Origin of the sequence: Streptomyces himastatinicus ATCC 53653, assembly GCF_000158915.1 — a bacterium.
GTDB lineage: Bacteria > Actinomycetota > Actinomycetes > Streptomycetales > Streptomycetaceae > Streptomyces > Streptomyces himastatinicus.
In genome coordinates, this window is the sequence record NZ_GG657754.1 from 9,693,032 (window position 1) to 9,735,718 (window position 42,687).

At 72.6% G+C, this 42,687-nt stretch carries 31 protein-coding genes, 6 pseudogenes and 1 riboswitch; of the genes and pseudogenes, 21 read left to right on the forward strand and 16 right to left on the reverse strand.

What is annotated here, in order from left to right:
* From SSOG_RS40955 to SSOG_RS40985, 7 genes and pseudogenes are all read left to right on the forward strand, one after another.
* Positions 1-340, forward strand: a 340-nt coding sequence (locus SSOG_RS40955; RefSeq protein ID WP_039939961.1) for a response regulator transcription factor, incomplete at its 5' end; no start/stop codon positions are given.
* Positions 341-401: 61 nt separating this feature from the next.
* The gene (locus SSOG_RS40960) at positions 402-2,108 is read left to right on the forward strand and encodes an IlvD/Edd family dehydratase (protein WP_009720202.1); all 1,707 of its coding nucleotides are present in this window, start codon (positions 402-404) and stop codon (positions 2,106-2,108) included.
* A 93-nt stretch (positions 2,109-2,201) separates the two neighbouring features.
* On the forward strand, positions 2,202-3,077 hold the full coding sequence (locus tag SSOG_RS40965; RefSeq protein ID WP_009720203.1) for a triphosphoribosyl-dephospho-CoA synthase: 876 nt from the start codon (positions 2,202-2,204) through the stop codon (positions 3,075-3,077).
* A 12-nt stretch (positions 3,078-3,089) separates the two neighbouring features.
* Positions 3,090-3,183: riboswitch (TPP riboswitch) on the forward strand.
* Positions 3,181-4,581, forward strand: a complete 1,401-nt coding sequence (locus SSOG_RS40970; RefSeq protein ID WP_086015831.1) for a purine-cytosine permease family protein — start codon at positions 3,181-3,183, stop codon at positions 4,579-4,581. Its footprint overlaps the riboswitch before it by 3 nt.
* A 117-nt stretch (positions 4,582-4,698) precedes the next feature.
* Positions 4,699-6,321, forward strand: coding sequence for an APC family permease (locus SSOG_RS40975; protein ID WP_039939963.1), 1,623 nt, complete (start codon positions 4,699-4,701; stop codon positions 6,319-6,321).
* Positions 6,322-6,436: 115 nt separating this feature from the next.
* A complete protein-coding gene (locus SSOG_RS40980) occupies positions 6,437-7,885 on the forward strand; it encodes a serine hydrolase domain-containing protein (protein WP_039939964.1) in 1,449 nt (482 codons plus the stop codon).
* Between the two features lie 88 nt (positions 7,886-7,973).
* Positions 7,974-9,044: pseudogene (locus SSOG_RS40985) on the forward strand (pectate lyase family protein); the annotation flags it as partial.
* 33 nt (positions 9,045-9,077) lie between these two features.
* On the opposite strand, the gene SSOG_RS49805 reads toward SSOG_RS40985, so the two are convergent.
* On the reverse strand, positions 9,078-9,542 hold the full coding sequence (locus SSOG_RS49805; protein ID WP_009720209.1) for a substrate-binding domain-containing protein: 465 nt from the start codon (positions 9,540-9,542) through the stop codon (positions 9,078-9,080).
* Between SSOG_RS49805 and SSOG_RS40995 the strand changes: the two are divergent.
* From SSOG_RS40995 to SSOG_RS41010, 5 genes and pseudogenes are all read left to right on the forward strand, one after another.
* Positions 9,458-10,700: pseudogene (locus tag SSOG_RS40995) on the forward strand (RNA-guided endonuclease InsQ/TnpB family protein). The gene SSOG_RS49805 and the pseudogene SSOG_RS40995 sit on opposite strands and share 85 nt — an antisense overlap.
* Positions 10,701-10,788: 88 nt before the next feature.
* Positions 10,789-10,920 carry a hypothetical protein gene (locus SSOG_RS54415; RefSeq protein WP_167542542.1) on the forward strand — a complete coding sequence of 44 codons (132 nt, stop codon included), beginning with the start codon at positions 10,789-10,791 and terminating at the stop codon, positions 10,918-10,920.
* Positions 10,921-10,950: 30 nt separating this feature from the next.
* Entirely contained in the window at positions 10,951-11,232 is a 282-nt protein-coding gene (locus tag SSOG_RS41000; protein ID WP_009720211.1) for a beta-galactosidase, read from the forward strand.
* Positions 11,190-11,498 carry a hypothetical protein gene (locus SSOG_RS52800; RefSeq protein ID WP_009720212.1) on the forward strand — a complete coding sequence of 103 codons (309 nt, stop codon included), beginning with the start codon at positions 11,190-11,192 and terminating at the stop codon, positions 11,496-11,498. The genes SSOG_RS41000 and SSOG_RS52800 overlap by 43 nt, the downstream gene beginning before the upstream one ends.
* A gap of 398 nt (positions 11,499-11,896) precedes the next feature.
* Positions 11,897-14,039, forward strand: a pseudogene (locus SSOG_RS41010) (FUSC family protein).
* Here SSOG_RS41010 and SSOG_RS41015 read toward each other — a convergent pair.
* Positions 14,036-14,863 (reverse strand): LLM class F420-dependent oxidoreductase, encoded by an 828-nt coding sequence (locus SSOG_RS41015; protein ID WP_009720214.1) that lies wholly within the window; start codon positions 14,861-14,863, stop codon positions 14,036-14,038. The pseudogene SSOG_RS41010 and the gene SSOG_RS41015 sit on opposite strands and share 4 nt — an antisense overlap.
* A gap of 559 nt (positions 14,864-15,422) precedes the next feature.
* Between SSOG_RS41015 and SSOG_RS41020 the strand changes: the two genes are divergently transcribed.
* The 4 genes and pseudogenes from SSOG_RS41020 to SSOG_RS41035 all read left to right on the forward strand — a co-directional run bounded on the left by SSOG_RS41020 (position 15,423) and on the right by SSOG_RS41035 (position 21,806).
* Positions 15,423-15,647: a hypothetical protein gene (locus SSOG_RS41020; protein WP_009720215.1), complete on the forward strand. Its 225-nt coding sequence runs from the start codon at positions 15,423-15,425 to the stop codon at positions 15,645-15,647.
* A 139-nt stretch (positions 15,648-15,786) separates the two neighbouring features.
* Positions 15,787-16,596, forward strand: a complete 810-nt coding sequence (locus SSOG_RS41025; RefSeq protein ID WP_009720216.1) for an HlyD family efflux transporter periplasmic adaptor subunit — start codon at positions 15,787-15,789, stop codon at positions 16,594-16,596.
* Between the two features lie 197 nt (positions 16,597-16,793).
* A pseudogene (locus tag SSOG_RS41030) lies at positions 16,794-18,925 on the forward strand (NHLP family bacteriocin export ABC transporter peptidase/permease/ATPase subunit).
* Between the two features lies 1 nt (position 18,926).
* A complete protein-coding gene (locus tag SSOG_RS41035; RefSeq protein ID WP_039939975.1) occupies positions 18,927-21,806 on the forward strand; it encodes an NHLP bacteriocin export ABC transporter permease/ATPase subunit in 2,880 nt (959 codons plus the stop codon).
* Positions 21,807-21,815: 9 nt separating this feature from the next.
* Here SSOG_RS41035 and SSOG_RS41040 read toward each other — a convergent pair whose 3' ends face one another.
* The gene (locus SSOG_RS41040; RefSeq protein WP_039942598.1) at positions 21,816-22,058 is read right to left on the reverse strand and encodes a hypothetical protein; all 243 of its coding nucleotides are present in this window, start codon (positions 22,056-22,058) and stop codon (positions 21,816-21,818) included.
* A 157-nt stretch (positions 22,059-22,215) separates the two neighbouring features.
* On the opposite strand from SSOG_RS41040, the gene SSOG_RS41045 reads away from it, so the two are divergent.
* Together SSOG_RS41045 and SSOG_RS41050 are read left to right on the forward strand one after the other, a co-directional pair.
* The gene (locus SSOG_RS41045) at positions 22,216-23,394 is read left to right on the forward strand and encodes a sensor histidine kinase (protein ID WP_039939976.1); all 1,179 of its coding nucleotides are present in this window, start codon (positions 22,216-22,218) and stop codon (positions 23,392-23,394) included.
* Positions 23,395-23,410: 16 nt separating this feature from the next.
* Complete coding sequence (locus tag SSOG_RS41050; protein ID WP_009720222.1) at positions 23,411-24,067, forward strand: response regulator transcription factor; 657 nt, start codon at positions 23,411-23,413, stop codon at positions 24,065-24,067.
* 23 nt (positions 24,068-24,090) lie between these two features.
* On the opposite strand, the gene SSOG_RS41055 is transcribed toward SSOG_RS41050, so the two are convergent.
* Together SSOG_RS41055 and SSOG_RS41060 are read right to left on the reverse strand one after the other, a co-directional pair.
* The gene (locus tag SSOG_RS41055; RefSeq protein ID WP_009720223.1) at positions 24,091-24,906 is read right to left on the reverse strand and encodes an SAM-dependent methyltransferase; all 816 of its coding nucleotides are present in this window, start codon (positions 24,904-24,906) and stop codon (positions 24,091-24,093) included.
* A gap of 46 nt (positions 24,907-24,952) precedes the next feature.
* A complete protein-coding gene (locus SSOG_RS41060; protein WP_009720224.1) occupies positions 24,953-25,828 on the reverse strand; it encodes a helix-turn-helix domain-containing protein in 876 nt (291 codons plus the stop codon).
* Between the two features lie 353 nt (positions 25,829-26,181).
* On the opposite strand from SSOG_RS41060, the gene SSOG_RS41065 reads away from it, so the two are divergent.
* A complete protein-coding gene (locus tag SSOG_RS41065) occupies positions 26,182-26,616 on the forward strand; it encodes a hypothetical protein (protein WP_050800155.1) in 435 nt (144 codons plus the stop codon).
* A gap of 1 nt (position 26,617) precedes the next feature.
* Here the strand turns inward: SSOG_RS41065 and SSOG_RS41070 are convergent, their stop codons facing one another.
* The 8 genes from SSOG_RS41070 to SSOG_RS47275 form a co-directional block, all read right to left on the reverse strand.
* Complete coding sequence (locus tag SSOG_RS41070) at positions 26,618-27,982, reverse strand: ABC transporter substrate-binding protein (RefSeq protein WP_009720226.1); 1,365 nt, start codon at positions 27,980-27,982, stop codon at positions 26,618-26,620.
* A gap of 83 nt (positions 27,983-28,065) precedes the next feature.
* Positions 28,066-29,346, reverse strand: a complete 1,281-nt coding sequence (locus SSOG_RS41075; RefSeq protein ID WP_009720227.1) for a sugar ABC transporter permease — start codon at positions 29,344-29,346, stop codon at positions 28,066-28,068.
* Positions 29,337-30,116, reverse strand: coding sequence for an ATP-binding cassette domain-containing protein (locus tag SSOG_RS41080; protein ID WP_009720228.1), 780 nt, complete (start codon positions 30,114-30,116; stop codon positions 29,337-29,339). Before SSOG_RS41080 ends, SSOG_RS41075 begins: the two co-directional genes overlap by 10 nt.
* A 15-nt stretch (positions 30,117-30,131) precedes the next feature.
* Positions 30,132-31,220 (reverse strand): sugar ABC transporter substrate-binding protein, encoded by a 1,089-nt coding sequence (locus SSOG_RS41085; protein ID WP_009720229.1) that lies wholly within the window; start codon positions 31,218-31,220, stop codon positions 30,132-30,134.
* Between the two features lies 1 nt (position 31,221).
* Positions 31,222-33,732, reverse strand: a complete 2,511-nt coding sequence (locus tag SSOG_RS41090; protein ID WP_009720230.1) for a SpoIIE family protein phosphatase — start codon at positions 33,730-33,732, stop codon at positions 31,222-31,224.
* Between the two features lie 222 nt (positions 33,733-33,954).
* Positions 33,955-34,311 (reverse strand): hypothetical protein, encoded by a 357-nt coding sequence (locus SSOG_RS41095; protein ID WP_050800156.1) that lies wholly within the window; start codon positions 34,309-34,311, stop codon positions 33,955-33,957.
* Positions 34,312-34,380: 69 nt separating this feature from the next.
* Positions 34,381-35,244, reverse strand: coding sequence for an SAM-dependent methyltransferase (locus SSOG_RS41100; RefSeq protein WP_009720232.1), 864 nt, complete (start codon positions 35,242-35,244; stop codon positions 34,381-34,383).
* A 121-nt stretch (positions 35,245-35,365) separates the two neighbouring features.
* The gene (locus SSOG_RS47275; RefSeq protein WP_167542543.1) at positions 35,366-36,016 is read right to left on the reverse strand and encodes a hypothetical protein; all 651 of its coding nucleotides are present in this window, start codon (positions 36,014-36,016) and stop codon (positions 35,366-35,368) included.
* A 114-nt stretch (positions 36,017-36,130) separates the two neighbouring features.
* Between SSOG_RS47275 and SSOG_RS41110 the strand changes: the two genes are divergently transcribed.
* Positions 36,131-36,754 carry a GOLPH3/VPS74 family protein gene (locus SSOG_RS41110; RefSeq protein WP_009720234.1) on the forward strand — a complete coding sequence of 208 codons (624 nt, stop codon included), beginning with the start codon at positions 36,131-36,133 and terminating at the stop codon, positions 36,752-36,754.
* 307 nt (positions 36,755-37,061) lie between these two features.
* Here the strand turns inward: SSOG_RS41110 and SSOG_RS41115 are convergent.
* Positions 37,062-37,894, reverse strand: a pseudogene (locus tag SSOG_RS41115) (carboxylesterase family protein); the annotation flags it as partial.
* Between the two features lie 13 nt (positions 37,895-37,907).
* Positions 37,908-38,802: pseudogene (locus tag SSOG_RS49810) on the reverse strand (MBL fold metallo-hydrolase).
* Positions 38,803-38,875: 73 nt separating this feature from the next.
* Between SSOG_RS49810 and SSOG_RS57710 the strand changes: the two are divergent.
* Positions 38,876-41,506, forward strand: coding sequence for an ATP-binding protein (locus SSOG_RS57710; protein ID WP_039939978.1), 2,631 nt, complete (start codon positions 38,876-38,878; stop codon positions 41,504-41,506).
* Between the two features lie 16 nt (positions 41,507-41,522).
* Here the strand turns inward: SSOG_RS57710 and SSOG_RS41125 are convergent.
* The coding region (locus SSOG_RS41125; protein WP_063631621.1) for a nitrosuccinate lyase at positions 41,523-42,687 on the reverse strand (1,165 nt) is incomplete at its 5' end.

Genomic DNA, 42,687 nt, shown 5'->3' on the forward strand with positions numbered 1-42,687 from the left:
GGAACGGGTCGGCCGCGTCGAGGAGTACATGACCGCGCTGCACCGGGTGGCGGACGGCGGCACCGCCATCGACCCCGAGGTCGTCGCGCAGCTCTTCGCCCGCACCCGGCCCGACAACAATCTCGACCGGCTCAGCCCGCGCGGGCGCGTCGTCCTGGCGCTGATGGCGGAGGGACTCGGCAACACCGCCGTCGCCGAGCGGCTCGTGGTCACCGAAGGCGCCGTCCACAAGCACATCCGTAACATCTTCGCCAAGCTCGGGCTGGCCCCCACCGACCGCACCGACCGGCGCGTGGCCGCCGTGCTCCACTATCTGGACGACGCCCAGCGCCGGGCCTGAAACCCACCCGGGGTGGGCAGCGTTCCCCCGCACGGATCGTCGAAGAGATCGGAAGGTTCGTATGAGTGGCACGCACCGGTCGCGGCAGTGGTACGAGGGTGACACCCGCGACGCGTTCATCCACCGTGCCTGGATGCGGCGCGGCCTCCCCGACCACGCCTTCGACGGACGACCGCAGATCGTCATCTGCAACACCTGGTCCGATCTCACCCCCTGCAACAGCCACTTCCGCGAGATCGCCGACCATGTGAAACGGGGGGTGTGGGAGTACGGCGGGGTGCCGCTGGAGCTTCCGGTGCCGTCACTGGGGGAGACCCTGCTGCGCCCGACCGCGATGTTCTTCCGCGACCTCGCCGCGATGGTGACCGAGGAACTCATCCGGGCCAACCCCGTCGACGGTGTGATCCTGCTCGGCGGCTGCGACAAGACCGTACCGTCCCTGCTGCTGGGGGCCGCTTCGGTCGATCTGCCCACCCTGATGGTCACCGGCGGCCCCATGCTGAACGGCGCGTGGAAGGGGCGCGCGCTGGGCTGCGGCACCGGGGTGTGGGAGCTGAGCGAGGAGGTGCGGGCGGGCCGGATGGACCGCTCCGAGCTGCGCCGCGCCGAGTCGGCGATGATCCGCAGCCGGGGACACTGCAACACCATGGGCACGGCGTCCACCATGGCCTGCGCGGCCGAGGCGCTGGGCATGACCCTGCCCGGCAACGCGGGGCTCCCGGCCCCCGACAGCCGGTTGCTGGAGCTGTCCCACGCCGCGGGCAACCGCATCGTCGACATGGTGCGCGAGAACCTGCGGCCCAGCGCCGTCCTGACCGCGGAGGCGCTGCGGAACGCGGTGCGCGCGGTGGCCGCCATCGGCGGCTCCACCAACGCGGTCGTCCATCTGCTGGCCCTCGCCCGCCGGGTCGGGGTGGACTTCGGCCTGGACGACATCGACCGCGCGGGCCGCGGCGTCCCCCTGCTCGCCGATGTGCAGCCCGCCGGATCCCACCTCATGGAGGACTTCCACCGCGCCGGTGGCCTGGACGCCGTCCTCGGGGAGATCAGGGATCAGCTGGAACCGGCCGTCACCGTCTCCGGCCGCCCCCTCACCGAGCAGCTGTCCGGCCTGACCAGCACCGACACCACCGTCATCCGCACCGCGGACGAGCCGATCGCCCACCAAGCCGGGCTCGCCGTGCTGCGCGGCAACCTCTGTCCCGACGGAGCCGTCATCAAGCCCGCCGCCGCGACACCCGAGCTGCTGCGCCACCGGGGCCGCGCCGTGGTGTTCGACGGGATCGAGGACTTCCGTACCCGGATCGACGACCCGGACCTGGACGTCGACGCGTCCGATGTCCTGGTCCTGCGCGGCTGCGGACCGCGCGGCTACCCCGGCATGCCCGAGGTGGGGAACATGCCCCTGCCGCCCGCGGTGCTCCGGGCCGGAGTGCGGGACATGGTGCGGATCAGCGACGCGCGGATGAGCGGCACCGCCTTCGGCACCGTCGTCCTGCACATCGCGCCCGAGTCCGCTGCGGGCGGCCCGCTGGGTCTGGTGCGGACCGGCGACTGGATAGAACTGGACATCGAGCGGCGGCTGCTGAAGCTGGACGTCCCCGACGAGGAACTCGCCGCACGGCAACCGGTGACCGCCGCCGCGCCACCGGCCACCGGCGGATGGGAGCAGATCTACCGCGACCACGTCGAACAGGCCGACCGCGGCGCCGGGCTGGACTTCCTCAGCGGCACCCGTGGCTCCTTCGTCGCCCGCGAATCGCACTGACGTGACGCCCACAGCGGGGTCATACGTGACGCCCACAGCGGGGTCACAGGAACGACCCAGGCCCGGGAAAGGTTCGCCGACTACCCTCCGGGCATGCCCACGACGCGCTCCACGGACGACGCACTGGCGCAGACCGCCGTACGAGCCCTGATCTCCCAGGCGGAACTGACCCCCAAACCGGGCCTCGCGGACACCCGCGACCTCCAGGCCCGCGCCACCGGCACCGATCTGCTCGCACTGCGCTGGTCGGCCAAGTCGCTGGCGCCCGGCTTCGCGGCCATGGCCGCAGCGGCCCGGCGCCCCGGCGAGCCGACGCGTGCGCTCCGCGAGGAGCTGGGCGCCATCGGCCGCTGCGCCGAGTGGACCATGGCGCGGGCCGGTGGCGGCCCGGTCACCGGCCGTCTCCACCACGGCGCGCTCTGGGTGCTGGGGCTGCTGGTGGCGGCCGCCGCCCTGGACCCCGGCGCCGCGACCGAGGAACTGACGGCCACCGCCCGGCAGCTCGCGGCCCACGCCGACCGTGGCGCCCCGCGCAGGCCGTCGGCGGGCTCGCAGGTGTCCGCCACCTACGGGGCGGCGGGCGCGCGCGGCGAGGCGCGGGCCGCCTTCCCGCACGTACGCCGCGCCCTGGCCGCCCTCACCACGGCGCGGGCCGCGGGCGCCACCGAGACACAGGCCCGGCTCGACGCGCTGCTCACCGTGATGAGCACGCTCCAGGACACCGGCCCGCTGTACCAGGCGGGGCCGCCCGCCCTGCGGCGGGTGCAGGACGGGGCGCGCGGTGTGCTGGAGGCGGGCGGCGCCGCGACGGAGCAGGGCGCCGCCGCCCTCGCCGCCCTCGACGCCGAGCTGCGCGCCCAGGGCATCGCGCCCCGGGGGAGCGCCGTGCTGCTGGCCGGGGCGCTGTTCCTGGACGCGCTCCCGGCCCGGGCCCGCCCCCGGGCCCGGGGTCACGGGGCGAGGGGTTAGCCTGGGGTCGCTCCAACCGACACGGGGTGCCCCGCACGGGGCTGAGATCACACCCGTCGAACCTGAACCAGTTAGCACTGGCGGAGGGATGTCATCGATGCCAATGCCGCATGCTGCCACCGACCCGGCGACCACCGGCGCGGAATCCGTCTTCGACGGGCGGATGCCCACCGCGCCCGGCGATCTGCGCGTCGAGGCGCGCGGTATCGCGCCGGTTCCGGAAAACCACCGCTACGGCGGGCCGGGGCGCCTGTTCACCGTGTGGTTCGCCCCGAACCTGACCATGACCGGCGTGTTCACCGGCACCGTCGGCATCTCCCTCGGCCTGGACTTCGCCACCGCGCTGGCCGCCGTCGTCCTGGGCACCCTCATCGGTGCCGTGCCCACCGCCTACCTGGGCACCTGGGGCAGTCTGACCGGCGCCGGGCAGCTGCCCCTCGCCCGGCTGGCGTTCGGCCGGGCCGTCGCCGTGCCCGGTGTCCTCCAGTGGCTGTCGTCGGTCGCCTGGGACGCGCTCATCGGCCTGTTCGGCGGTGACGCGCTGGCCCGGCTGTGCGGGCTGCCGTTCTGGCTGGGCGTGCTGCTCATGATGGCCGCGCAGGGGGCGCTCGGGGTGCTGGGCTACGAGGCCATCCACCGGATGCAGAAGCTGATGACGTTCGTCCTCGCCGCCGCGTTCGCCGCCCTGGCCGTCAAGCTGCTGGGTGGCGTCCACCCCGCCGCCACCGGGTCCGCCCACGGCGCCGACCGCCTCGGCGCCTTCGTCCTGACCAGCACCATCGCGCTGAGCCTGGCGCTGTCGTGGGCGCCGTACGCCAGCGACTTCAGCCGCTATCTGCCCCGCGCCACCTCCCGGCCCCGTATGTTCTGGTGCACGCTGCTCGGCGTCACCGTGTCCTTCGTGGCCGTCCAGGCGCTCGGGCTGTGGGGCGCCTCCGTCTTCACCGACCAGACCGCCCGCGGCGTCGATACGGCGCTGGGCGGCGGGGCGCTCGGCGCGTTCGGGCTGCTGGCCGTGGCGCTCGCCGCGCTGTGCAGCAACGCCATGAACGACTACAGCGGCTCCCTGGCCCTCCAGACCGCCGGTGTCCGCATCCCGCGTCCGCTGGCCGCGGCGCTCGCCGCCGTGCTCGGCTTCCCGCTGGTGCTGTGGATGCACGCCGCCGACACCACCGCCCGCTTCCAGAACGTGCTGCTGTTCGTCGGCTACTGGATCCCCGGCTTCGTCGCGGTCGTGGCCGTCGACTGGTTCGTCCGCGCCCGGGCCCGGGGCGGCGCGCCGGTCGACCTGGCCACCGAGAACGCCCGCCCGCAGCCGTGGTGGCCCGCCCTGCTGGCGTTCGGCGCCGCCTTCGCCGCGGCGGTGCCGTTCATGGACACCACCCTGTACACCGGTCCGGTGGCCGCCGCGCTGCACGGCGCCGACCTCGCGTACTACGCCGCCTTCCTCGCGGCGCTCCTCGTCTACGCCCCGCTCAGGATGCGCCGCCGTACGACCCGGTGAGACACGGGCGTTTTCGCCCGTATCCGCACGTCACACGGCATCCGGCGACCGCGCTCCGCGGCAGGCGTGGCACCCTGGGCTTTTCGACCAACCGCACCACCCGAGGAGACGTGCCACGTGCCGCAGAACCAGCCAGCGGAGTCCATCGCCGCCCCGGCGGTGCTCGCCGAGGAACGCAGACTCCACAAGGACCTCGGGTTCTGGGCCCTGACCGCGATCGGGTTCTCCAACATCCTCGGCTCCGGCTGGCTGTTCGCCGCCCTCTACGCAGCCCAGACCGCCGGGCCCGCCGCGCTGCTGTCCTGGATCGCGGCGGGTGTGCTGTGCGCCCTGATCGCCCTGGTCATGGTGGAGCTGGGCGCCACCCGCCCGGAGGGCGGCGGCACCGTGCGGTGGCCGCTGTACGCGAGCGGGCGGCTGGTCGGCACGATGGTCGGCTGGTCCGTCGTGCTGTCCGTCGGCGGTACCGCCGCGGAGATCAGCGCGATCATGCAGTACGCAGCGCACTATCTGCCGGGGCTCTACGACGGCGGCCGCCTCACCCTCCCGGGCCTCGGCGTGGCCGTCGCACTGAGCGTCGTGCTCACCGCGCTGAACTGGTTCGCCGTGCGGATATTCGCCCGGCTCAACAACCTGGTGTCGGTGTTCAAGGTCGTCGTCCCCGTGGTCACCGTGATCGCGCTGTTCCTGTCGGGCACCCACTCAGGGCGCCTCACCGAACACGGCGGTTTCGCCCCGTACGGCTACGCGGCCTGCCTCACCGCACTCGCCGGCGGCGGCATCGTGTACTCCGTCAACGGGTTCCAGGCGCCGCTGGACTTCTCCGGCGAGGCCCGCAATCCGCGCCGTTCCGTACCGGCCGCTGTGCTCACCGGCATCGGCCTCGCCGTGCTGGTCTACCTCGGGCTCCAGCTGGCGTTCCTCTACACGGTGCCGGACTCCGCGCTGGGCGACGGCTGGCAGGGCGTCAACTTCGAGTCGCCGTTCGGTCAGCTCGCCCTCATCCTCAATCTGCACTGGCTGGCCACGCTGCTGTACGCGGACGCCGTGATCTCCCCCGGCGGCTCCGCCTACGTGGGTGTGGCGATCAACGCCCGGCACACCTACGCCCTGGCCAAGAACGGGCTGCTGCCCCGCTTCTTCATGCGCATCGACCCCGCGTCCGGCATGGCACGCCGGGCGCTGCTGCTCAACCTCGCGGTCATCGTCATCTTCATGCTGCCGTTCGGTGGCTGGCAGGACATCGTGAGCGTGATGGGCGACATGTATCTGCTCATCTACGCGGCCTCGGCGGTGGCCGTCGCGGTGTTCCGGGCACACGACCGGGAGCGGGGAGTGCCCCGGGCGGAAGGGCAGGTGCCGGGGGTGCGCTGGATCGCACCGCTCAGCTTCGTCGTGGCCAGCGAGTTCGTGTTCTGGTCCGGCTGGGACGACCTGCGGCTCGCCCTGCCCCTCGTCCTGGTCGGCGTCCCGCTCTTCCTGCTCCAGCGGCGCGGCACCGAAGGGCTCCCCGCCCTCGGCGAGCTGCGGCACGGCGCCTGGCTGGTCTTCCACCTCGCCGCGCTGACGCTGCTGTCGTGGCTCGGCACCTTCGGCGGTTCCGGCCGTCTTCCGGCGCCGTACGACACGGTCGCGGTGGGCGCTCTCGCGTTCGGGGTGTTCGCGTGGGCGGTGCGCTCGGGCGCCGCGCACCTCAGGACGGGCGCCATGGACGCGCCGCCCGCGGCCCCGGCGGTGTGAGTACCCGCCGCCGCACACCCCGCCGGAAAACCCCTGGCGCGGCGCTGCTGATTGGTCGATGATCGCAGCACCATCGGCCGTGCACGACCCACCGCATACGGAGGATTGAGACGCGATGAGTGCTCGGAGCGCGCGACCCCTGCCCGAGAGCACACCCGCCGCGAAGGGAGTGGACGCGCGCGGTGTCGGCGCGTTCCTCGACGCGCTGGAGGCGGCGCCCGGCATCGAGCCGCACAGCCTGATGATCGTGCGCCATGGGCATGTGGTCGCCTCCGGCTGGTGGGCGCCGTACACCCGGGACCGGCCGCATCTGCTCTACTCCATCAGCAAGAGCTTCACGGCGACGGCGGCCGGATTCGCGGTGGCAGAAGGGCTGATGAGCCTGGACGACACGGTGCTCTCCTACTTCCCCGAGTTCGACGCCGACATCACCGACCCCCGCAGCCGGGCCATGCTCGTCCGGCACGTCGCGTCCATGGCCAGCGGGCATCTGACCGAGACCCGGGAGCAGGCGTTCGCCCGCGACCCGGCCGAGCCCGTCCGCGGGTTCCTGCTGACCCCGCCCGACCGCGACCCCGGTACCGTCTTCGCGTACAACCAGCCCGCCACGTACAGCCTCGCCGCGATCGTCCAGCGCGTGACCGGGCAGTCGCTCACGGACTATCTGCGGCCACGGCTGTTCGACCCGCTGGGGATCGAGGAGACGGCCTGGCTCCAGCGCCCGCCCGGCCGCGACCTCGGTTTCAGCGGCATGTTCGCCACCACGGACGCCCTCGCCCGGCTGGGCCTGCTGTACCTGGGCGACGGGGTCTGGGAGGGCCGCCAACTGCTGCCCGCCTCCTGGGTGGCCGAGGCGACCCGGGTGCACATCACCAACGCCGACGGCACGGACATCAAGCCCGACTGGCAGCAGGGATACGGGTTCCAGTTCTGGCGGTCCCGCCACGGCTACCGGGGCGACGGGGCGTACGGGCAGTTCTGCCTGGTGCTGCCCGAACACGACGCGGTGGTCGCCATGACCGCGGACACCGAGGACATGCAGGCGGTGCTGGACCTCGTATGGCGGCATCTGCTCCCGGCGTTCGGCCCCGCGCCTCTCGACGGCCGCGAGGACGACGACGCGGCTCTGCGGCGGCGGCTCGACGGCCTCCGACTGCCGCCGACGTACGAGAAGTTCGCGGCGGTGGACGCCGGGGCGGCCACGACCTTCACCCCGGCCGGCGGCGCTTGCGCGGACCAGCCCGCGCTGGCGGAGGTGACCGTCGCCGCCGAGGGCGACGGTGGGTGGACCGTCTCCCTGGCGGAGGGCGCCTCCAGGCTCGATGTGCGGCTCGACGGCCCGGGGTGGAACGTTCAGGAGGGCACGGACCAGCGGGTCCCGACGGCGGCGAACGGCGGCTGGACCGACCCGGACACCTTCGTGGCCGACATCGCGTTCCTGGAGACCCCGCACCACCTCGACGTGACCTGTTCGAGGGCCGACCGGACCTTCACCGCGCGCTGGCGCACGACGCCGCTGCACCCGGCGCCGCTGCCCGCGATGGGCGTCCGTCCACGGAGGTGAGGAACCCTGCACGGGGCCCCGGCAACCATTGCCCGCTCGGCGGCGACAGTCGCATGGACGATTCCCCCGAGCTGAGGATGGTGTGGTCATGGCGGCCCAGTGGCGGCGCATACGAGGAAACGGCGGGCGCGGACCGGGTGCGGTGGTGTGGGCGGTGCCGCTGGCGGTGGCCCTGACGGTCGCTCTCGCCCCCCAGGGATCCGGCTCCCCTGCGGACACGAGCCCGGCGGATACGAGCCCGGTGGCCGCGGCCTGGGCCGACGGCGTCGCCGACGGGTTCGCGTCGGTCAACGCGCTCGGCCAGAACGGTACGTACGGAGGCCGCGACGGCAAGACCGTGACGGTGCGCACCCTGGCCGACCTGGAGAAGTACGCGACGGCCGCCGAGCCGTACGTCATCGTGGTGGCCGGTGCCATCACGATGGACCCCAAGGGCAAGGAGATCAAGGTCGCCTCGGACAAGACGATCGTGGGCCAGGGGACAGCAGGCGAGATCGTCGGCGGCGGCTTCTTCCTCGGGCAGGGCGTGCACAACGTCATCATCCGCAACCTGACGATCCGCGACTCGTACATGGGCACGTGGAACGACAAGGATCATGACTTCGACGCCATCCAGATGGACGGCGCCCACCATGTGTGGATCGATCACAACGACCTGAAGCACATGGCCGACGGTCTGATCGACAGCCGCAAGGACACGACGTTCCTCACGGTCTCCTGGAACCGGCTGGAAACGCACAACAAGGCGTTCGGCATCGGCTGGACGGAGAACACCACGGCCGACATCACCATCCACCACAACTGGTTCCGGGAGACGGAGCAGCGCAACCCGTCCGCCGACAACATCGCGCACGCGCACCTGTACAACAACTACCTCCAGGACGCCCCGGGTACGGACATCAACTCCTCCTACGGCAACTACTCACGCGGCAACACCAAGATGGTGCTGGAGAACAGCTACTTCGAGGGGATGAAGAACCCCGTCATCAAGGACGCCACCGCCTCGATCGTCCAGCGGGGCAACACGTTCGTGGGCACCAGCGGCCGCAACGAGAGCGGCGGCACCGCCTTCGACCCCAAGACGTACTACCCCTACACCCTCGACCCCGCCGCCAAGGTGCCGTCGGTGGTGAAGTCCGGCTCCGGACCCGGCGGCACCCCGGCGCGGTAACGGGCGGGGGCTACGAAGGCGTCAGTCCCGGCGGGCCGGGCCCGTGGACTTCCTGATGACGAGGTCGACCGACATGTCGAGCCGGATCGGGGCCCGGTCCGGTTCACCGGTGACGGCGCCGAGCACCCGTACGGTCTCGGCCGCCATGTCCTCGAAGGGCTGACGCACCGTGGTCAGCGCGGGCGCGGCGGACCCGGCGGCGTCGATGTCGTCGAACCCGACGACCGAGACGTCCCCGGGGACGCGCAGCCCGCGTTCGGCGCACGCCTCGATCACGCCGAGCCCCTGGAGGTCGTTGCCGGTGACGAAGGCCGTCGGGGCCGCCGAACCGCACCCGGCATCAGGATCAGTTCCCTCGGCCCGGAGACCGGTGCGATCCGTTCGTGGCCGAGGTCCGTGAGATGGCGGCGCCCACACCGCGGCGGCTTCGGTACAGCTTTCGTCTGTACCCGGATCATGCCCAACGCGACGCGTTGGCACGGGCATTCGGGTGCGCCCGCGTCGTGTTCAACGATGCCGTGCGCGCCCGTGAGGACGCCAGAGCGGCAGGAGACCGGTTCCCGAAGGCCGGGGAGTTGTCTACGCGCCTGATCACCCGGGCCAAGCAGACCGAGGCCCGCTCCTGGTTGGGCGAGGTCTCCGCGGTTGTGCTCCAGCAGTCCCTGCGTGATGCCGAGGCGGCCCTACAAGAATTTCTTTGCCTCCCTCAAGGGTGAGCGCAAGGGGCCCAGACTGGGGGCGCCGAGGTTCAAGTCTCGCAAGGACGCCCGGCAGTCGATCCGGTTCACCGCCAATGCCCGCTGGTCGGTCACCGGAAACGGGCGGCTGAGCCTGCCGAAGATCGGGGCCGTCAAGGTGACGTGGTCGCGCACCCTGCCCACTACCCCCACCTCCGTCACCGTGGTCAAGGACGCGGCCGGGAGGTACTTCGCATCCTTCGCCATCGACACCGACCCGGCTGCCGACGCCACCCGGATGCCTAACAGCGGCCAGGCCGTCGGCATCGACCTGGGGCTGACGCACTTCACGATCCTCGACGATGGCACGAAGATCGACTCTCCGCGGTTCTTGCGCCGCGTGGAGAAGAAGCTGAAGCAGGCCCAGCGGGAGCTGTCCCGCAAACAGAAGGGATCCAAAAACCGGGAGAAGGCCCGCCTGAAGGTCGCCCGGGCGCATGCCCGAGTCGCCGACGCGCGCCGTGAATTTCACCACCAGCTCTCCACGAAGCTGATCCGCGAGAACCAAGCCATCGGCATGGAGGACCTGGCGGTGAACGCACTGGCACGCACCAGATTGGCCAAGAGTGTGCACGATGCGGGCTGGTCACAGTTCGTGGCCATGCTCGTCTACAAGGCCAACCGGTACGGACGCACCCTGACCAAGGTTGGCCGGTTCGTGCCGACCAGCCGGACTTGCTCGTACTGCGGCCATGTGGATGGCCCTAAACCCCTCCACATCCGGGAATGGACTTGCCCCGCTTGCGGAGCCCTCCTCGACCGGGACATCAACTCCGCACGCAACGTGAAAAGGGCCGCCGGACTGGCGGTATCAGCCTGTGGAGCGCCGATAAGACCAGAACTCGTTCTGGCGCAGCGCAACGAAGCAGGAAGCCACGGATTCCCTCCCGAAGGCCGTGCGGCGTAGCGGCACAGCACCGAGAGAGAAGGCCAGAATCCTCGGGCCAGCCCGAGGAGCAAGTCAAACCTCCTGGGACCAGATCGACCCGTCCGAGGTGCCGGGGACGTGGTCCAATCCCACCCGCCGACTGGGCTTCAAGCGGTTCGTCTCGGACGCCAACCTCGACTGCGTCCGTATGGATGGCGACAACGTCCGCTCCTACCGCGACGACATCCCGGCCCCGTAGAAGGTCAACAACGTCAAGCGGCCCGGCCGGATGCGGCTGGGCTCCTACCAGGCGCTCGCCCACGGCGCCGACAGCGTCCTGTACTTCCAGTGGCGCGCCAGCCGCGGCGGCCACGAGCGGTTCCACTCCGCGATGCTGCCGCACTCCGGCACCGGCTCCCGCACCTGGCAGGAGATCGAGGCACTCGGCACCGAACTGCCGCGGATCGCCGAAGCCGCGGGCACCACCGCACACGCCGACATCGCCGTGCTCTTCGACTGGAACGCCTGGTGGGGGCTGACCGAGACGAACGGCCTGCCGCGCAACGACTGACGGTCGGCCGGGGGCGCGTCGTCTACATCGGCACTCGTCTGGAGGCCACCGCGCTGCGCGACACCCTGCTCGACGCCGTGTCCGCCGCGGGCGTCTCACCGCTCCTCGACCATGCCCCGGCCCATCTGGAGGCGACCCGGCGGGCCACGGAGACCGTCCGCGTCCCCCTCACCGTGGACGGGATCGACCTGGTCTCCGGGACGGAGACGGACGGGGCCGTCGAACTGGCCCCGCTCGCCGTCGCGGTCGTACGGTCCGAACGGTAGGCGCCCACGCTGCCCGCCGGGTACGGGCGTTCCGGCCCGTGCTGGCGCACCCGGACCTCGGACCAGTCGCCGACCCGGAACGGGGTGGTGCTGGTGGCCAACGCATCCGGACTGCCGCCGTTCCCGGCCCGCTCCGCCCGCGCCGCACCCTGCCCGCCTGAAACACCGACGACTACGACCGCCACGAGGCCCGCGGCTATCTGCGGCAGACCAGGACGGCGTCCGCGACTCCGCGATGCACACCACCGGGGAGACCGCGAGCGACCGCGGTGTGCCCGCCGACCGGGACGAGCAGTTCGCCGTCGGCGCAAAACCGCCGAGAAGGTGCTGCGCCGCTGGTGGCGGGGGTGGAACCCGGCTGACGTGCGCCCCCGCCACTTCCGCCTAGGCTCGGCTGTGTGACGTGGCCGCGGTCGCTGATGGACATCGTGCGTTCCGGGCTGACGATCGAGCGCGCCCGGCTCGAACCGCTGGCCGCGCTGCGGGCGGCGGCCGGAGTGGCGATCGTGATCGGGCTCTCGCTGTGGACCGCCTCCCCGTCCTACGCCGCGTCCGCCGCGTTCGGCGCCTTCTCGGCCGGTACATCGACGTTCCAGCGCAGCTGGCGGCCGCGCAAGGTGATCGCGCTGGTCGCGGGGGCCGGGCTCGGGCTCAGCACCTTCGTGGGCTATCTCGCGATGTCCCATCTGGCGCTCTTCCTGCTGCTGCTCGCCGTCTGGGCGTTCCTCGCCGGGATGGCCTGGGCGGCGGGGCCGACCGCCGGGATCGTGGCGACGACGACCGTCGCCATGATGCTGCTCACCATCACGCTGCCCACCGGTGTCATGGAGGCCCTGGAACACGCGGCGGTCATCGCGTTCGGCGGCGTGGCGCAGGCGGTGCTGATCTTCCTGTTCCCGATCCGCCGATGGGGGAGGCACCGGGACGCGCTGGCCGACGCCCTGGCCGCGGTGGCGGACTACGCAAGGCGGCTGCGGGAGGACCCGGTGGCGCCGTTCGACCCGGAGCCGATGATCACGGCCCGGAGCGCCGCCGCCGTCACGCCCTCACAGGCACGCCGGCGCCCTGCCGCCCTGCACGGCCCGCGGGGGCTGGCCGAACGCATCCGTCCCGCCCTCGCCGCCCTCGCCGACCCCCGGGTCGGCGCGCCCGCCGAGGGACCGGGCCGGGACCGGGCGCGGGAGCTGCTCGACGCGGCCGCCGACGTCCTGGACGCCGCTGCCCGGTCGATCCGCCGCGGCGCCCCCGCCGAGGTGCCGTCCGCGACCAGGGAGACCCTGCGGATCGACGACGAGGACGGGGCCGAAGAGACCGACGAGGGCGGCGCGGAGGAGCCCCTGGAGGGGCCCGCGCGCCGGGCCGCGGTCCAGCTGTCGTACCTGCTCACCGAGGTGCTGGAGATCGCCGACAGCAGCGGCAGGGGGCTGGGCCCCACCTCCGGCGCGGACGAGGCGCCGCCACTGCTGCGGCCGACGGTGTTCCAGCTGGTGCCGATCGTGCTGCGCGCGATGCGCCGCGAGCTGCGCGGCGACTCGCCCGTCCTCCGGCACGCCCTGCGGCTCGCCGCGGTGGCCTGTCTCGGCTATGTGCTCGGCAGCGCGCTTCCGCTCGGCCACGGCTACTGGGCCCCGGTCACCTCCGTGATGGTGATGCGGCCGGACTTCCACCGCACCTACTCCCGGGCCGTGGCCCGCTTCGCGGGCACGCTGGTGGGCGTCGCGCTGGCCACCGGCGCGGTGCAGCTGACCCACCCGGACGCGTATCTGTCCGGCGGGCTGGCCGTGATCGCCGCCGCCCCTGACGTATCTGCTGATGCGCACCGGATACGCGGCCTCGCAGTGCACCTCGGCCGCGTACGCCGTCCTCCTGCTCGGGATGGGCGGCGAGGGGTGGCACCAGACCGTGCCGGACCGGGTCCTGCTCACCCTGCTGGGCGGGGTGCTCGCGATGCTCGCGTACGTGGCCTTCCCGGCCTGGGAGACACCGCGGATGCTGGACCGGCTCGCGGACTGGCTCGCCGCGAGCGGCCGGTACGCGGCGGCGGTGGTTCGCGGCTACGCCGAGCCCGGTGAGCTGCCCGCCACGGACGTACGGCGCACCCTGCTCGCCGACCGTACGGCGCACGCCGCGTGGAACGAGGCCCTCGACCGGGCCAAGCGGGAGCCCGTGCGCCACCGGGGGCTGACCCGGGCGCAGGCGGAGGAGGCGCAGGCGGCGCTGGAGGCGTTCGGGCAGGCGGCGATGTTGCTGGAGACCCATCTGCCGCAGCGTGGCGCACGGCCGGTGCCCGGAGCCGCCCGGTTCGCCGACGCGCTGGCGGCGGACACCGAGCGGGCGGCGCGCCAGGTGCGGGAACGGCGCAGACCGCGCTGGGACCGGACCAAGGAGGCCCTGGTCGACTGGGAAACCGACAGCACCGCGGAGGCGGTGGTCCAGAGCGGGGCGGAGCTGCTCGTACGGTCCCTGGACCAGCTGGCGACCGCCATGGACCGGGCGCCCCTGGAACGGGACACCGAGGCGGCCCGGCAGCAGCGGCCCTAGCTGCGGAACCGCTCGGCGAGTGCGGCCATCGTGTCGAGGTGGGCGAGCGTCTCGCCCTCCGGCTTCGTCGGCAGGTACAGCAGCACCCGGTCCACGCCGAGCCGCCGATACCCCTCCAGCGCCTCGGCGGTGTCGGGCACCGCGTACACCGTCACCGGCACGTCCCGGCCTGCCACCTGCCGCAGCCGCTCGATCTGCGGGGCCAGCCCGTCGGGCGGCACGCTGTTGGCCAGCCACGCGTCGCCGTGCGCGGCGATCCGGGGGAACGCGGCCTCGCCGCCGCCCACGTAGACCGGCGGATGCGGACGCTGGACGGGCTTGGGCCACTGGTAGACGGGGTCGAAGTTCACGAACTCGCCGTGGTACTCCGCCTTCTCCTTCGTCCACAGCTGAACGATCGCCTCCAGCCGCTCGTCCACCAGACGGCCGCGCGTGGACGGGTCGGTACCGTGGTTCTCCATCTCCTCGCGGTTCCATCCGACGCCCACCCCGAAGACGGCCCGCCCGCCGGAGACCACGTCGAGGGAGGCCACCTCCTGCGCCGTGATGATCGGGTCCCGCTGTGCCACCAGGGCGACCCCGGTCCCCAGCAGCAGCCGGGTGGTGACCCCGGCGATGACGCTCAGCGTCACGAAGGGGTCGAGGGTGCGGTAGTAGATCTCCGGCAGTTCGCCACCGCCCGGGTAGGGCGAGCGGCGTTCCACGGGGATGTGGCTGTGCTCGGCGATGAAGAGTGAGTCGAACCCCCGCTCCTCGAGGGCGCGCCCCAGGGCGGCGGGCCCGATGCCCTGGTCGGTCACGAAGGTCGATACGCCAATCCTCACGGCGGCTCCTCGGTCGGCGACTCCACGGTCCGGCATGCGCGTAGGCACAAGGGTGATCGACGAGTACCCCCGGAATCGTCCGTCACACGTAACGGATCGACGTTCCGCCGACGGCCGCGAAATACGACCGGAGGTCGGCAGTTCTTCAAGTGATCGGCACATCCATTCCACAGAAGTCGCGTGTAGCGCACGTCGCCGGCGCCGCGCGATCACGGTGTGCGGCGGCCGCGCCCGGGAATGCGCGGATTTCCGCCCGGAGGTGAAGGGCGACGCCGCGCGAGTTATGACGCTGGTGTGCCGGGACAGTGCCGGTGACGTGGGCAGGTGTGCACGCCATGTGATCGGAAAGTTGGCGGAATGCGTAGTTCCGGATGCACCGCGATTCGAAGGTGTCGAGCGGGCGTGGTTACATCCTTCCGCGCCGAGACGTTCCCGGGAACCCGGTTTCCGGGAAGCGCGGGAACGTGCCGCGGTTGGCCGACGTGGGAGCCGATGCATTTCGGCAACTACTGGCCGTTACAAGCTCATTTCGAGATACGTATCCAAGGGAGACGCAGTAATGAACAACGCACCCAAGGTCGCGACCCAGGAGATCTCCGACGCTGAGCTGGACAACGTGGCCGGCGGTCTCGGGGCTGTGGGCGACGCCCTGGGCACCGTGCAGTCCGTCACCGGTCCCGTCACCGGCCCGGTCACCGGCGCCGTGGGCACCGTCACCGGCACCGTCGACGGCGCGACCGGCCTGAACACCTCCGGCATCGTCGGCACGGTCGCGGGTCTCTGAGACCACCGCGTCCACCCCATGCCCCGGGCCTGCCTGGCCCGGGGCATGCGCGGTTCCCCGGCACCCGTCGTACGGGCCGCCCGGACCGCGCACCCGACCCGTTCCCTCGCGCCCCCCGGCCGGTTGAGAAAAGACTCCCGTGCAGTTCCGCCAGCAGGCCCTTTCCAAGCTCCAGTCGGCAGACGACATCGACCTGCCGGTCCGCTACGCCCGCCCCCAGGGCTGGCTCGCGCTGGCGGTCACCCTCGTCGCCATGGCCGCGGCCGCCGTCTGGGCCGTGACCGGCACCGTGGGGGACACCCTGGGTGCCTCCGGCATCCTCACCCACGGCCAGGGCAGCTATGTGCTCCAGAGCCCGGTCAGGGGACAGGTCACCGCCGTGCTCGCCAAGGAGGGCAGCACGGTGCGGGCGGGCGCCCCGCTGGTGAAGGTCCGTAACCCCGGCGGAGGAGCCACGTTCGTACGCGCCCTCGCCGCCGGCCGCCTCACCACCCTGTCGGTCTCGATCGGCTCCGTGCTCAACACCGGCGCGGACGTCGCCTCCGTGGAGCGCGTCCGCGACTCCCGCGACCCGCTGACCGCGACCCTGTACGTACCGGCGGACCGGGCGGCGTCGGTGCCCGCGGGCGCCACGGTCGACCTCGATGTGCAGTCGGCGCCCTCCGGGACGTACGGCGTGCTGCGCGGCCATGTCCAGGCGGTCGGCCGGACCGCCCAGTCGCGCAAACAGATCGGCTCCTTCCTCGGCAGCGCCCAGCTCGGCGAGGAGTTCTCGAAGCAGGGCCCGCCGGTCGCGGTGGCGGTACGCCTCGACCGTTCCTCCGCCACCCGCTCCGGCTACCGCTGGTCCTCGCCGAAGGGCCCGCCGTTCGCCCTCGGCTCCATGACCCTGGCCTCCGGCACCATCCACCTGGCCGACCGTCACCCCGTCGATTGGCTGCTCCCGTGACCGCGACGAACCCGACGAATCCGCCGAACCCGGCCGGCGCGACGAACGAGAGCGGCGGACCGCCCCGCCCCGCACCCGCCGGGACCAGCGGACGCCGCCGCCCCGAACCGGCCCGCGGACGCCGCCGCGCACCGCGGCGCGGGAGCGGGCCGAAGAAGCCGGGGCGGCGGACCGTACGCACCCCCACCGTGCTCCAGATGGAGGCGCTGGAGTGCGGTGCCGCGTCGCTCGCCATGGTGCTCGCCCACTACGGACGCCACGTACCGCTGGAGGAGCTGCGGATCGCCTGCGGCGTCTCCCGCGACGGATCGCGCGCCAGCAACGTGCTGAAGGCCGCCCGCAGTTACGGGCTGCGCGCCAAGGGCATGCAGATGGAGCCCGAGGCGCTGGCCGAGGTCCAGGCCCCGGCGATCCTGTTCTGGGAGTTCAACCACTACGTCGTCTACGACGGCATGGGACGGCGGTTCGGCAAGCGCGGCGTCCACATCAACGACCCCGACAAGGGGCGCCGCTTCGTCTCCGCCGAGGAGTTCGGAGCGAGCTTCACCGGGATCTGCCTGGTCTTCGAGCCCGATGCCTCCTTCAGCCGCGGTGGACGGAAGCCCGGCATCCTGAACGCCCTGCCCGCGCGGCTGCGCGGCACCGGCGGCACCCTGGTCGCCTCGCTGCTGGCCAGCCTGCTGCTGGTGGCGGTGGGCGCCGCGGTGCCCGCGCTCAGCCGCACCTTCATCGACACCTTCATCGTCGGCGGCCAGACCTCGATGCTGCCACCGCTGTTCGCGTCCATGGCCGTGGCGGTGGTGCTGACCGCGGTGCTGACCGGCGTCCAGCAGGCGAATCTGCTGCGCGGACGCATCATCTCCTCCACCCTCGGCAGCGCCCGGTTCCTGCGCCATCTGCTGCGGCTGCCCGTCACGTTCTTCGCCCAGCGCAGCCCCGCCGACCTGGTGCAGCGCCTGCGGTCCAACGACACCGTCGCCGAGACCCTCGCCCGCGACCTGGCCGCGGCGGCGGTCGACGGGATCGTGGTGGTGCTGTACGCCCTGCTGCTGTGGACCTACGACCCCCAGCTCACCCTGGTGGGCGTCGGGCTCGCGCTGCTCAACGTGGTCGCGATGCGCATCGTGATACGGCTGCGCGCCACCCGCACCCAGAAGCTGCGCGCCGACACCGCGCGGCTGACCACCACCGCGTACACCGGGCTCCAGCTTCATCGAGACCATGAAGGCCACCGGCGGCGAGAGCGGCTACTTCCGCCGCTGGGCCGGTCAGCACGCCATCACGCTGGAGGAACAGCAGCGTCTCGGTGTGCCGAGCGCGGTCCTGGGCGTGGTGGCGCCCACCCTCGCCACCCTCAACAGCGCGCTCATCCTGTGGATCGGTGGCCTGCGAGCCGTCGAGGGCCATCTGTCGGTCGGGCTGCTGGTGGCCTTCCAGGCGCCTGGTCACCCGCTTCACCGCGCCCATCACCCGGCTGAACGGCGTGGCCGGGCGCATCCAGGACTTCTCCGCGGACGTGGCCCGGCTGGGCGACGTGGAGCGCTTCCCCGCGGACACCTTCCACACCCGCGACGAGGGGCAGCCGGATGCCGAGGGCGCCCGCCGCCTCACCGGCCATGTGACGCTGGAGGACATCACCTTCGGCTACAACCCGCTGGACGAACCGCTGCTGCGCGGCTTCTCGCTGTCCGTCGGCCCCGGCCGCCAGGTGGCGCTGGTCGGCGGCTCCGGCAGCGGCAAGTCCACCGTGTCCCGGCTGGTCTCCGGCCTCTACAGCCCGTGGGAAGGTGCCATCCGCATCGACGGCCAGCGGCTGGAGGACATCCCCCGCGGGCGGCTCGCCGCCTCGGTGTCCTTCGTCGACCAGGACGTCTTCCTGTTCGAGGGAACGGTGCGGGACAACGTGGCGCTGTGGGACCCCTCCATCCCGGACGACGCGGTGGTGGCCGCCCTGCGGGACGCCGCACTCTACGACGACGTCATCGCCCGCCGCCCCGGCGGGATCCACTGCCGGGTCGAGCAGGACGGCCGTAACTTCTCGGGCGGACAGCGGCAGCGGCTGGAGATCGCCCGGGCCCTGGTCCGCCGCCCCAGCGTGCTGGTCCTGGACGAGGTGACCAGCGCCCTGGACGCGCAGACCGAACAGACCGTCATGGACAGCCTGCGCCGCCGCGGCTGCGCGTGCGTGGTGATCGCCCACCGGCTCAGCACCGTCCGGGACAGCGACGAGATCCTCGTCCTGGACCGCGGCACGGTCGTGGAACGCGGACGGCACGAGGACCTCGCGGTCGCCGGAGGCCCGTACGCCGAGTTGATGAAGGAGCACTGACATGGCGTCCGTACACCCGGCCGCGGCCGTGGACGCCGATGGGAGCGACGCGGTGGTGCGGGCGCTGGGCGCCCTCGGCACCCCGGTCGACGGCGCCGGGCTGCGCAGCCTCCCGCTGGAGGGCCCGCAGGTGCTCTGGCTCGTCGTCGCGGGCGCCCTGGACCTCTTCGCGGTCGACGCCGCCGAGGAGGGGCAGTGGCACTTCCTCGGCCGCCTGGAGACGGGCGCCGCGCTTCCCGGGCCCGTCGAGGGCCCGCGCCACACCCTGCTCGGGCGGCCCTCGCAGGACTGCGCGCTGCGCCGCATCCCGCTGCGCGAGCTGTACCGGCCGGAGCGGTACGACGCGTACGGCACCCCGTACGACACCACGTACGGGACCGAGGGCGCGTACGCGGACGACGGCGGGTTCCAGGAAGCCCCGACGCCGCTGGAGCACGCCGTTGCGCTCGGCATCAGCCGCAGCCTCGGCGTACTGTTCCAGGCCCCGCTGGACGGGGGAGCGTCGCCCGGCGAGGAGGCGGCCGACGAGGACCTGCTGTGGCTCCCGGTGCCGCCCGGCAGCGTGTGCTACGGCGCCGAGTACAGCGCCCAGGCCGCCGGAGACCTGCTGATCGACGGCGCGCTGTGGCAGCGGATGGTCAACCAGCAGTACCGGCTCGGCACCACCGTGGACCGCTGGATCGACACCCTGGAACGGGCCCACGCCGACCGGACGGCCGCCGGTATCCGGGCCGGTGAGGCCGTACGCTCGCGCGCCGACGAGGCGCTCATCGCGTCCATCGGCGGCCCGCGGCGCTCGCCCGGGGCCTCGGACGACAGCACCGACGACGCCGTGCACGCGGTCTGCCGGGCGGTGGCGGACGCCGCCGGGATCACCCTCGCCGAACCGCCCAAGGGCCCCGCCCCCGACGACCGCATGGACCCCGTGGAGCGCATCGCGGCCCACGCCCGCATCCGCACCCGCGCCGTCCGGCTGGAGGGCCGCTGGTGGCGCGAGGACGCCGGACCGCTGGTGGGCTACCGCGCCCTGTCCGGGGCGCCGGTGGCGCTGCTGTGGCGGCGCGGCCGGTACGAGGCCGTCAACCCGGCCTCGGGCCTGCGGATACGCATCGGCCGCGGCACCGCGGAGGAGTTCGAGCCGCGCGCCGTGATGTTCTACCGCCCGCTGCCCGAGCGGCCGATGACGATGTGGCGGCTGCTGCGCTTCACGGCCCGCGGCGCCGCGCCGGACCTGCGCAGCCTGTTCGCCGCCGGTCTTGTGACGGTGGCGCTGGGCGCCCTGGTGCCGATCGCCACCGGTCAGGTGCTCGGCGGGTTCGTCCCCCGCGCCGAGAAGAGCCCCATCGTCCAGATCGCCCTGGCGCTGATCGTCTCCAGTGTCGTCGCCGCGTCCTTCCTGCTGGTCCAGAACCTGACCCTGCTGCGGCTGGAGGGACGGCTGGAGAGCACGCTCCAGCCCGCCGTCTGGGACCGGTTGCTGCGGCTGCCCACCACGTTCTTCGCGGAGCGCTCCACCGGCGAACTCGCCAGCGCGGCCATGGGCATCAGCACCATGCGCCGGGTGCTGTCCGGCACCGCCCCCGTGGTGCTCCAGGCGGGCACCGTCGGGGCGATGAACCTCGGCCTGCTGCTGTTCTTCAGTGTGCCGCTCGCGCTCGCCGTGATGGGCATGCTGCTGGTCGTGTGCGGCATCTTCTTCGCCATGGGCCTGTGGCAGGTGCGCTGGCAGCGGCGGCTGGTGGAGACCGAGAACAAGCTCAACAACCAGGCGTTCCAGACCCTGCGCGGACTGCCCAAGCTGCGGGTCGCCGCGGCCGAGAACTACGCGTACGCGGCCTGGGCCCGCGGCTTCGCCCGCTCCCGCGACCTCCACCAGCGCACCGGGCGCATCAAGAACCTCACCCAGGTCCTCGACGCCGTCTACCTTCCGCTGTGCTCGCTGGTGGTGTTCCTGCTGCTGGCCGGTCCGGCGCGGGGCAGCATGTCGGCGGGCGGCTTCCTGACGTTCAACACCTCCGTCACCATGCTGCTGACCTCCCTCACCCAGCTCACCAACTCGCTGGTCTCGGTGGTCGCCGTGCTGCCCATGTTCGAGGAGGTCAAGCCGATCCTGGACGAGCCGCCCGAGGTGCGCGGCGGCAGCGCCCAGCCCGGACCCCTCTCCGGCGCGCTCCAGGCCAGAAACGTCACCTTCCGGTACGGCGCCGACGGGCCGCTGGTCCTCGACGATGTGTCCCTGGAGATCCGGCCGGGCGAGTTCGTGGCCGTCGTCGGCCCCAGCGGCTGCGGCAAGTCCACCCTGCTGCGGCTCCTCATCGGCTTCGAGCGGCCGGTGTCCGGCAGTGTGCTCTACGACGGCCAGGACCTGACCGCCCTCGACCAGGCCGCCGTGCGCCGCCAGTGCGGGGTGGTGCTCCAGAACGCGCAGCCGCTGGGCGGAACCGTGCTCGACTGCATCCGCGGCGCCGAGCCGTTCACCCCCGAGGAGGCCATGGCGGCCGCCGAACTCGCGGGCCTGGCCGAGGACATCCGCCAGATGCCCATGGGACTCCACACGATGATCTCCGGCAGCGGCGCCATCTCGGGCGGCCAGCGCCAGCGCCTGATGATCGCCCAGGCGCTCATCCGCCGCCCGCGCATCCTCTTCTTCGACGAGGCCACCAGCGCCCTCGACAACGAGACCCAGCGCATCGTCATCGACAGCACCCGCCGCCTCAACGCGAGCCGACTGGTGATCGCCCACCGGCTGTCGACCGTCATGGACGCCGACCGCGTGATCGTCATGGAGGAGGGCCGGGTCGTCGAACAGGGCGCCCCGGCCGAGCTGATGGCCAGGCAGGGCGGAAAGCTGCACGAGTTGGTGCGGCGCCAGCTGACGTAGGTACGGTCGTCAGCCCCGGCCGCGCCGGAAGACCGCGTCACCGGCCGCGCCCACGATGAGCCCGAGGACGACCATCACGATGTACGCGTAGATCTCGTAGCCACCGGGGGCGAGGAACCGCACGAACCCCAGGACGCGGATCTTCACGCCGAGCCATTCGTACAGCAGGCCACTGCCACCGCCGACGACGAGGACGAAGCAGAGCAGATCGGTCACGGCCGCGAGGGGCGGTTTGGAGGAAGTCGAGGTCATGTCCCGACCGTAGGAGCGCGCCCGGTGGCGGGGGATCGGGCCGAGGTCGGCCGGGCGGTGACCGAAGTCGGCCATGCGCCGCCCGGTGTCGTACTTAAGTATGCGGTCGTCGCGCGCAGGCCCGTACGCCGCTCGGGCACGCGTACATTGCCGGGATATGCGCCGTATCCACCGCACCCGCCGGGACTGGGCCGCCGACCTGGGGCTGTTCCTCTTCGCCGCCTGCTTCGCCGTCGTCAGCTCGCCGTCCATACCGGTCCCGGACGATATGAGCCCCGCGTGGCGGGTCGCCGAACAGACGGCCGGCGGGCTGGGGTGCGCGGCGCTGCTGCTGCGGCGCAGGTGGCCCGTAGCGCTGGCGGTGGTGCTGCTGCTGGCGGGCGGCCAGCTGTCGCACTACATGACCGGCCCCGCGATGGTGGCGGTGTTCACGGTGGCCGCCACCCGGCCCTGGCGCGCCACGGCCTGGGTGGCGGCGCTGGCCTTCGCGCCGCTCCCCGTCTTTCTGTCGCAGCTGCCGGAGTTGCCCGAGGACCGGGTGAGCTCCGCCGTGACGTACTTCGCGCTGATCGCCGGGACCATCGGCTGGGGGCTGTTCCGGCGCTCCCGGCAGCAGCTCATCGCCTCGCTGCGGGAACGCGCCGAACTGGCCGAGGCCGACGTCGAGTTGCGCGCCGAACAGGCCCGGCGGGAGGCGCGGGAGGAAATCGCCCGGGAGATGCACGACGCGCTCGGCCACCGGCTCACGCTGCTGAGCGTGCACGCCGGGGCCCTGGAGTTCCACACGAGCGCGCCCCGCACCGAGATCGCACGGGCCGCCGCGGTGATCCGGGAGAGCGCCCGCCTGGCCCTGAGCGATCTGCGCGACGTCATCGGGGTGCTGCGCGCCGGTCCCGAGGGCGAGCGGCCCCAGCCCGAACTGGCCGACCTGGACCGGCTGGTGGCCGAGGCGCGCGCGGCGGGCGGCCGGATCGAGCTGACCGGGCCGCCGGACGGCCCGGCGCCACCGCCGGTGGTGGGACGCACCGCGTACCGCATCGTGCAGGAGTGCCTGACCAACGCGCGCAAACACGCGCCCGGCGCGACCGTCACGATACGGGTGGCCCGGACCCCGGAGGACCGGCTGACGGTCGAGGTCCACAACACCCCGCCACCCGCCCCCGACCCGGACCCGCGGGATGGCGCGGGCGGCGGACAGGGGCTGGTCGGGCTGGCGGAACGGGCCCGGCTGGCGGGCGGCGAGCTGACCGCGGGACCCGACGGTGGCGGCTTCCGGGTGCGCGCCTGGCTACCCTGGCCCGCGGCGGACACCGTGGCCGCCGCCGGTCAGGGCTGACAGAGGAAAGGGGGGCGTGGTGGTGATCCGCGTCCTGCTCGTCGACGACGACGCGATCGTACGGGCCGGGCTGCGCCTGATGCTGGGCGGCGCCCCGGACATCGAGATCGTGGCGGAGGCCGCCGACGGGGCCGAGGTGCCCGCGCTGGTCGACCGTCACGGGCCCGATCTGGTGCTGATGGACATCCGGATGCCGGGCGTCGACGGGCTGACCGCCACCCGGACCCTGCGGGCCCGGCCCGGCGCCCCCGAGGTGCTGGTGCTGACCACCTTCCACACCGACGCCCATGTGCTGCGGGCACTGCGCGCCGGAGCGGCCGGGTTCCTCCTCAAGGACACCCCGCCGCAGGACATCGTCACCGCCATCCGGACCGTGGCCACCGGGGATCCGGTGCTCTCACCCGCCGTCACCCGCCGCCTCATCGAGCAGGTGACGGGTGACGGCGGACAGGGGGACCGGGCGGCCACCGCCCGGGCCCGGCTGGCGCTCCTGGGCGAGCGGGAGCGGGATGTGGCCCGGGCGGTGGGACACGGCCGGTCCAACGCGGAGATCGCACGCGAACTGCACCTCGCGCTGCCGACGGTGAAGGCCCATGTGTCGCGGATCCTCACCCGGCTCGACCTCAACAACCGCGTCCAGATCGCGCTGCTGGTCCACGACGCCGAGGGCTGAGCCCGGCCCGGGGGCTGAGCCTGCTACGGCTTGCGGGCCACCGCCCCGTACATGGCGATGTCCTCGTCCTTGATGCCCTCGCCGCTCCGCGCGTCCGGGAGCCACTTGTGCACCTGGGCGACGCCGGGCGCGACCAGGTCGAGCCCGTCGAAGAACTGCGCGGCCTCGGCCTCGGTGCGCAGCCGCATGGGCATGTCCCGCGCCGCGTACTCGCGGGCCACGCGGCCCACCTCCTCCGGTGCGAAGTCGGCGGTGCCGACGGACATCGCCAGATAGCTGCCCGAGGGCAGCGGCTCCAGCAGGCGGTTGACGATGCCGTACGCGTCGTCCTCGTCGAGCACGAAGTGGACGATCGCGATCACCGTCAGCGCGACCGGTTTGCCGAGGTCGAGGGTGTCGCGCAGCTCCGGCGCGCTCAGGATCGCGGCGGGGTCGCGCATGTCCGCCTCGACATATGTGGTCTTCCCCTCGGGCGTGCTGGACAGCAGGCCCTGGGAGAGGGTGAGGACGATGGGGTCGTTGTCCACGTACACGACCCGGGAGTCCGGGGCGACCGCCTGGGCGATCTCGTGCAGATTGGGGGAGGTGGGGATGCCGGTTCCGATGTCGAGGAACTGCCGGATGCCCGCCTCCTCCGCCAGATAGCGCACGGCCCGGTTCATGAAGTCGCGGTTGGCCCGCATATGGATCGGCAGGGCGGGCCACTCCCGGGCCATGGCGTCCCCCGCCTCCTTGTCGGCGGGGTAGTAGTCCTTGCCACCGATGATGTAGTCGTAGATCCGCGCCGAATGTGCGCTCTCGGTGTCAATCCGTTCGGCCGGCCATCCGTTGTCGCGCAACGCCGCCCCTCCCCTTCAGATCGTCGGTCAACTGTCCAGGCCCACGTCACAGCTCCTTGCGGATCTCGCCGAGCAGGGCCTCGGTCTTCTGGGCGGGCCCCGACTGGGCGCTCACCCGGTCCAGTGCCTCGCGGTACACCACCACGTCGTCCGCCTTGTCCAGATAGACCGCCCCGATCAGCCCGCCCAGGTAGACGATGTCAGGCAACTCGGAGGCCCGGAACCGGAAGACATGGAACGCGCCTGCCGTCATCGCCGGATGCGGGCCGTTGCCGAACGGCATGATCTGGAGCGTCACATGCGGCAGCGCGTTCACCGCGATGAGGTGGTCGATCTGGGCGCGCATCACGGCCGCGCCCCCGACCGGCCACCGCAGCACGGTCTCGTCCATCACGACCCACAGCCGGGGCGGGGACTCGCGGGACAGCAGTTCCTGGCGCCGCATGCGCAGCGCGATCCGGCGCTCGGTGGCCTCGGCGGGGACATGCGGATTGCCCGCGCTCAGCAGGGCGCGGGCGTAGTCCTCGGTCTGGAGCAGGCCGTGGACGAACTGCGGCTCGTACGCGCGGATCTGGAGCGCCGCCTGTTCCAGGCTCAGATACGCGGCGAACCAGTCCGGCATCACATCGCGGTAGACGTGCCACCAGCCGCGCTTGTTGGCCTCGCGGACCGACTTCAGAAAGGTGTCGATCTCGTGCTGGTCCGTCACGCCGTACGTCTGGAGCAGCTTTTCGACGTCCGCGAGCCGGAGCCGGGCCACCTTCGCGGCTTCCATCCTGCGGATCGTCGAGTGGCTGACGCCGATCGCCGCGCCCGCCTCGTCGTAGCTGAGCCCGGTCCGCGTGCGCAGCTCCTCCAGCTGTTTGCCGAGGATCATGCGGAGGACGGAGGGAGCGCCGCCCCATGCGGATTCCGCCGCCACTCCCTGCCTCCTCACGCCGCGTTCCACGGTCGCAGTCTGTCACGATCATCAGTTCGCGCCGCATCTGCATCCTACGACTTGCAAATTTCAAGTTACCTCTTGCAACTCGTTCATAGCAGATGACACAGTGGACATGCCGTCACCGACTGTGTGACTCCGCGGGAGTTGGCCCGCGGTACCGGGGGAAACGTCGGACGGGTTTGGACCGCTTCGCGGCCCGGCGACGGCGGAACGTTCGCGTGTGTACGTCGGTAGGCACCGGGCAGTGCAGGACCGGCGCTGCCCACAGTGCGCAGGCAGACGAAAGGCGACCGATCGTGGTTCCCCCCACCCTCCCCCTGCCTTCGGCTCACATGCCGCGGAAGAAGGCCCCGCATCCCGCGAGCGGCCCGCCGGGGCTGCCGCGCGGTGCGCGCCGTGGACGGCTGACGCTCCCCGCGGGGCTGTCCGCCGGGCTGGGCTACGACGCGGTCGGGATGTCCGCGGACCACGGGAAGCGGGTCATGGACCGGCTGCCCCGTATCGGCTGTGTCTTCGCCTGCGATGAGCACTGGTGGTGGATCGTGCCCGCCGGATCGCACATCGGGCTGGTGTGGCCCGCCGTCACCAGCTATGCGGTCGGGGCGTACGTGGGTTCGCCGAGCGGTCCGCGCACCGCCAGGACGTCCCGTAACCCCCGCCTCATCCACCGTCCCGAGGGCGACTCCCCGTACACGCCGCCGATCCCGCTGTATTTCATGGCCTGTCACATCGCCGGTGTCATGCCGTGCTGGTCGGTCACCGAGTAGGTCACCGGCCTCCGGTGCGGTAGTCCGCCACCGCGTCCTGGGCGAGCTTCTGGGAGATCTGGAGCGCCGTGCGCACCGACTTCTTTCCGGCGATGGCCGCGCTGATCTGTGCGGACACCTTGGTGCCGAGATCGGCGAACTGCGGGATGCCGACGAATGAGATGCCCTGGTAGGGGCGCGGGCCGACGCCCGGGTTCTTGGGGTCGGCGGAGTTCTTCACCGCCGCGTACTCCTGCCGGTACCAAGCGGCCGCCGCGCGCTGGTAGTTGGGGTTGGAGTAGAGGGACTGCCGGCTGCCCGCCGGGGCCTCGTTCCAGCCGAGCGTGTCGCCGATCTGTTCCTGGTACTGCTTGGAGGAGGCCCAGGAGATGAACTTCCAGGCGGCGTCCTTCTTCTTGGAGGCGTTCTCGATGCCCCAGGCCCAGGTCCACAGCCACCCGGCCCGGCGGGTCTCCTCGTGCGGGGCGGGGACGTAGCCGACCTTGCCCTTGACCGTGGAGCCGTCGGCCTCGATCGACGTGGCGAGCGAGCTGGCGTCGTACATCATGGCGCATTTGCCCTGGCTGAAGTCGGCGAGGATTTCGAGGACTCCGCTGCGCGCGGCACCGGGCTCGCCGTACTTGCGCACCAGGTCGACATAGAACTGAATCGCCTTGGTGAACTCCGGCGAGGTGAGCTTGGCGTTCCACTGCATGTCGTACCAGGTGCCGCCGAAGGTGTTGACCACGGTGTTGATGGGGGCGAGGTTCTGGCCCCAGCCGGGCAGACCGCGCAGGCAGATGCCGCTCGCGCCGTCGGTGCCGTCGATCTTCGCCGCCAGCGAGGCGACCTGCCTCCAGGTCGGATCGCGCGGCATGGTCAGCCCGGTCTTGCGGAAGAGGTCCTTGCGGTACATCAGGAAGGATCCCTCGCCGTAGAAGGGCTCGGCGTAGATCTTGCCGTCGGCGCCGGTCACGGCCCTGTTCAGGCTGGGGAAGATGTCCTTCTGGTCGAAGGCCCGGTCCGCCTTCGCATAGGAATCCAGCGGGGCGAGCCAGTGGTTCCTGGAGTAGATCGGCACCTCGTACGAGCTCACGCTCGCCACGTCGTACGTTCCGTCCTGCCGCGCGAACTCCCTGTTCATCCGCTCCCGTGCCTCGTTCTCCGGAAGCAGGGTGTAGTCGACGGTGATGCCGGTCCGCGAGGTGAAGTACTTCTTCGTGTACTGCTTCAGGGTCACCATCTGGGGATTTTTGACGGCGAGCACGCGGATGCTCTCCTTCCCCTCGCGGGAGGACCGCACGCCGGTGCCCTGGCAGCCGGAGACCACCAGAGCCGCGGCAAGCGCGGCCGCCGTGGCCGCGCGGATGAGGAGAAGACGTTTCATCGCACTCCGATGGTCATGGTGAGCGCATCGGATCCTTCCAGAACACCCGGCGAGATGTCCGTCTTGCCCAGTAATGGGAAGCTCTAGTGCAGCATAGCGCCACGCCCGGACCGTGACGACCGTCGGATGGAGCCGCGCGCCCGCGCGGCGGCTCGCCGGGTGAGCGAGTCCGCTGCCACGGCGGCCAGCAGCACCCCGCCGGTGACCATGAACTGCACGGCGTCCTGGATACCCAGCAGCGCCATGCCCGAGGCGATCGACTGGATGACCAGCGCACCGAGCAGCGCCGACCAGGCCGAGCCGCGCCCGCCGAACATGCTGGTCCCGCCGATCACCGCCGCGGCCACCGCGTTGATCAGCAGCATGCCGGAGCCCGCCGCGCGGGCCGTCGTGGGGCTCGCCGACGTCAGGCCCGAGGCCACGAACAGACCGCCGACCGCCGCCAGCGTCCCCGACACCATGAACATCGCGATCCGCACCCGCGCCACGTCCACCCCGGCCCGGCGGGCCGCCTCGATCCCGCCGCCCACCGCGAACACCTTCCGCCCCGAGCGGGTGCGGCGCAGCACCAGATCCGAGCCGATGACGACGGCCAGGAAGATCAGCAGGGCGAGCGGCACGCCCTGGAACAGGGTGAGCACATGGGCGGTGGCGAACGTGAGCACCGCCAGGAGACCCGTGCGCACCCCGATCTCGGCCAGCGGCCGGTACGGCATCCCGGCGTCCCGGCGCCGCCGCCGTGACCGCCGCGCGGCCAGGAAGTACCCGGCCGTGCCCACCGCGGCCAGCCCGTACGCGATGATGCCGCCACTGAAGTAGAGACTGGTCAGCGCGGCGACCAGACCACCCTCATCGATGTTGATCGTGCCGCTCGCGCCCAGCAGGTAGAGGGTCAGCCCGTTCCAGGCCAGCAGCCCCGCGAGCGTCACCACGAACGCGGGCACCCCGACCCGGGCGAAGAAGAACCCGTGCACGGCGCCCACGGCCGTCCCCGCGACCACCGCCACGATGATGGCGAGCCACTCCGGCATGCCGAGGTACACGTTCAGCACGGCGAACGCGGCGCCCGCAAGACCGCTGACCGAGCCCACCGACAGGTCGATCTCGCCGATCAGCAGCACGAACACGATGCCCACCGCCACCAGACCGGTGGCGGCGATGTCCACGCTGAGGTCGGACAGATTGCGCGGCGAGAGGAAGTTGGCGTTCAGGCCCTGGAAGACCAGCCAGATCACGATCAGACCGAGGATCACCAGGAGCGGACCGCGCTCACCGACCCGCAGCCCGCGCCGGGCCGCCTCGCCACCGCGCAGCCGGTGCCGCACCGCGTCGGCGTACCCCCGGATGCTCTGTCCTACGGCCATGCCCCCTCCTCACCCGTCGTGCGGTGGGCCACGGCGTTGTCGGCGGCGCCGGTGATGGAGGAGATGATGCGTTCCTGGGTGGTGGTGGGCACCTCGAAGAGCCCGTTGTTACGGCCCAGACGCAGCACCGCCACCCGGTCCGCCACGGCCTTGATGTCCCCCATGTTGTGACTGATGAGGAGCACCCCGAGACCGCGGTCGCGCAGCTCCTCGATGAGGTCCAGGAGCTGGCTGGTCTGCTCGACGCCCAGGGCGGCGGTGGGCTCGTCGAGCAGCAGGACCTTGGGCGCGCCCAGCAGTGAGCGGGAGATCGCGACGGCCTGCCGCTGGCCGCCCGACAGGATGGCCACGGGCGCCCGCACATCGGGGATGCGGATGGACAGCGTGTGCATCAGTTCGCGGGCGCGCCGCTCCATCTCCACCTCGTCGAGGATCCCGGCGCGGTGCACCTCGCGGCCGAGGAAGAGATTGCCGACGACATCGAGGCTCTCGCACATCGCGAGGTCCTGGTAGACGGCCGCGATGCCCAGGGCCTGCGCGTCGTGCGGCCGTCTGATCTGGACGGTGTGGCCCTCCCACTCGATGACGCCCTGATCGGCGGGTCCCACCCCGGCGATCACCTTGACCAGGGTGGACTTGCCGGCGCCGTTGTCGCCCACCAGGGCGACCACCTCACCGGCCCGGATCTGGAGGTCGACATCGACCAGCGCCTGGACGCCGCCGAAGCGCTTGGAGACGCCGCGCAGCGTCAGCAGGGGAGGGGCGGCCACGGAACATCACCTCCGTCAGCGGGTGAGACCGGCCTTGTCGCAGGCGGGCCGGAGCTTGGGTGTGCAGATCTCCCCGATCGTGTACACACCGTCCTTGACCAGGGTCTTCCTGATGCTGCCGACCGTCACGGCGACCGGGGTGAGCAGGGAGGCCGGGATGTTCTCGGTGGTGGTGTTGTCGACCGTCGTATGGGCGATCGAGCGCAGGCTATGGCCCCGCCCCAGGGCGACGGCCATGGCGGCGACGGCGTGCGCCTCGGCCTTGAAGGGCTTGTAGACGGTCATGTACTGGTCGCCGCTGACGATGCGCTGCACGGCGTCGAGATCGGCGTCCTGGCCGGTGACCGGCGGCACCGGCCTGATCCGCGCGGACTTCAGCGCCGAGATGGCACCGGAGGCGACGGTGTCGTTGACCGCCAGGACACCGCCGATACGGTGCGGGCCCAGCGCGGTGATGGCGGCCTGCATATTGGCGTACGCGTTGTCCGGCCGGTACTCGATCACGTCGTACGACTTGCCGATCCGCACCTTGTCCTTCAGGACGGACATCGCGCCCTTCTTGAACCAGGCGGCGTTGGGGCTGCTCGGATCGCCGTTCATCATGACGATCTGGCGGCCGTCCCCCTTGGCCCGCATCGCGTCCAGGAGCGCCCTGGCCTGGAGCCTGCCGACCTGTCCGCCGTTGAACGAGGCATAGCCCGAGATCGGGCCCTCGGCGAGCCGGTCGTAGGCGATGACCGGGATGCCCGCCTTGTGTGCCGCCTGCACCGAGGAACGCAGCGCCTTGGCGTCGACGGCGTCGAGGATCAGCGCCCCCACCCCTCGGGTGATCATGGAGTGCATCTGCCGCTGCTGACTCGCCACGTCGTCCCCGGCGTTGGCGTGGTCCACGGTGCAGCCCGGGCACAGCTCCTTCACCCGCTTCTCGATCATCGGCCGGTCGGAGTTCTCGTACCGGGTGATCTGCTGGCTCGGCAGCAGCAGGCCGATGGTGAAGGCGTTCCCGTCCTGCTCCCCGCCGTTGCTTCCGCAGCTCGCCAGGGACACGGCCAGCAGCCCCGCGGCCACGGCGGCGACGGCGCTGCGCGTACGGGACCTCCTCATGTCACCCACCCCCTTGCCGGACGCGGGGCCCGGGCTCGGTGTCGCCGGGCCCGGCGTTCCCGGGCTCACGGCCGGGTACGACGATCTCGCTCCACACCTGCTTGCCACCGGCGGCCGGTACGGAGCCCCAGGACGCCGACATCGCCTCGACCAGCAGCAGCCCTCGGCCACCGGTCGCCTCCCAGTCCGTGACCACCGGCTTGGCGGGCGCGCGGGGAGAGGAGTCGGTCACCGCGACGCGCAGCCGGTCCACGGCGTACGTGAGGTCGAGGCGGACCGTGCCATGTGTGTGCATCAGCGCGTTGGTGACCAGTTCGGAGACGACCAGCAGCGTGGTGTCGCCCTGGTCCGCCAGGCCCCACGAGCGCAGCGTGCGCGCGGTGAAACGGCGGGCGTGCATCACCGCGTCCGGCAGCCGCCACACCAGCCAGCCCGCCCGGATGGGCCGGACCCGCATGCCGTCGTACCGCAGGAGCAGCAGTGCCACGTCGTCGTCCCGCCGGTCGGCCACCCCGAGCAGCGCGTCCGCCATCCGGCCGAGATCCGCGGGGGCGGCGGCGAGCGCGCGACGCATCCGGCGCATGCCCTCGTCCAGGTGCAGCGTCGAGGACTCGACCAGGCCGTCCGTGAGCAGCGCGAGGACCGTGCCCGGGGCCAGCGGCTCCGCCGTCATGGGGTACTCCGCGTCCGCCACGACCCCCAGCGGCAGCCCGCCCTCGACCACCACCTCCTCGGTGGTGCCGTCCGGGCGGCGCACCAGCGGCGCCAGATGCCCGGCCCGGACGAACCAGGCGTTGCCCTCCTCCATGTCCAGCTCGACATACGCGCAGGTGGCGAACAGATCCGCCTCCATGCCCACGAGCAGCCGGTTGGCGTGGGACACCACCACATCCGGCGGATGCCCCTCCACGGCGTACGCACGGACCGCCGTCCGCATCTGACCCATGATCGTCGCGGCGGCGGCGCTGTGCCCCTGCACATCGCCGATGACCAGCGCCACCCGGCTCTCGGACAGCGCGATCACGTCGTACCAGTCGCCACCCACCTGGAGTCCCCGCATCGCGGGCAGATAGCGGGCCACCGCCACCCCGCCGGGCAGCGGCGGCAGGCTGCGCGGCAGCAGGGAGCGCTGGAGCATGGTGGCCAGCTCCTGCTCGGCGTCGTAGGCGTGCGCCCGCATCAGGGTCTGGCCGACCAGCCCCGCGGTCACCGTGAGCAGCGACCGCTCCTCCGGGCCGAACGGATGCGGCGCGTCCCAGCCGATCAGACACACCCCCGCCACCTGTCCGTGGGCCGGGAGCGGCAGCACCGCCAGCCCCCCGGGACCGATGCCCGAGAGCCCCGGCTCCAGCTCCGCCCCCGCGGGCCACAGCCGCGGACGGCCCTCCCGCAGCGCGGCCCGCAGGCTCGGCAGGGCGTGCAGGGACGCGTCGGGCCACTCGGAATGCCACTCCGAACGCCACAGCTCCGGCCATGCGTCGGCCTGCGGCGGATCGAGTCCCACCACCACCAGCCGGTCCGCCTGAAGCTCAGCGAGCGCCACCCGGTCCGCCCCCAGCGGCTCGCCCAGGGCGGCGACCACCACCCGGCTCACGTCCCGGACCGTCATGGCGTCGTCCAGCGCCGTCGTCAGCCACTGCACCCTGGACACGTCGTCGGCGCGCGGGCGCAGCGCGGCGGCGCTGGTGACCACGCCCACGACGCGCTCCGGGCGGCCCGTCGCATCGGTCCCCACCCGGCAGCTCAGCCGGAGCCAGCGCACCTCGCCGGTCGAACGGCGGACCCGGAACTCCAGCTCGCGGTCCCCGGCCACCTGCGCGGACGGCTCGACGACCGACAGCAGCGCGGGCAGATCCTCCGGCACGGTGCGCGCGAGCAGTGTGTCCGCCCTGCCGTCGAAGTCGTCCGGGTCGGTACCGACCAGGTCGAGCAGGGTCGCGTCCGCCTCGATCCGGCCGGTGCCGGGCAGCAGGACGAACGATCCGACGCGCAGACTCCGCAGCGCGGGACCCAGCAGCTTGGACGTCCCGGTGCCGTTCGCCGGGCGGGACGCACCGGCCGCCCGGAGCCGGGTGGCGATGGCGTCGGCGTAGCGCAGCAGAAAGCCCCGCTGCTCCACCTCGAAGCCGTCCGCGGCGCTGCCCACGATCAGCAGACAGCCCAGCCGGCTGCCCTCGTCCCCGAGCGGCAGCACGCCCAGCGAGGCGCCGGGCCACCGCCCGGTCGCCCCGTCCCGCTGGTACGCGGCGATGCCCTCGGAGTCCAGCCACAGGGGGCGGCCGGTGCACAGGGCGTCGGCGGCGGGGGAGCGGTCGGACAGCGCGTAGTGCTCCGGCAGCGCATGCGGAGCGGCGGTGGCCCCGGCCGCCTTCGCGGTCTCGACCAGCCGCAGGCCGTCGCTCCCCTCGCCCAGTAGATAGACGGCCGCCAGCGAGACCCCGGCGAACGCCAGAACCCGCTCCCTCCCGGTGGGTTCCGGCGCCGGGGACATCGGACCGGCTGCATGGGGCATGTTCCCGTCTGCCTCCCCTCCGTGCCGCAGGTACGGGCAGGTGGAAGTCCCCGGAACACGGGCGGCGGGGGCAGGGGTGCCGCATCCGGCGAGGCCGGACCGCGCCGCCCAGGAGTGGCAGGGCACCCACCCACCAGAATGTCACAGCTCAGGGAAGCCGCAGGGCGGACCGGGGCCGGGTGCGTCGGCCGCGGGTCGACTGCCGGGTCGATGACGGGTCGACTACAGCATGTCGACGATGCTGGGCGGGGCGAAGAGATGGCGGGCGCGGTGCTCCAGGGCGAGCACGGCCGGAAGGTTGCCGGAGGCGTCCGACACGCACCGCTCGCACTCCTCGTCGGCCTCGGGCAGCTCCGAGACATGGCGGGTGGCGATGTGCCGGGCCAGCCGGATCTGGGTCGACACGATGGAGTCGTGGGGATCGCAGTCGATCCCCGGCCCCAGCTCCTCCAGCGCGGCGTCCACCAGCTTGGGCGCCTGTTTCATCGCCCGGTACAGCTCGGTGCACTTGCCGCACCCCCACATCCAGGGCGGAGGCAGCGGCCACTCGTCGGCAGGGTCCACGTTCCTGGCGCTCATGCCGTCACAGTAGCGAACTGCGACGGCACGCACAGTGACTTGGCGTAAATCCCCTCAATCGGCCATCTGCTAGGGCTTACGGGCGACGCCCGCCCAGAAGGAGACCTCCTCATCGGTCACATCGCCGGTCTCCACCCCCGGGTCCCCGGTGGCCAGGTCGGTGCGCCAGCGATGCGGCACCACCAGGCCCGGCTCGACCATCTCCAGGCCGGTGAAGAACCGTTCCACCTCGTCCCGGGTGCGGATTTTCCCCTGGATCCCACCGCTGTGGTAGATCTGCACGGTCCGCTGGGTGGCCTCGGGATCGAAGTCCGGGGTGATGTGGCTGAGGATGAGATACGAACCGGGCGCGAGCGGTTCGACCAGCTTCCGCACGATCTCGTGCGGCTCCCAGTCATCGGGCACGAAGTGCAGCAGCGCGCACAGGCTCAGGGCCACGGGCTGGGACAGATCCAGCACCTCGGTCACGCCGGGGGAGGAGAGGATCGTGTCGGGGTCGGCGACATTCGCGTCGACATACGCCGTGCGCCCCTCGGGGCTGCTGGTGAGCAGCGTCTGCGCGTGGGCCAGCACGATCGGGTCGTTGTCGGCGTAGACGATCCGGCTCTCCGGGGCCACCCCCTGGGCGACCTCGTGGAGATTGGGCCGGGTGGGAATGCCCGTGCCGATGTCGAGGAACTGCCGGATGCCCCGCTCGGCGGCGAGGAACCGGACAGCGCGCTGCATGAACGCGCGGTTGGTGCGCGCCGCGACCATGACGCCCGGCCACAGCGTGAGCACCTTGGCGGCGGCCTGACGGTCGGCGACGTAGTTGTCCTTGCCGCCCAGGAAGTAGTCGTACATCCGGGCGCTGTGCGGACGTCCCTGGTTGAGCGGGGTGTTGGGGGGCTCCGGCCCACTCCCGGTCTGGGGTGCTACACCTTGCGCGGTCACGTGGCGTTCTCCTCCGTATCGCGGCGGCTGTCGCAGCGATCGTAGGCCGCCCGGGATGGCTGGTTACTCGCGGGTCCGCGTAACTGCGCGCGGGGGAGCGATGGTTGACGGGGCGCAGGGGTCAGCGGATGCGCACGCGTCCGCGCGAGAAGTGGCCGAGCGCCCGGTCGATCTCGGTCTCGCTGACCGGGTGGCGGTGGAGCGGGAAGACGGGGACGGACAGCCGCCATACGCCCTTCCCGTTCCGGCCCGTCCGGCGCCGGACCTCGGGCTGGTCCAGCCCGGTGACTCCGGGAGCGGTGGCGGCATTGGGGATGAGCGCCACCAGCAGCACGCTGAGGCGTTCACGCCTCTTCACCTGGAGATGCGTGACCGCCGCCCAGGGGAGGAACACGGGCTCGGGCGCCTCGTCGACGACACACCACAGGCCCTCGCCGGTCACCCGCATCGCGACCGGGGAGATCTCCCTCACCGCCCAGGTCTGCTTGATCCGCCGGATCGCGGCGAACCGGTGCTTGCCCTCGCGCAGTTGGAGCAGTGCCCCGGACAGGCAGAGCACCAGGACCATCTTGGTGCCGAAGGTGGGGTCGGCACCGGAGGCGAAGATGAGATAGGTGGCGCCGCCCAGGATCAGGAGCACGAACACGGTGCCGACCACCCCGGCCCACGCGGACCGCGGCAGGAGGCGCAACGAGGAGGCCCGCGCCCGGGCCACCGCCCCTGGGTCGGTCCTGACGACGTACTCCGGCTCCGTCCCCTGTTGCATGTGCATGACCACAGTCTCGATCACCAGAGCAGGGAAGCCAAGTCCCGACCTGGGCGGATGCATCCGCAACGACCCGGGAGGACACTGGTCGTAACGGTCGCCGTGACAGGGAGCCCTTTGATGACCACACCGCGGGACCTGATGATCGTCACCATGGACGCGGAGCCCAGCCGCCTGGTGGAGCGGGGCGATCTGTCGCTCGCGCTCGCCGGGGCCGAGCTGATCGACCTCCTGGGCGCCAGGGAAGTCGGGCTGGACGGCGAGCGCATCGTCCCGGGGCCCGCGGGCGCGCCCGCCGATCCGCTGCTGCGTCAGGCCGCCTCGTCGCTCGTCCGCGAGGAGCCGTACGAGACCGTCGGCGACTGGCTGTGGCGCAGGGGCCGCGGGCTGTCCGCGGCCTATCTGTCCGCGCTGGAGGCGGACGGGCAGCTCGTCCGGCAGCGCAACCGCCGCTGGAAGGTGTTCTGGACCCGCGAACTGGCCCTGGTCGACACCGAAGACCGCCGCCGGGCGGCGAACCGGCAGCGGTCGGACGAACCCGTCCTGGCCGCCCTGACGGAGGCCATCGGCCTCCGTGAGCAGGGCGGCGAGGGGGCCGGGCAGCCCCCGAAGCTGTCCGACGACGCGGTGGCGCGGGTGCTCACCGCCCTCGACGACGCGCTCGCCGAGCTGGCGGCCGAACGGCAGCGGCGGGACCGGCGGCGCGACGAGGCGGCCGTGGACAACGTCCGCCGCGGCTACTGAGCCACCAGGGCCGCTAACCGAACCGGCGCGTCCCCGACCAGCCGGGATCCCCGGTGGTGGCGAAGCGCACCCACGCGCCGTGCATCTCCGCGGCGAGCGACGGTGGTACGTCCGGCCCGAGCAGCCCGTCCGGTGTACGGAGGGCGGGCAGAGCGGTGTTGTCGAACACGAACGGGAGTTCCGCGGTGTGGCAGGCGCCGAACGGACTGTCCCGCCAGTCGAAGTCGTAACGGAACGCCTTGCCGTGCAGCGACACCAGCCGCTGACTGCCGCCCCGGAACATCGCGTCGATGGCCGCGCTGTACCGCGGCTGCTGGTAGAGCCGCGATTCCTGGGTGTTCGTGCCCACCAGCAGGTCCACCGGGTGCGCCTCGGGTACGTCGTCGAGCACCACCCCGAACGGGGTCAGCCGTGCCCCGACGGGCAGTTCGGCCACCGCGGACACCAGCTGTTCGTCGGGGATCCCGGCGAACCCCGCCACCGTCGCCGGAACGCCCAGCCGGTCGGCCAGCGCCCGGGTCGTCTCGGCCGCCTGCTCACCGGTCAGCGTGTGCAGTCCGCCGCTCTGGCTGATGGCGTGCCGGAACAGCCCGGCCGCCTCGGGCGTCACCAGCAGCGCGCTGACGATCATCGCGCCCGCCGATTGCCCGAACACCGTGACCCGGTCCGGGTTCCCGCCGAACTCCGCGATGTGCTCGCGCACCCACCGCAGTGCGGCGATCACGTCCAGCAGGCCGCGGTTGCGCGGCGCGTCCGGCAGATCGAGCCAGCCGGGCGCGCCGAGCCGGTAGTTGAGCGTGACCAGGACGACGCCGTCGCGGGCGAAGGACGTCCCGTCGTACAGCGGTGCCTGGCCGGTGCCGGACAGGAAGCCGCCGCCGTGCACGAAGACCATCACGGGGGCGTTTGCGCCGCCCCCTTCCCCGGCTTCCGCCGGTTCCTCCGGGGCCCAGACGTTGAGCGTCAGATAGTCGTCGCCGCGCACCCAGCCCGAACCCATCACCGGGGCTCAGGTCCAGCGAGAACCGCCGCGCCGGGGCGGGGGCGGTCGGCCCCGGCCCGTCGGCACCGCGCAGGCCGTCCACCGGGTGTCGGCGCCGCGAACCGCGCGGCACCGGTCGGGGCTGCGGCATACGGGATGTTCGGAAGACCCTCACCGCCATACCGCCCAGTCCTTCACCGCGAACCGGTCGCCGTCGCGCCGCACTTCGCCGCGCCCGCGCCGGGGAAGTGCGCGGGGAACAGCAGGGGCACCCTCGTCCGCCGCCGACTCCAGCACCCGGCGCCGGGCGATCCGGGCCTGAGCCTCGTCCTCGTCGAAGCAGGGGCAGTCGTCGGGCTCGGCGAACTGGAGCGGGCCTGTGCAGCAGATCGCCCGCGAACAGCGCCCGGTCCGTGCCCGAGCGCAGCCGTACGACGGTGGAGCCGGGCGTATGGCCGGGGGCGGGTTCGAGGCGCAACTGGGCGTCGATGTCGTAGTGGTCGCCCTCCCACAGCACGGTCTGCCCCGCCTGGTGGACCGGGGCCACGCTGTCCTCGAAGACGTTCGCCATGCCCGGACCCGAGCGGGTGCGGTGGCCGTTCTCCGGGTTCCAGTAGTCGAAGTCGGCGCGGGAGATCACGTACCGCGCGTTCGGGAAGGTCGGCCGCCACTCGCCGTCGACCAGCGTGGTGTTCCAGCCGACGTGGTCGCCGTGTACATGCGTGCAGATCACCGTGTCGACGTCCTCCGGCCGCACCCCCGCCGCGGCCAGCTCGCCGAGGTAGTCGGTGTCCAGCTGATGGAAGAGCGGCATGTTCCGCTCTCGGCCGTTGCCGATGCCGGTGTCGATGAGGATGGTCCTGCCCTCGCTGCGCAGCACCCAGGTCTGGATCATCGTGCGCACCTCGTCGGCGGCCAGGTCAACGAAGTCGGGGGCCAGCCAGCTCTCGTGCGCGCGCCAGTGCTCCATGGGCACATCGGGAAAGATGATGTCGCGGGGGAGGCCCCTCGGGGGCAGCTCGACCACGCGACTGATGTCGACGTTGCCAAGTGTCATGGTGTCCATGCGTCCAGCCTGCTCCCGGGCCCCGGGCCGGCGGTATCCGTCACATGACTGCACCGGCGGATACAGTCGGGTGATGACCATCGTGGGGAGGGAGAGCGAGAGCGCGGCCGTGCTCGGTGTGACCAGCGGCGTGCTCATCGTGACGGGAGAGCCGGGCGCGGGCAAGAGCACCCTGCTCGCGCAGGCGGCGGACCGGCACCAGGGGCGGGTGCTGCGGATGACGGGCAGCGAGAGCGAGGCGAACCTGCCGTTCGCCGGGCTGCACCAGCTGCTGCGGCCGGTCCTCGACGACGCCGCCCGGCTGCCCGCCCGCCAGCGGTCGGCCCTGCTCGGCGCGATCGGGGCCGATGACGGTGACGCCACCGGCCCACCCGATCGGCTCCTCCTCGGTGTCGCACTGCTCGCCCTGCTGTCCGATCTCGCCCAGCGGACGCCCCTGCTCGTGCTGGTGGACGATCTGCACTGGATCGACACCGGTTCGCTGGAGGCGCTGGCCTTCGCCGCGCGGCGCATCGACGGCGAACCCCTCGCCGTCCTCGCGGGGACCAGGGACACGGCGGGCGCGGCGGCGTTCTCCGGATTTCCCACGCTCGCGCTGGGCCCGCTGGACGCCTCCGCCGCCGTGCGGCTGCTGGACGGGCAGCCGTATCCGCCCACCGGCGGCCGCCGGATGCGCATCCTCGACCAGGCCGCCGGAAACCCACTGGCCCTGGTCGAACTGGCCCGGGCGTACGGGACGGACGGCCCGGCCCCCGCGGGCGACCCCACCGCCGAAGACCTCCTGCCGCCCACCGACCGCCTGATGCGGCTCTACGCCGCCGATCTCGACGCCCTGCCCGACGCCACCCGACGCGCCCTCCTCCTGGTCGCCGCCGACGAACGGGCCGTGGCGGGCCGGATCGAGGCGCTGGCCCCGGCCGAGGCCGCCGGACTGCTCCGCATCACCGGCGGCGGCGACGCCCGGCGGGCCCGCTTCCGGCATCCGCTGATCCGGTCCGCGATCTACCACTCCGTACCGCTGGCCGCCCGGCGCCGGGCGCACCGCGACCTCGCCGCGTCGCTCGGCGGGGAACCCGACCGCCGCGCCTGGCATCTGGCCGCCGCCGCGGAGGGCCCGGACGAGGAGATCGCCGCCGCGCTCGAGGAGTCCGCGGGCCGGGCCCGGACCCGCGGTGGGTACACCGCCGCCGTCACCGCGCTGGAACGCGCCGCCGAGCTGAGCCCCGCGCCCCACGACCGCGCCCGCCGCCTGGTCGCGGCCGCCCGTGAGGCCGTCGCCACCGGTCAGCCGCACTGGGTGCGCGAGCTCGCCGCGCGGGCCCGCGCGCTCACCGACGACCCGGCGCTGGTGGCCGAGGCGTCGCTGCGGGTCGGGCAGGTGCTCACCCTGAGCGCTGAGCACGACACCGCGCTGACGCTGCTGACGCGGGCGGCGGAGGACCCGCGGCTGCGCCGGACGGCCGTCGGCCTGGCGTCCGTGGCCGGTTTCTACTCCGGCGACGAGGACCACCGGCTCGCCATCCGGGCACAAGCACAGGGCGATCCCTGGACGCTCGCCGTGACCGACCCCGCCGAAGCCCGCTCCGAGCGGGCGGCGGCGCTCCCGGCGCTGGTGGAACGGGCCGACGGCGACCCCGCCCTGCTCAACTCGCTCGGCGCGATGGCGTGGCTGCTCGACGAGACGGCCCTCGCGGTACGGATCTTCGACGACGCCCTCGACCGCTGGCGCCTGCGCGGCACCCTGCCCACCGGTCTGGGCTGCACCGCGGGGTGGGCGTACCTGGACCACGGACTCTGGGCGCAGGCCCGGCTCGCCGCCGCGAACACCGCCTCCTCCGTCGCCGGGCTGCCCCATCTCGAAGCCGCCGTACGGTCCCTCGAAGCCGCCCCGCTGGCCCTGACCGGCCGGACCGCCGAGGCCCGCACCGCCGCGTCGGCCGCCCTGTCCCTCGTCGACCCGGACCGCAGCCGCGCGGTCGCCGTCCGCGCCCGCTGGGCCCTGGGCATGGCCGCCGTCGCCGAGGGCGACCAGAGCACCGCGTACGAACAGTTCCGGCTGCTGTTCACCCCCGACGGCGACCCCTTCCACTACGCCTGCTCCCACGCCGGAGTCGCCGAACTCGCCGCCGCGGCCGTACGCACCGGCCACCACGCGGAGGCCGCCGCCATCGTGGAACGCACCGAGAAGCGGCTCGCCGACGACCTCTCACCCCGAATGCGCGCCCTGATCCACCGCGCCCACGCCCTGCTCGACCCGTCCCGGGCGGAACCGCACTTCACCGCGGCCCTCGCCGACCCGGCGGGCCGTCAATGGCCCTTCGAACGCGCCCAGATCCTCCTGGACCACGCCGAATGGCTGCGCCGCGCCCACCGCATCACCGACGCCCGCCCCCTCCTGCACACCGCGCTGGAGACGTTCCGCCGCCTCGGCGCCCACCCCTGGACCGACCGCGCCCAGGCCGAACTCCGCGCCGCAGGCGTCGACCCGGCCCCCACCACCCCCGATGCCCTCACCACCCTCACACCCCAGCAGCAGCACATCATCCGCCTCGCCGCGAAGGGCCTGAGCAACCGCGAGATCGGCGAACGCCTCTTCCTCTCCCCCCGAACCGTGGGCTCCCACCTCTACCGCAGCTTCCCCAAACTCGGCGTCACGGCCCGCTCCCAACTCCGCGACGTCCTCGAGGCATCCGGGCAGACGTAGCGGCCCGGCGGCGGGGTCAGGCGCGGGGCCGGAGCGCGCGGTCGACCAGGGGGCCCGCGGCGCCGGTGTAGTGGGACGGGTCGCACAGGGTCGCCAGTTCCGTGGGGTCGAGAGCGACCTCGGGCAGGTCGGTGAGGACCTTCGCGAGGGGCTGGCCGGTGCGTTCGGCCTCGGCCGTCGCCGTGTCGAGCAGGTGCCTGGCCGCCGCCTTGCCCAGGCGGGGGGCGAGGACGGCGGCGATGCGTTCGGAGACGATGCGGGAGCCGGTCAGCTCCAGGTTCTCGGTCATCCGCGCGGGCCGGATCCGTAGGCCCTCGGTCAGTTCGACCGCGGTGTGGGCGGCGCCGCCGGTGAGGCGGAGGCATTCGCGCAGCAGCTGCCACTCGGCGTGCCAGCCGCCCGCCGAGCGTTCGTCCTCGGAGAGCAGGCACTGGGTCAGGCCCGTGGCCAGTGGGGGCACCTGGAGGGCGGCGCTGCGGAGGAGGGTGGCCAGGACCGGGTTGCGTTTGTGGGGCATGGCCGAGGAGCTGCCGCGGCCGGGGGCGGTGGGTTCCTCGACCTCGCCGACCTCGGTGCGGGCCAGTGACTGCACATCGACGGCGATCTTGCCGAGGGCTCCGGCGGTGAACGACAGGGCCGAGGCGAGGTCGGCGATCGGGGTGCGCAGGGTGTGCCACGGCAGCGCCGGGCGGGCGAGGCCGGTTTCGGTGGCGAACGCGGCCACCAGATCGTCGAGGTAGGCGCCGGGCTCGACGGGTCCGGCGTACTCCAGGTAGCCCGCCAGGGTCCCCGCGGCTCCGCCGAGGGACACCGGCAGGCCGGTGTCCGCGACGGTGCCGATCCGGTGGCCCGCCTCCAGCAGCAACTCGCGCCAGCCCGCCGCCTTGAGCCCGAAGGTGGTGGGGACCGCGTGCAGCGCGAGGGTGCGGCCCGCCATCGCGGTGTCGCGGTGTTCGGCCGCGAGCCGGGCCAGGGCGTGGGCTGCGGTGTCCAGGTCGGCGCGGATCAGCCGGAGTGCGGTGCGCGCGACCAGCATGGCGCCGGTGTCGAACACGTCCTGGCTGGTGGATCCGCGGTGGACGTATTCGGCGGCGGCCGGGTCCTCCGCCGCCACCACCTCGGTGAAGGCCCGTACGAGGCCCACCACCGGGTTGGCGGTCTCGCGCGCTCCGACGGCGATC

Bases quoted from the DNA above. Each gene is read 5' to 3' on its own strand.
- SSOG_RS57710 (WP_039939978.1), top strand. From the start codon at position 38,876: ATGACCATCGTGGGGAGGGAGAGCGAGAGCGCGGCCGTGCTCGGTGTG.
- SSOG_RS41065 (WP_050800155.1), top strand. From the start codon at position 26,182: ATGCCGCGGAAGAAGGCCCCGCATCCCGCGAGCGGCCCGCCGGGGCTG.
- SSOG_RS41000 (WP_009720211.1), top strand. From the start codon at position 10,951: ATGCGGCTGGGCTCCTACCAGGCGCTCGCCCACGGCGCCGACAGCGTC.
- SSOG_RS41075 (WP_009720227.1), bottom strand. From the start codon at position 29,346: ATGGCCGTAGGACAGAGCATCCGGGGGTACGCCGACGCGGTGCGGCAC.
- SSOG_RS40960 (WP_009720202.1), top strand. From the start codon at position 402: ATGAGTGGCACGCACCGGTCGCGGCAGTGGTACGAGGGTGACACCCGC.
- SSOG_RS41045 (WP_039939976.1), top strand. From the start codon at position 22,216: ATGCGCCGTATCCACCGCACCCGCCGGGACTGGGCCGCCGACCTGGGG.
- SSOG_RS41110 (WP_009720234.1), top strand. From the start codon at position 36,131: ATGACCACACCGCGGGACCTGATGATCGTCACCATGGACGCGGAGCCC.
- SSOG_RS41090 (WP_009720230.1), bottom strand. From the start codon at position 33,732: ATGCCCCATGCAGCCGGTCCGATGTCCCCGGCGCCGGAACCCACCGGG.
- SSOG_RS49805 (WP_009720209.1), bottom strand. From the start codon at position 9,542: ATGCCCGTGCCAACGCGTCGCGTTGGGCATGATCCGGGTACAGACGAA.
- SSOG_RS41035 (WP_039939975.1), top strand. From the start codon at position 18,927: ATGGCGTCCGTACACCCGGCCGCGGCCGTGGACGCCGATGGGAGCGAC.
- SSOG_RS40965 (WP_009720203.1), top strand. From the start codon at position 2,202: ATGCCCACGACGCGCTCCACGGACGACGCACTGGCGCAGACCGCCGTA.
- SSOG_RS40970 (WP_086015831.1), top strand. From the start codon at position 3,181: ATGCCGCATGCTGCCACCGACCCGGCGACCACCGGCGCGGAATCCGTC.
- SSOG_RS41040 (WP_039942598.1), bottom strand. From the start codon at position 22,058: ATGACCTCGACTTCCTCCAAACCGCCCCTCGCGGCCGTGACCGATCTG.
- SSOG_RS40980 (WP_039939964.1), top strand. From the start codon at position 6,437: ATGAGTGCTCGGAGCGCGCGACCCCTGCCCGAGAGCACACCCGCCGCG.
- SSOG_RS41070 (WP_009720226.1), bottom strand. From the start codon at position 27,982: ATGAAACGTCTTCTCCTCATCCGCGCGGCCACGGCGGCCGCGCTTGCC.
- SSOG_RS41085 (WP_009720229.1), bottom strand. From the start codon at position 31,220: ATGAGGAGGTCCCGTACGCGCAGCGCCGTCGCCGCCGTGGCCGCGGGG.
- SSOG_RS41095 (WP_050800156.1), bottom strand. From the start codon at position 34,311: ATGAGCGCCAGGAACGTGGACCCTGCCGACGAGTGGCCGCTGCCTCCG.
- SSOG_RS41020 (WP_009720215.1), top strand. From the start codon at position 15,423: ATGAACAACGCACCCAAGGTCGCGACCCAGGAGATCTCCGACGCTGAG.
- SSOG_RS47275 (WP_167542543.1), bottom strand. From the start codon at position 36,016: ATGCACATGCAACAGGGGACGGAGCCGGAGTACGTCGTCAGGACCGAC.